Source organism: Dysgonomonas sp. GY75, assembly GCF_015234155.1.
Lineage (GTDB): Bacteria > Bacteroidota > Bacteroidia > Bacteroidales > Dysgonomonadaceae > Dysgonomonas > Dysgonomonas gadei.
Genome location: NZ_JADCLQ010000012.1, coordinates 288,358 through 346,028, shown reverse-complemented (window position 1 = coordinate 346,028; position 57,671 = coordinate 288,358). Strand labels below are relative to the sequence as shown.

Genomic DNA, 57,671 nt, shown 5'->3' with positions numbered 1-57,671 from the left:
GTGTGTGTAAATTAAATATATTGATGTAAATTTGTATCCGAACATATGGAAGAAACATTCGACATACACCGAGGAAATATAAACGACAGTGAAAAGGAGTTTGAAAATGCCTTGCGCCCGCTTACTTTTAATAGTTTCAGTGGACAAAGCAAGGTGGTGGAAAACTTGCAGGTTTTTGTCACAGCGGCCAAAATGCGGGGTGAATCACTGGATCATACCCTCTTGCATGGTCCGCCTGGATTAGGTAAAACCACATTGTCGAATATCATAGCAAATGAACTGGGAGTGGGGTTTAAGATAACTTCGGGCCCCGTATTGGATAAGCCCGGGGATCTGGCTGGACTACTCACCTCTCTTGAGCCAAACGATGTACTTTTTATAGACGAGATACACCGTTTATCGCCTGTCGTGGAAGAATATCTGTATAGTGCGATGGAAGATTACCGTATTGATATTATGATAGATAAGGGCCCTAGCGCGCGTTCTATACAGATAGATCTGAATCCGTTTACTCTTATTGGCGCCACTACCCGGAGCGGTTTACTTACAAGTCCATTACGCGCCCGTTTCGGTATCAATATGCATCTGGAGTATTACGATATAGAAACACTGACGAATATTATCCTGCGCTCGGCTAATATACTCGATGTTCCTACCTCTAAAGAAGCCTCTGTAGAGATAGCTTCCCGCAGCAGGGGCACTCCGCGTATTGCGAACGCATTGCTGCGCCGGGTACGCGATTTTGCGCAGGTAAAAGGTTCCGGCAAGATAGATAAGGCCATTGCGGCCTATTCGCTGGAAGCTCTTAATATTGACAAATACGGATTGGATGAGATAGATAATAAGATTCTTCTGATCCTTATCGATAAATTTAAGGGGGGGCCTGTCGGTATCTCTACTATTGCAACGGCTTTAGGTGAAGACGGAGGTACAATAGAAGAGGTCTATGAGCCGTTCCTTATCAAAGAAGGGTTTATGAAACGCACACCCCGCGGGCGGGAAGTCACCGAGCTAGCCTACAAGCATTTGGGCCGGAAAAGAGAAAGCGAGCAGGGATTCTTGTTTTAATTATGAATTATGAGTTATAAGTTATAAGTGGTTCTTACTGATAACTGATAACTGTTGGCTGATAACTGATTTTGAATTTAGAACTATTTATAGCGAAACGTATCCATTTTAATGGAGAGAAAGGGGAGAAGCGGGCTTCTTCTCCTGCCATTAAAATCGCTGTTGCCGGAGTGGCAATAGGCTTGGCGGCTATGATACTGGCTCTGTCTATCGTTGTGGGCTTCAAAAAAGAGGTGCGCAACAAAGTTGTAGGTTTTGGTTCCCATATACAAATCACCAATCTGGCAAACAACAGTACTTACGAAACACAGCCCGTATGCGTCAGTGCTGAGCTGATAAGCCAGCTCGAAAAGACAGAAGGGGTTAAACATGTAGAGGTATTTGCCACAAAGCCCGGCATAATAAAAACTGATAGTGCCTTCCAGGGTGTTGTTCTGAAAGGAGTCGGCACAGATTATGATTGGGATTTCTTTAAACAAAATATGGTTGCCGGTACGGTAGTCAATCCGGATGATACAACTCATGCCAATCAGGCAATTCTGTCTAAGAATATCGCAAGTAAGTTAAATCTGAAAGCCGGAGACAGCTTCCTCTGCTACTTTGTGGGAGAGAATATCCGTTTCCGTAAGTTCTATATAACTGGCATATATAGTACAAACTTCGAAGACTATGATAAATTGTTCGTAATAACGGATATCAATCTTATCAAAAGGCTGAATGACTGGGATGATGATGAGGTCAGCGGTATCGAATTGCTTGTAAATGATTATGATAGACTGGACGAAATCCATCAGCGTGTATTTGTGGATATGATGACCTATCGTGACCATAAAGACAATACTTTCCTTGCCCGTTCCATTAAGGAACTCAATCCAATGATATTTAACTGGCTCGAACTTCTGGATATGAATGTCGTGGTTATCATTATACTAATGTTTGTCATATCTGTTTTTACCATGATATCGGGATTGCTAATCATAATCCTTGAGCGGACTAATATGATAGGTATGCTGAAAACCCTCGGTGCGCGTAACTTCAGTATTCGCAAAACCTTTCTGTATGTTTCCTCATTCCTCATTCTGAAGGGTATGTTCTGGGGGAATGTTATTGCTATTGCGATATTGGTGATTCAGAAGAATTTCGGCCTGGTAAAGCTGGATCCCGAAACATACTATGTCTCAGAAATGCCCGTAGATATCAATATCTTATATATCTTATTGATTAATATAGGTACATTGATCCTTTCCATTGTAGCCATGATAGGTCCATCTTATCTGATAGCTAAGATCTATCCGGCTAAATCATTAAGATTCGAATAGTAAACTCACCAAAGAATATTAGGGAGTAGGTTATATAAAATGCCCCGTTTTCTTAGAAAACGGGGCATCCTGTTATATCTCATATGAATTGTTTATCCGCATTTGGATGCGCCACAGTTCGTACATTTCATACAGCCTTCCTGATATACTAAGGTTTCCAGTCCGCACACAGGGCATTTCTGGCCTTTAGCTTCGGTTTCGCTAGGCAGGTATTTCTTGAGGGCGCGTTCCACACCATTTTTCCACGTATTGATCGTTTCGCTGTTCAGTTCCAGACCTTGTACCAGTTTCACAACCTGATCGATAGGCATACCATAGCGAAGTACACCGGAGATAAGTTTGGCATAATTCCAAAACTCAGGGTTGAATTTACCGTTCAATCCCTCGATTGTTGTTTTATATCCTCTCTTATTCTTGAACTGGAAGTCATAAGAACGGCTTCCTTCATCATTTAGTGTCTTGATAATGGTTCCGTGATTGATATTCTTAGGTAGCATCAGGCCTTCATCATCATCCGACAATCCGGTGAATATCTCGTATGGGCGTCCGTTGTGTAATCCAATGAACGCAATCCATTTTTCTTTATTGTTCTGGAATTTGATAACATCAGCAGCAAGTTCACGAGGGCGCTCCTGTAGGATTTCCGGACGTTCGTAGCAGTCATCACAATTCTCGTCTGCTTGTTTTTTATTGTCAGCAGCAACCAATACTCCGGCGCGTGAACCGTCACGGTAAACAGTACAGCCCTTACATCCGCTTTTCCATGCTTCGATGTATAGATCGTTTACGAGATCTTCCGATACATCGGATGGCAGATTGATTGTTACACTGATGGAGTGGTCGACCCATTTCTGGATACGGCCTTGCATTTTCACCTTTTGCAGCCAGTCAACGTCGTTTGAAGTTGCTTTATAATATGGTGATTCGGCTACCATAGTCTCCACCTCTTCATTCGTGTATTTTTTATATGTAGGATAGCCCTTGCTCTCCATCCATGTTACAAACTTATGATGGAATACGATATATTCTTCCCATGAGTCACCATTTTCGTCAACGAAGTCAACACGTACTTCCTTATCATTCGGATTTACTTTACGGCGACGTTTATATACTGGCATAAATACCGGTTCGATGCCTGATGTAGACTGTGTCATCAAGCTGGTGGTTCCGGTTGGTGCAACTGTAAGACAGGCTATATTACGGCGTCCGTATTTTTCCATGTCTTTGATTAGCTGTGGATCAACTTCTGCCAGACGGTTAATGAACGGATTTTTCTTTTCACGTTTGAAATCAAATATCTCAAATGCTCCACGCTCTTTAGCCAGTTCTACAGATGAACGATAGGCTGCAACAGCCAGAACACGGTGTACTTCTTCGGCGAAAGCAGTCGCTTCTTCTGTACCATAGCGGAGTCCCATAGCCGCAATCATATCGCCTTCGGCAGTGATACCGACTCCGGTACGACGTCCCTGAAGGGTTTTTGTGCGGATTTTCTCCCAAAGATGTCTTTCAGGCCATCTTACTTCGTCTGTTTCCGGATCGTCATCTATTTTCTGTAATATTTTGTCAATCTTTTCGGTTTCGAGATCAATGATATCATCCATAATACGTTGGGCCAGTCCAACGTGCTTCGAAAATAGTTCGAAGTCGAAATGGGCATCGTCTTTGAACGGGTTTACCACATATGAATATAGATTGATAGCTAACAGGCGGCAACTGTCGTAGGGACACAGAGGTATTTCGCCGCAAGGATTAGTTGAAATAGTCTTGAATCCGAGGTCTGCATAACAATCAGGGACAGATTCCTTAATAATGGTATCCCAGAAAAGAACCCCCGGCTCAGCTGATTTCCATGCATTATGAACTATTTTTCTCCAAAGTTCCGTAGCCTGAATATCTTTTACTGTAGTCGGATTCGATGAGTCGATAGGGTATTGCTGTGTATATTTGGATCCGTCTACAACAGCCTGCATAAAAGCGTCGTCTATCCTTACCGAAACGTTTGCGCCCGTAACTTTTCCTTCGGTCATTTTAGCATCGATGAACGATTCAGAGTCAGGGTGCTTTATGGATACGCTCAACATAAGGGCTCCACGGCGTCCATCCTGAGCAACTTCACGGGTCGAGTTTGAATATCTTTCCATGAATGGCACTAGTCCGGTAGATGTCAAAGCCGAGTTTTTAACAGGAGAACCTTTTGGGCGGATATGTGACAAGTCATGGCCTACACCTCCGCGCCGTTTCATCAGTTGCACCTGCTCTTCATCGATACGGATGATAGCTCCGTAAGAGTCCGACGGGCCGTTCAGGCCTATCACAAAGCAGTTTGATAAAGAAGCTATCTGAAAGTCATTCCCGATACCGGTCATAGGGCTGCCCTGAGGTACTATGTATTTAAAATGATCGAAGAGATCATACAATTCTTTATTTGTCAGTCCCTTTTCATATTTAGCCTCTATGCGTCCGATTTCATTCGCCAAACGCCAGTGCATATCTTCAGGAGATTGTTCGTAGATATTACCTGCAGCATCTTTCAATGCATACTTATTTACCCATACTTTTGCAGCGAGTTCATCGCCATTAAAATAATTTAATGCGGCGTTATATGCCTCATCAAAAGTATAAACCTTTTGTGCCATTTGTCTTATATTTTTTTAGATTATTTCAGCCCTTGTTTTATGACGAAAAGTCTGCGATATTTTTCACAGTACAATATTACTTAATTCAGAAAGATGAAACAAATTTTGTAACAATATTTTTTGAACAAAAATAAAAGTTTTCTAAAATAAAAATTAACATATTGATTAATAGTTATATAGTATTTTTATTTTTAGAAAAAGTTTTCCGTTTTAAAATTTGAACTGTAAAATATATAACACGATACAAATAGCAAAGTTCACAATATATAGATAAAAAAAATCGAAAAAGTTACATTTAACCTTTCCGATTTTTTGCTTTTATCAGTTTTTTTATAACTTATGTTATTCCGCCGCTCCAATTAATTCAGGATCAATCATAATACGTCCGCAATATTCGCATACGATGATTTTCTTACCTATCTTAATATCCATCTGTTTTTGGGGTGGTATTTTATTGAAGCAACCTCCGCAAGCACCACGTTCGATACATACTACAGCCAGACCGTTGCGTGCACTTTTACGAATACGCTTGAATGCCTGCAACAGACGAGGTTCGACTTCTGTCTCTATATCCTTGACCTCTTCACGGAGTTGTTCCTCCTGTTGTTTAGTCTCGGATACGATGTTGTCAAGTTCTTCTTTTTTCTGTCCCAGGTCGGCAGAACGCTCCTGTAAGAAAGTTTTGCTCTTCTCTACCTGCTCTGTCAGATTCTTGGAATCCTGAGTGAATTCACGAATGCGTTTTTCTGATAATTCGATTTCCAGTGTTTCGAATTCGATTTCTTTGCTCAGGTGGTCAAATTCACGGTTATTACGCACATTGTCCAATTGCTCTTTGTATTTTTCAATTTTCAGTGTGCTGTCTTTTGCTTTCTGCTTTTGAAAAGAAACTGCAGTGTCTGCTTCTTTCAACTCAGTTTCGTATTTCTTGATACGGGTTTCCAGACCGATAATTTCATCCTCGAGGTCTGCTACTTCCAAGGGAAGTTCACCGCGAAGAATCTTTATATTATCTATTTCGGATAATTTCTGTTGCAGAGCATAAAGCGTCTTCAGCTTTTCCTCTACAGTGATCTCTTTTTCTTGCTTTTTAGCCATAAGTTTATATAATATATAAGTTATAATTGAAGATGATTATCATAAAAAAATGCAGTAATCAAACAGCATCCCGCTATTATCTTACTACATCATCCGTAAATAGCAGGAGTATGTCACCGCTCATTTACAAATAGTTCACAGGATTTACATCAAATCCTGACATATATACCGCAAAGGTAGGATATTTTTTTGAGATAATATCGAAAAATATATTCTTTGTGAAAATTTCGGACTCGTAATGTCCTACTGTTGCCAGCAGAATCTTATCTTCCACATCATAATAATCATTATACTTAGCCTCACCTGTAATAAATACATCGGCACTATATGATATTGCTTTCGGTATCAGGAATGATCCGCTTCCGCTACAGATGGCTATGTCTCTTACAGGCTTCCCCCTTAAGGCGGAATGCTGTATTGTCTTCAGGTGAAATGTATCTTTCAGCAAGTAAAGGAAATCTTCCTCTTCTGTCTCTTCGGCCAATGTGCCTACTATCCCGCTTCCTGCCTGCGACCATGTATTCTCTAATAAATAGAAATCATAAGCAGGCTCCTCATACGGGTGTACTGCTATCAGTGCGCGTTTTACCTCCGATTGCTTATATATGGGAAGGATTATTTCAATCCGTACTTCGGGCTCGGTATGCAATTCTCCTATTTCTCCGGTGAAAGGATTTGTATTTTCTCCGGCCTTGAAAGTCCCTTCTCCTGATACATTATAACTACATGAATCGTAATTTCCTATATTCCCCGCCCCTACATTAAATAAGGTGTTGCGCACAAGCTCGGCATGCGAGTGTGGAACGAAAGTGACCAGTTTTAGCAACTTACCTTTTTGTGGGTCGAGAATCCGCACATGTTGCAGGTTAAGCATTTCTGCCAGATAATGGTTGATTCCCTGCGTGGCATTGTCCAGATTGGTGTGTGCCGCATAAACTACGATATCGTGCTTGCAGGCTTTTATCATGCAGCGTTCTACATAATTTTTTCCTGTCAGGGATTTGAAGCTGCGGAAGGCGAGGGGATGGTGTGAGATAATAAGATTACATCCTAAAGCGATGGCTTCGTCCATCACAGCCTCGGTTACATCGATGCATACTACGGCGCCTTTGGCCTCCTGATTTACATCTCCTATTTGGATACCGCTGTTATCAAAGTTTTCTTGCAATGGTATCGGGGCGAGTTGTTCTATGGTATGTAAGATTTCCTTTATTTTCATGATCTCCCGTATTTAGATTCTCAAAGTTATAGTTTTACAGGATATTAAGGTCACAAACCTCTTTATTTTTTCAATTAGGATAACAGTCAAAACTGATTACGGTTAAAAACTACCATTAAATATTACCCGATTTTATCGAATGAAAGCAGTCTCTTATCGACTGCTTTCAGATTTTTTATCAATCAAACATCTTTCTGAAATGACTGAATATTTTCTCTTTTACTGATTTGCTAGGTTGAAAATTCGGTGAATTTTCGAGTCCTCCTAATGTTGATTTCTCGCTATCAGTAAGATTTTCAGGAATATATACGCTTATGTTTATAAGCAGGTCTCCTGTGCCGTATCTGTTGATGCTCGGTAATCCTTTGTTTTTGAGGCGAAGCACTTTACCCGGCTGTGTTCCCGGCTCTATCGTCACTTTTACCTTTCCGTCTATTGTCGGTACTACCACATTACCTCCCAGTGCAGCAGTAGACACGGATAGCAATAGGTTATAAACAACATCGTTGTCGTCTCTGAACAGTTCCGGGTGTTGTTCTTCTTCTACAAGGATCAGCAGGTCGCCGTTTACACCGCCGTGACGGGCCGCGTTTCCTTTACCGCTCATCGAAAGTTGCATTCCTTCGGCAACTCCGGCAGGTATATTGATGGAGATTACTTCTTCTTCGCGAACGATGCCTTCTCCGGCGCAATGGCTGCACTTTTTGGTAATGCTTTTGCCTTCTCCGTTACAGGTCGGGCAAGTAGTTTGTGTTTGCATCTGTCCCAGAATAGTGTTCATGACGCGGGTTACTACTCCCGAACCTTTACAGGTCGAACAGGTTTCGTATGCTGTGCCACCATCTGCACCTGTCCCTCTACAATGCGAACAGGCAACAAATTTGTTTACCTTTATTTTTTTCTCAACCCCCTGGGCTATATCTTTTAATGTCAGTTTAACTTTTACTCGTAAATCTGAACCACGGTTTTGTCTTGGACCTCGTTGTCCGCCGAAACCGCCAAAGCCCCCACCAAAATGACCTCCGAAGATATCGCCGAACTGGGAAAATATATCGTCCATGGAGAATCCGCCCGAATGTCCGCCGAATCCGCCCGGAGCTTCGTGTCCGAATCTGTCATATTTGGCACGTTTTTGCTCGTCGCTTAGAATTTCATATGCTTCTGCCGCTTCCTTAAACTTCTCTTCAGCTTCGCTATTACCCGGGTTTTTATCGGGATGGAACTGAATCGCTTTTTTGCGGTAAGCTTTTTTTATCTCTTCGAAAGTTGCAGTCTTGGTAACTTCCAATACTTCGTAATAGTCTCTTTTTGTTGTGGTTGCCATTGGGATGCCTTCTTTTTTATTTTGCAACGATTACTTTCGGATAACGGATAACTTTATCATCCAGCGTATATCCTCTCTGCACACTGTCTACAATCTTGTCCTTATCATCTTCCGACTGTGCAGGAACGGTGGTAATAGCTTCATGTTTGTCGGTATCGAAAGTGTGCCCGATTGTTTCTATTTCTTTTACACCGTGTCTTGTCAGGAAGGTAGTGAATTTACTGTAAATCAGATCGACTCCTTCTTTCACCGCTTCTATATCTTCTGTCTTGGATATATTTTCCAAAGCACGCTCAAAGTCGTCCACAACGGATATTATGTCAATTAATACGCGTTCACTGCCCGATTTCAATAATTCAGCCTTTTCCTTCAAGGTACGTTTGCGGTAATTATCGAATTCTGCATTCAGGCGCAGATATGAATCATTCAATTCATTATATTTGGCCTCCCAGTCGGTCAGATTGTCACTACTTTCTGCTTCAGCCGTTTCTTCAGGCTGATTATTTGTCATATTATCAGCCTCTGCAGGCTGTCCGTTATCAAACTCCTTTTCGGTAAATTCCTCTTTCATATCTTAGTATCTATTTTATTCATAGTTTATTACAAAAAGATATACGGCAAATCCTTGTCGTTTGATCTGCCTTTGTCTAATTATGTATTTTATTTACAGCAAAAGGCTTGCCAAAGTTGCAAAAATTAATGTATTGATGTCGCCAGGTTATAAAAACTCCGGGTGATTCCTTTATACTTAAAAATAAAAAAGGTAACAAAGGTAACAGTTTTTACAGTCAACAGTTAGCAGTCATCAGTTAACAGAAATACAGTTCTTCAACTTATTGCTTATTACTTAAAACTCATTACTCATTACTTGTTAAAAGGTAACAAAGGTAACAGGGAAAGCAATTAATAATTAAGAATCAACAATTAATAATTAGCTTACTGAGCAGAGCAAAGTATCTCGTCAGTAAACAGCCATCACAACTCATCTCTCGTGTCTTGTCTACTCGTATCTCATGTCTCATACAACTTTCAACTTATTACTCAATACTTACTACTTGTTAAAAGGTAACAAAAGTAACAGCTATTTTATCGTTTTTGTAGGGGCGAAACATCTTTCGCCCGTTAGTCATCGCGTGCGAAAAATGTTTCGCCCCCACAGTTTCACCAAAAAGGTAACAAAGGTTACACATATTTCAGCTTTTAGCTGATAGCTATTAGCCGTTAGCTTAAGCTATCGCATAAGTGACTTTCCGGTAAACAGTCATCAGCTAGCAACTTGTATCTCGTATAACTTTCAACTTAGTACTTAAAACTTACTACTTGTTAAAAAGTAACAAAGGTTACACTATTTCATTCATTTGCTAATATGCTAATTTTAACTACACTTCGTTCCGTTGAACGATGTTTCAAATCTGCTAATTCATTTTTTCAAAGAGCTAATAGCTATCAAAAGGCTAATAGCTATATACATAGATAAAGTTATATATGAAAATGCCATTGGCAGGGATTTTTCAATTTGGCCAAAGGCATTCTCAATTATCTGGTTGAGAGGGAGTACTACTTTAATCCTTCAACTCTATTACTTCCAAATCGGAAATATTACCTTCATTCAGCACAAAGCGTATCAGTGTCCTTACCTTATGGAATCCGTATTTACCGGCAGCTCCGGGATTTATATGCAGGCAGTTCAGCTTTTTGTCGAACATCACCTTCAATATATGCGAATGCCCGCAGATAAATAACTTGGGCGGGTTGGCGAATAGAACGGAGCGGGCCCGTGGATCGTACTTTCCCGGGTAACCTCCTATATGTGTCATCAGTACGTCCACCCCTTCCAGAGTAAATCGCAGGAATTCGGGATATGCCTCCCGTATCTTGCTGTCGTCGATATTTCCATATACTGCTCTGAATGGTTTAAAGGCTTCGAAGCGTAGAGCCAGACTCATAGAGCCGATATCGCCGGCATGCCATATTTCGTCACATTCGGCAAAATACTTTTCGTATTTGTCATCCCACCAGCTATGGGTATCGGATAAAAGACCTATTTTTTTCATTGCAGATTGATACATATAATGAAACAAACGGACAAAACGAATGTGCCCATAGATGTATATTTGAGGTAGGGGTCGAGCAGGCGGTTCTCTCTGATACGAAATATATTTATCAGCAGTTTGATGAAGATAAAGAAGCACAACAGGTACAGATACTGGTACCAGTGGGTCGTATAGAGGATTGAATATAGAGTAAAACACGCTAGCGCACCCAATGTAAGGAAAGCATGATAGTACTTCGCATTCCTGAAACCTATACGCACCGGAATCGTTATTTTACCCGAGTTCTTATCATTCTCCATATCCCGCATATTGTTCAGATTGAGTACAGCTATAGTTAATAGCCCCAGTCCGGTTGCAGGAAGCCACGGCATAAAATCGACTACATGGGTATGCAGGAAATAAGTACCTACTACCGAAACCAATCCGAAAAAAGTAAAAGAGAATACATCGCCCAGCCCTTTATACCCATACGGATTTTTACCTGCTGTATATTTTATCGCCGCTACAATGCTGGTAGCTCCCAGAATCAGAAATAGAACGATGTATTTCCAGTCCATAAATTGGAGTGCTATATATATAAGGAGTATGCCGACAATTGCAGCTACGCCGATTGCTGTCATAATGGCGTTTTTCATCTGTCCGGGAGTGATAGCTCCGCTTTGCACTGTGCGCTGAGGCCCTACACGTTCGCCGGTGATATCGGTACCATGCTGGTAATCCCCTAAATCGTTTGCCATGTTGGATAATAACTGAAGGATGGTTGCTATCAGCATAGTAAGTATGCAGACGGAAATACTGAAATTTCCGGTGCTGTATGCTATTCCGCTGCCGCACAGCGCCGTTGCCACAGCCAGAAATAAGGTGCGGGGCCGGAGTGCCGATATCCACGATTTGAATGAAGCCATTATTTATTGCTGAATTTTATGAAGTGCAAATTTACAAGAAATAAAATACAGGTAAGTCCAAATCCGGAATTTTTAATTCTTTTATGCCTCCTGATCTTTACTTGAATAATTTCTTCGACTTTTCCAAATCGAACATGATACGGATTCCAAAGTCCTGATATTCGGCTTTTCTGAAAGAAACAAATGTACCGAAATTTAAGAGGCGGGTTATATTAATGGAATAGCCTATTTCCGAATATAATTTCATATCCGGGGTATATAAATTTTTCAGGTGAAGGCTTTCTGTGAACATTTTACCTTGCAGAAAAGGCAGGCGTTTCAGGAACAAATAGTTGCTGTCGTAGTTGAATTCGCCTTTTAGCCAGTGCTTATTGGTCGACGCTGTATAGTTATCGAGTAACATAAACGAAGTGAACGGCGATCTTAGGCTGATGGTTATGTCCGATGTATTGAACTGCTGGAAGTCGGCAAAATGCATTTTATCCTTATTGCCCAAAAATGCTCCTCCTTCGATGTGATAACCGAAACGGGAGAATTCGCTTAACCTGAGTTGCTGATATATTCCCAGCCTTAATTTCCTGTATTTCGAATTATTTGTCTGCCACGAAGCAAAAGCCTCGCTATATCTGATGAAGAATACAGGAGAGGTGATTCTTTGATATTTTTTCACGCCGTCGTTCAGTGTGTAATATACATATGGAATATAATCTACTCCTATATTATAAGCTGTTCTGTCGAAGCGGTCGCCCGAAAACATATTGGGAGTTATCCCGCTTTTCCTGCCCCAGGTATAATCAGTATGATTTGACAAGCCCGAGCGTTTTGCCGTTTCAATTCCTGTTATGAGCGTCAGTCCGTGAATAAGCTCAATATTATTGACCACAGATATATAATCGTTCTGATAAAAATGATTGTAGTTTCTCCCTTTTATCAGGGAGTTAGTTGCATTATTGAACCTGTGTATGCCCGTAGGATTGAAGTCTTCACTGACCGAACCTCCCGAAATTATCAGTTCGCCCATCTTCATACGGGAGTAGAGCAGATTGATATCTCCACCTCCGACTATTCTTTTTCGCGAAGTAGTATAATATATATAAGGTGATATACTTAGTCGGTTATTTTTCCCGATTTTGGTGCTCAGATCGAATTTCTGTCCCAGCCATAACCCGTCAACGAAGTTGTATTCCGGCACTCCGAGCAGTAAACCATCAAATTTGAATGTGAAGCGGGTAGAATCGCCGCCAATTTTACCTCCGCTGAAAATATCCGTAAAAGAGAATTTGGAATTGTGATGATCTTTGCGTACCGAATCGATATGCTGCTGTATGGAATCTTTTTTTACATAACTTACTATTTCCCTCTCTTCCAACGGTATCACGCGTATGTTTGCCCAATATGCCGAGTCACGTTTGGTGGCAAGGCTATCTGATTCCGTTTTGTAAAGAGAATCTCTTTTTATCTCGAAATCTCTTTTCTTCGTTTTTTTCTTTTCAGCAAGTTCTTTGGCTATTTCTTTATTAATCTCTATATCCTTATATCTCAGTGAGGCGTAGTAGTTGAATGTGAATTTATTACCCAATATATCTATATTCGAATTTATAAGATAAGAAACGGGCAGAAAAGCATTCTCTTTCAATTCCTGATAAGTGATGGAATGATCCTCCTTTACACCATATACATTACTGGTCAGCTCGGCGGAATAAATATGCCATGTATTATCGGCAATATAAATATATCCGCTATATAATATGGGGTCTTTCATTTTCGGCTCTACTTTGATTTTATTTACGGTTGCATCACCGTCCTCGAAGAAGCCTTCATACCTGAACCTGTAGTAAGTAAAGGCTTTGGGATTTAGCGGGGATATAAACATACCGGCTTTAGGCATATATAGGGATGATTGTATGACACCCATCGCATCTTTTGCATCCAGATTGTCGGGAATGCTGCTCGAAAATGCTTTTACCGTTTGTTTATACTTATCCGGGGAGGTGAATTGTACTTCACTAAAAGATTCCTGAACAAATATCTGGTTTTGTAACTCCGATAATTTAATTCCTTCCGCATTTTTCGACAATCTGTCGACCAGAGAGCCGACTTTTAATATTTCCCCGTTTCCTTTTATATATACATCAGCGGTGTATTCTTTTATTGCTCCTGCATATAAAGGTGCCTTTTCTATCGCTTTTCTGATAATAGGGTAAGCGGGGTCTTCATTGTTGGAGACAGTGACTTCTTTTAGAGTGTATGGATTTTCTTCCAGTGTAATATCCAGAGAGAGGGTCTCATTCCCTCTTATTTGTATTTTCCGTTCCTCCCTTTTAAACCCCAGGCATTTATACTCTACATTGTAGCTGCCGATAGGGAGATTTGTCTGATAAAATCCATCGTCGTTACATACCAGCCCCTGATTTACTTCCTTAATATATATGGAGCTTCCATACAATGGTTCTCCCGACTTGTCAGTGATCTTACCTTTGAAATTCTGTGCAGATACAGGTATGTATGCGAAAGATAAGATTAAGAGAATGAGAATGTAAAGGTGATTCATCTGGATATTCGTTAATTAACATAGTTAAAATGATTACAAATATATCAGAATTATTATTTACCGGGTATATCATTTTCACTTAAGGTTAAATTTTTGTTATAAAAAGATGACAATATTCTATAAATGAGTAGAGAATAGGATAATTTTATTATTTTTGCGCAGTTTAAAAAAGTTGAAGTCTTAAATAATAAAATGCTTACAGTAGAGAAAATTGGCGGAACCTCCATGTCCCAGTTTAAAGATGTACTGGAAAACGTGATTGTGGGAAAAAGAACACCTGACGAAATGTATAGCCGTATATTTGTGGTGTCGGCGTATAATAATGTGACTAACTGGCTGTTGGAGCACAAAAAAACGGGTGAGCCTGGTGTGTATGTGCAATTTCTCGAAAACAGCGATTATAGTATAGGACTCGATAGTCTGTGTCAGCGCCTGTTGCTGATAAATAAAGGTTTCGAAGAAATAGGTCTGGACCAACTCGAAGCCCGTGAGTTTATCACTTATCGTATCAAGCAGGCTAAGACCATGTTGCACAGCTTGAGCAAAGTGATGGCATCGGGTTATGTAAACGCAGATGATATTTGTCTGGCTGCACGTGAGATCCTGGCTTCGCTGGGTGAAGCGCATTCAGCTTGGAATTCAGTTAATATACTCAATAATAATGGTATATCGGCGCGGTTTATAGACCTGTGTGGGTTTAACGACTCATTGCCGCTGACTATCGATGAACGAATACACAGGGCATTCAAAGGGGTTGACTTTAGCAAAGACTTATGTATAACTACCGGATATACTAAGGGCACAGAAGGAATTATGCGTGCTTTCGACCGTGGTTATACAGAAGTTACTTTCAGTAAAGTGGCCGTAGAGGTGCACGCCAATGAGGCTATTATACATAAAGAATACCATCTTTCGAGTGCCGATCCTAATATTGTGGGGGTTGAAAAAACCGTTCCTGTGGGGCGAACAAATTATATTATAGCAGACCAGTTGGCTGATATCGGGATGGAGGCAATTCATCCAAAGGCAGCTAAACCATTGGAATTAGCTAATATAGATATCCGTATAAAGAATACATTCGAGCCGGAGCATCCCGGTACTTTGATAACAAGGGATTATGTGTCGGAAGTACCTAAGATAGAGATCGTTTCAGGTACAAATAAAGTACTGGCAATCGAGGTACACGACCCCATGATGGTAGGAGAAGTCGGATTCGACCTTAAAATAATGCAGATATTTGCCAAGTATGGAGTAAGTTATATACTAAAATCGACTAACGCCAACTCTATAACTAACATAGTGTGGGACAATTATAAATCGCGTGAACTGATTGCCGAATTAGAGCAGAATTTCTATCAGGTAGTCGTTGAGCGGGTGGCTTTGGTTTGTGCCATGGGTACCAATATCGCATTGCCGGGATTTTTATACAGAGCGGCAAAAGCATTGTTTGACAGGGGTATTAATGTGGAAAGTTTCGGGCAGTCATTGCGCCAGGTAAATATGCAGTTTGTAATAAAAAGAGAATTTTACAATGACGCTGTAATAGCGCTTAATGATGAATTATGCATAGATAAATAGATTTAATAAGACTTTTTTTATATTTTTTAATTGTGTAGAATCATTTTTAATTCTATTTTTGTTAGCTGGAATAATGGAATATTTTGCAGATTTAATACCTAGTGGACACATCTAGATGTAGAAACTCCACGTATACAGATATATAGACCTTTGAATTTATTAGTAATAATTTTTATAGAGTTGTTTTTTTCGAAAAATAAAAACCTATTTTTTACGTTATATTTAACTGAAAGCGTTAGTCGGAGTGCAATTTTGGAACAAAATACATTGAAAGATAAAACGGAATAGTATATTTGTAACCTAAATTGACGCCCTGAATGGCTTTTTTTGAGTTTGAAATATTGAATGTATAACAATTATAAAACAAAAAATTGATTCACTAAACTTAAATTATTTATTATCATTATGGAAACTAAAAAACAACAATCGAACAAAAAGCCTAGATCAAAAGGTGTTTCAGCTTTTGTAGTAGTTATTGGATGTGCTATCGTAGCTCACCTATTCTTCTATCTGGTAGCAGGTGCAGACAGTAACTTCGACGAAAAAGGTCATCCGATAGGAGGAAACATACTGGGTACCCTTTATCAAGGTGGATGGGTAATTCCAATCGTAATCACATTGTTGCTTACAGTATTTACTCTTTCTGTTGAAAGATTTTTCGCATTGAACAGAGCTAGCGGTAAAGGAAGTACAGCTAAATTTGTGATGAACGCAAAAGCTAAATTAGAAGCTGGTGATATCGCTGGTGCATCTAAGCTTTGTGACGAGCAAAAAGGTTCGGTTGCTAATATCCTTAAAGCTGGTTTGATCAGATATGCAGATGTTGAGAAATTGACAGACCTGCACAATGACGAAAAAGCTGCAATCATTCAGAAAGAAATTGAAGAAGCTACAACATTGGAACTTCCATATTTACAACAAAACTTGTCAGTTATCGCTACTATCTCTACATTAGGTACGTTGATGGGACTATTCGGAACGGTACTTGGTATGATCAAGTCGTTTGGTGCGATGGCGCAAGAAGGAGCTCCAGACTCTACAGTATTGGCACTCGGTATCTCTGAGGCACTTATGAATACTGCAATGGGTATCGGTACAGGTGCTTGTGCTATTATTTCTTATTCTTACTTCTCCGGAAAAGTTGAAGATATGACTAACGCTGTAGACGAAGTGGGTTTTGCTATTGGCCAGACTTACACTAATTTACACGGTGGCTTAGCTAAATAATTAAAATTTTTCGGAATAATTTGTGGAATTTCTGTGAAATTCTACTCTAATAAGTAAAAACAAGAAGATGGGAAAGATTAAGGTAAAAAAACAGAGCACGTTCATCGACATGACCGCGATGAGTGATGTTACTGTACTCTTGCTCACATTCTTCATGCTTACAGCAACATTTATCCCTAAAGAACCGGTAACAGTATTGACGCCGGCATCAGTATCCGAACGTAAGGTCTCTGAAAGTAATGTATTAACAATATTAATAGACACAGAAGGACGGGTATTTTTGAATTTAGACGATGCTAATACCAAAAAATCGGTATTACAGTTGATGGGGCAAGACTATGGTATTACGTTTAACGACAAACAGATAAGATCTTTCGTAGAGCAATCACATATCGGGGTGCCTATGAGTAGAATGTCTGCTTTCTTAGACAAGCCATTGAGTGCGCAAGATGAAGAAATCAAAAAAATGGGTGTTCCAACCGACAGTACCAACAATCAGTTGACCCGTTGGGTGAAACATGCACGCGAAATAGGCGGTGAAAATCTACAACTTGCTATCAAATCAGATCAGCAGACTGCATATCCTGAAGTGGATAAAGTACTGAAGATCCTGGTAGGAATGAAAGAGAACAGATATAGCCTAATTACGACTCTCAAGAAAATGCCGGAAGGCTTGTAATAATCAAATTTAAAAATTTTTAAAAAGAAAAGATTATGGCTTCAATAGATACCGGTGGAGGAGAAGTAAAAAAAGGGAAACCTAAAAAAGAGACCCTAAGGGTAGACTTTACCCCCATGGTAGACATGAACATGCTTTTGATCACATTCTTTATGTTCTGTACGACATTGAGTAAACCGCAGGTGATGGATATCGCGATGCCTACCAATGAGAAACTGAACGAAGATGAAGAAGTAAAGGTGAAGGAATCAAAAGCAATCACCCTTATATTAGGAGAAAATAATAAGGTATATTATTATACAGGTATACCGAATTATGAAGATTATACAACTTTGAAAGAAACAGATTTTTCACCGGAAGGCCTTCGTGCGCTGCTTTTGGACAGAAACAAAAGTATTGTTGCAAAAATGAAGGAACTCAAACATGAAAAATTTGTGACTAACAAAAAAATGTCTGACGAAGAGTTTCAAACAAGATCTAAAGAAATAAAAGGCGATAAAGATGGACAGGTTGTTGTAATAAAACCTACTGCCGACGCTAATTATGCAAATCTTGTAGATGCTCTGGATGAAATGCAGATTTGCAGTATTGACAAATATGCTATCGTGGATATGACCGAGGGGGACCAATTCCTTCTGGAGAATCTCAAGACTAAGGGAGCTTATGGGGCACAGGCAGCACCACCAAAAAAGTAATCACATTATAAAAAGGAGTAAATTATGTCAAAAGATATCAGATTAAATTCCGCAGAATGGTGTGATGTAGTTTTTGAAGGGAAAAACAAACAGTATGGTGCCTACAGACTACGTCAATCATCTTCGAAGAGGCATATCGTAGCATTCCTTGTCGTTTGTGTATTTGCGGGTTTTGTTTCTGCTTTACCAGGATTGGTAAGTGAAATCAAAAAGCTTACGCAGAACCAAGGCGGACCAATGGATGAGGCATATGAGATGTCTAATATTCCGGTAGAACAAGAAATTCCGGAAGAGAACATTATTAAACAGGAAACAGCTCCACCGCCACCACCGTTGAAAACAACAGTGAAATTCGTTCCACCGACAATTGCGAAGGACGAAGAAGTAGCTGAAGAGAAAATGGTAGGCCAGGATGAGATTCAGGAAACTAAAATCCAGATTTCAGTAGCTGATGTAAAAGGTACTGACGACAAACATGGTATCGATATCGCAGAGTTGAGAGAGCACAAGCAAATTGTGGAAGAAAAACCTGTGGAAGAAAAACCATTCGTTACAGTAGAGCAGATGCCTAGCTTCCCCGGAGGTGAAACTGAGATGCATAGATTTATCAATGATAATCTGAAATATCCGGTTGTAGCTCAGGAATCAGGAATACAAGGACGTGTTACTATTCGTTTCGTTGTTACCAAAACAGGTGCAATCTCTGATGTAACGGTAATTCGTGGTATCGACCCATCTTGTGATAAAGAAGCTGTAAGGGTTGTAAAAGCGATGCCTAAATGGATTCCAGGTAAGCAAAACGGTTTGAATGTACCGGTTTACTTTACCCTTCCGATTGTATTCCGCTTGAAACAATAATGCATGTTTTTGAAGTATTTGTTTAAATAACAAACATAAAACTAACAAAAGAAGAGAAGTTTGAATATTAAAAGTCATCTTCTCTTCTTTTCCAATAATAGAAGATATGAAAGAAGAAAACAAGACTCCCGTAAAAAAAATATATGGATTTTTTATGTCTCTATTCTATTTTGGAATAGGTTGTGCATTGTCGTTTACAGCAGTATTAGAAAATATTATTCCGGTTGGAGTACCTCGTACCATCGGAGGAGTTTTACTTATTGTATATGGTTTGTTCAGAGCTTACAGAGCTTGGAAAGAATAAATTTGACAGTTAAAAAAAGGTTTATGAAAAGGTTGAGCTTTATTTTATTCATCTTATCATTGGTTCTGTATTCGTGCAGTGGACCTAAGGTTACACGTACCGATACCCCAACTAGTGGCTTGGCAGCAATAGTTGCTGATGAATGTTTCGCACCTATCGTCCAGGAACAAGTCGATGTGTTCGAAGCATTGAACAGAGATGCTACTATTATCCCTATTTATACCGGTGAAAATCAAGCCTTCGACTTATTCATGAAAGACAGTGTGCGTGTTATTATAGCAGCTCGCGAACTGACACCGAATGAAGGGCTGATAATAAAAGAAAGAAACCGGGTTGTTCGTTCGCAGAAATATGGTACAGATGCCATTGCTTTGATTGTGAATAAAGCGAATACTGATACACTGATAACAGTAGCAGACATAAAGCGAATAATGACAGGAGAGGTTCGTACATGGAAAGAGCTTAATCCCAAATCATCGTTGGGTGAAATAGCCGTGACGTTCGATAGCCCCAATTCAAGTACAGTCAGGTATCTCAGAGACTCTATTTGTGGAGGTAAGCTCGGGAATAACCTGAAAGCAAGAGCTTCAGATAGTACCAGAACGATTGATCTGTCGGAGCGTACGCCTAACCAACAGGTGATAGATTATGTTGCATCTACGCCCAATGCTTTAGGCATTATAGGGGTGAACTGGATTAGCAATCCGTCCGATACAACCAATTTAAGTTTTATTAATAAAATCAATGTAATGGCTGTCAGTAGGGCTGAAGAGGCTACTGATAGAAACAGTTATCAGCCTTTAGCGGCTTATATAGGATTAGAAAAATACCCTTTAAGCCGGAGTCTGTACATAATAATTTCAGATGTGAGAGGCGGATTACCATCAGGTTTTGTTAACTTTGCAGCTGGTGAAAGAGGGCAACGTATTGTATATAAGGCTGGTCTTTACCCTGCATATGGTTTAACCAGAGTCGTGAGTGTAAGGCCTTCTCTGTAGATATAATATGGCAACTAATATAAAATAGAAATCATTAATCACAAAAATATTACTTAGAAAGATGAAAATGAAGTATTTTTTAGGCTCTTTTCTGAGCCTTATGATCAGCATTTCGGCCTTAGCGCAAAATAGCCCTGGGGCGGATTACTTGAGTCTCGGAGAATTGAAGTTAGCGAAAGAATATTTTCAAAAAGTATTAAGACAATCTCCGGCAGAAGCTAATTACTATCTTGGTGAAATTGCATTCCAGGAAGGTAAGACAGCTGAAGCTAAGTCTTATTACGAACAAGCTATAGCAGGTAATCCGGAGTCTGCATTAGGTGCTATCGGTTTAGCTAAATTACAATTAAAATCGGATCCGAAAGGCGCAGAAGATCAACTGAAGGAAATTCAGAAGAAAAATAAGAAAGATGTAACAGTAATTCTTGCTATTGCTCAGGCATATCTTGATAATGGCATGAAAGAAAAAGCGTTGGAGAAATTGCAGGATGCCCGTAAGGCGGATAAAAAATCTCCATATATATACATATTTGAAGGTGATATGTTAGCTAAAGAAAATAAACCCGGTGATGCTGCTATGCAATACGACCAGGCTATCAACTTCGATGCTAACTGTGTCCTTGCCTATATGAAAGGTGCCAGAGTTTACGAGTTTATCAATCGTAAAACAGCTACGGATATGTTGAAGAAAGTAATTGAAATAAATCCGAACTATAGCATCGCTTACAAAGCTTTGGCGGACGTATCGTATCGTGATGGTTTCTACCCGGATGCTATTGCTGCCTATAAGGAATATTTCAAAGGTGGTGATTATACAATTGAAGATATTACCCGTTATGCTGCAGCAGAGTATTTTACCCAACAGTACAATGAAGCAAAAACACTGATCAGCGAAGGTCTAAGCAAAGAGCCAAATAACTTTGTATTGAATCGTCTATCGATGTATACCAGCGCAGATTTGAAGGATTATGCAACAGCAGTATCAGCCGGAGACAAATTCTTTAGCCTGCCTAAAGCAAATGATACAATCAAATATCTGAAACAGGACTATCTGGCTTATGCAAATTCTTTGAGTGAAACCGGAAATAAAGCTAAAGCAATCGAGCAATATAAGAAACTGATAGAACTGGATCCTTCTAATGTGGACATATACAAAGAAATCGCAACTATCTGTGCAAACGAGAAAATGTATCCGGAAGCAGCAGAGTTCTACAAAAAATACACTGAACTTGGAGGCGAAAAAATTGATGCTCAGGATTTCTATCAGTTAGGCCTTTATTATACAAATGCAGGTAGGGCAGCAAAGGCTGATACTATCAATGTGAGTGCTGAACAAGCTAAAGCTAAATCAGATGAATTCTATAAATTAGCAGATGGGGCTTTTGCTACAGTTAGCGAAAGAATGCCTGATAGTTATCTTGGTTTTTATCAGAGAGCACGTACAAACTTTGAGTTGGACCCGGATAGTGAACTTGGTTTAGCCAGACCTCATTACGAGAAGACAATTGAAGTTATTCTGGCTAAAAACGATGGGGAGAATACCAGAATATTGATAGAAGCATACAGCTACTTGAGTTACTATTACTATCTGCAGTTTGATAAAACTAAAAAAGCAGAAGATAAAGCTAATGTGAAATTATATGCAGAGAAGGTTCTGGAACTGGATCCTGAAAATGCAAACGGTAAGGCATTATTTGAATTTGCAAACGGTAAATAATTCATTCAAATATAGTTGAGATGACCCGGGCTTGATTAAGTCCGGGTTATTTTTTGTAAAAAAAATGATTAAATAGAGAAAAAACTGTATCTTTGCAGCCAATTAAGTGGATAGATTTGTATTGATTGCAACCACATGAAAAAATGCTAAACCATTTTCTGCACTGCATTATACATATCCTTCCTGTTTTTTTAACAGTAAAATTCTTATATACAAATGAGTTATTTATTTACATCTGAATCTGTTTCAGAAGGACATCCGGATAAAGTTGCAGACCAGATTTCAGACTCTCTGTTGGATGAGTTTCTTGCATATGATGCAAACTCCAAAGTAGCTTGTGAAACGCTGGTTACTACCGGACAGGTCGTATTGGCCGGAGAAGTTAAATCAAAAGCATATATTGATATACCGGAGACTGCCCGTAAAGTGATCGAACGTATCGGTTATACAAAAAGCGAATATCAGTTTGAGGCACAATCTTGTGGCGTTTTATCAGCTATACACGAACAATCCGACGATATAAACAGAGGTGTAGACGGCAAATCTGATCCGATGGATCAGGGCGCAGGAGACCAAGGTATGATGTTTGGTTACGCAACCTCTGAAACGGATAATTATATGCCTCTGGCACTAGATCTGTCTCATGCTCTTTTATTGGAACTGGCAGCAATCCGTAAGAATGAACTTCAATTGATGCCTTATCTTCGTCCTGATGCGAAATCTCAGGTGACGATAGAATATGATGATAACGGAACGCCGTTGCGCATAGATACTATTGTGATCTCTACACAGCATGATGAGTTTGGGGACGATGCAGCCATGCAGTCTCGAATTAAGAGTGATGTTATAAATATCCTGATACCTCGCGTAAAAGAAAAATATAAGTTCAGAGAGGATATTTCTAAATTATTCAATGACAATATTACCTATCACGTAAATCCTACCGGACGTTTTGTTATCGGGGGACCTCATGGAGATACCGGCCTTACCGGTCGTAAAATTATTGTCGATACCTATGGAGGAAAAGGTGCTCACGGTGGAGGAGCTTTTTCAGGGAAAGACCCGTCTAAAGTAGACCGTTCGGCAGCTTATGCATCCCGCCATATTGCGAAGAATCTGGTGGCAGCAGGTGTATCTTCCGAAATATTGGTTCAGGTATCATATGCCATAGGTGTAGCCAAACCGATGAATATTTACGTAAATACATACGGTAAGAGCAATTTGAATCTTACAGATGGGGAGATAGCCAAGAAGGTGGAAAAACTCTTTGATATGCGCCCTAAAGCTATCGAGCAGAGATTGAAATTGCGCAATCCTATATATGCCGAAACTGCTGCTTATGGTCATATGGGACGTGAGCCGCAAGTGGTCACTAAATTGTTTAAGTCGCGCTACAATCCGGAAGGAGTATCTCGTGAAGTAGAACTATTTACTTGGGAAAAACTGGATTATGTAGATGTCGTGAAAAAAGAATTTGGTTTATAATAAGAATAATAAGAAGGTGCAGATTCCGTACATACAGGGTCTGCGCCTTTGTGGTAATATATAATAACGGACTATTTTGGTAAAAGATTCCATACCTCATATCACTGTTGTAAGGGATAGTGTCGCTTTAATCGATTCTACCCGTCAGGACTACTTCGGACTCCGGTCGGTTCAGGGAGAAGTATTTGATGTGGCAGATGGAAATACCAATTATAATCTGTATACAGAGAAAAGTACCGGAAAGGAGAGAGCCGGGCATGACGGTATTCATATCCCATTTCATATAGAGCAGGCTGATGGTGTATTCGGGTTGCTATTAGTGTGCTTTCTATTCTTTGCGCATATATACAACGGAGGAATTGCTTTCCTTAAAGAAAACGTATCTTTGCTGTTCTCTTCGGAGAAAGGCCAGAAGATACATCGCCAGACAACCGTAAGGGAATATTTGTATAGTTATTTCCTCATTTTTCAGACAATAGTTCTGATCTCTATCTGTATATACAATATTTTTATTGAATTTGATGCGCGGTCGGAAGCTGTTCAACGGCCCTTCATTTCCATTTTATCTTATATTGTGCTGATTGGTTTGTTTCTGGGGATAAAAGATGTCCTGTATCTTATGCTGGGATATATTTTCGATGAGCAGAAACGAATGGGAGTATGGAGGCGGACGTATATTATTGGTATAGAAATTTTGGGTATGCTTTATTTTATACCTACGCTACTGCTTATCTATTCCAATTACTATCATTTGCAGATTATTATTTTTATGTTGATTTTATTTCTAATAGTTCAATTAATACTTTTTTACCAAATAATAGTCTTTTTTATTAGGGAAAAATTTAACTTTTTGTATCTGATTGCGTACCTTTGCACCTTTGAAATATTACCATATATATTTTTAATGATAGGCTTGGTTTATTTATATAGAATTGACGTATTTAACACACTATGGCTTTAAAAGTAAAAAAGGTTTTGATCTCGCAGCCTGCGCCCACCACGGAGAAATCTCCATATTATGATATTGCTGAAAAATATCATATGCAACTGGATTTCCGACCGTTTATAAGAGTAGAGGGATTAGACGCTAAAGAATTTAGACAACAACGGATAAATATACAGGATTACACGGCTGTTGTATTCACTGCAAAAACAGCAATAGACCATTTTTTTGCCTTGTGCGAAGAATTTAGGATTACAATGCCTGAGACAATGAAGTATTTTTGTATTTCGGAAGCAGTTGCTTTATATTTGCAAAAATATATTGTTTACAGAAAGCGTAAAATATTTTTCAGTACCACAGGTAAAATGGATGGCTTATCAACTGCTTTGGCCAAGCATAATAAGGAAAAGTTTATTGTGCCTGTGTCTGATGTACATACGGAAGATCTAACCGCAGTACTGGACGAAAAGAAGATAAACTATACAAAAGCTATCATGTACAGGACGGTAAGTAACAATATTACCGAAGAAGAAATCCTGTCATACGATATGCTGGTATTTTTCAGCCCTTCAGGGATTGTATCCCTGTTTAAGAATGCTCCTCACTTCAAACAGGACGAAAGAGCAATAGGCTGTTTTGGAGCATCTACGGCAAAAGCTGTTCGCGATGCAGGTTTGAGGCTCGACTGTGAAGCACCGCTTCCGGGTGTACCATCAATGACTGCTGCCCTGGAAAGCTTCATAAAAGAGAATCATAAAGCAAAATAAGTTATTGAGATATATGAAAAGAAAAGCTTAACCGGACAGTTAAGCTTTTTTTGTATAAAGTATGGTGATTAAAGATAAAGATCTGGGTGATATAAAGCTTGTGAAGAATGCACAGGCTCGAAGGATTATTGTCCGTCGCAAAGATGATTACCTGCAATTGACATACCCACCGGGGGTAAGTATGTCCTATATAGAAAAAACAATAGAGGAAATGAAGCCCCGTTTGTTGAAACTTTTGGAAAAAAAAAAGGTACAGTCTCTATTCACCCCGGAAACAGAATTCAAAACATTTAGTTTCACTCTGAAGATATTTGAAAGTAACTCGACGAGCAACTATTACCTGAAACTGAAAGATGGGATTCTATCTATATCTTGTCCGCCGGATACCGATTATGACAGCTCCGCTGTGCAAGCCACAATAAGGGGGTTAATAGAAAAAGCATTGCGATATGAAGCAAAGCGTCTTTTTCCTCAGAAGGTAGAAGTATTGGCACATCGTCATGGTTTTATTTTTTCGAATGTGAAAATCAATCAGAGTCGTACCCGTTGGGGAAGCTGTTCGTCAAAGAAGGGAATAAACCTGTCTTATCATTGTATGCTGCTGCCCGAATATCTCGTTGATTTTGTTATACTCCACGAACTTTGCCATACCGAAGAAATGAATCACGGAGAGCGTTTCTGGCTATTGTTGGATAAGGTCTCTGATGGAAAAGCAAAAGAACTGACGAAAGAACTGAAATCTTTCCATACTGGCTGGTAAATAGAATTTAGTTGCGAGTAAAAAAGTTAACGAAAATCTCAATAACCTATTTTGAGTTACCTTCGCCATTGTTAATTAAATAACAAACTATTCAGACAGCGATTCCTTTCCAAAGCTGAGAGGCAGCAGGTCTTTTGCTGATTCCACTTCATAAATTTTACTTTTTCCGTACATAATTACTCTTACAGATTTTTCAAACCTATTTTCCACCTCTATCATAACCTGTCTGCAACTTCCGCAAGGACAGCAGGGTAAATCCGTAAAATCTCCATCGTGAAATCCAGCTATGGCAATCGCTTCTATAGCAGTATCCGGTTTTTGAGAATTTGAAGCAAATATTGCCACCCGTTCAGCGCATAATCCCGATGGGTAGGCGGCATTCTCCTGATTATTTCCTGATATGATTTCGCCACCGGATAGAAGTACTGCTGCACCTACATGAAAGCCGGAATAGGGGGCATATGCATTTTTTGTAGCTAATTTAGCTTCGTTTATAAGCTTTTTTATATTTTCAGTGCCTTCATCAAAGGTATAAACAAGTATCTTTGTAGTTAAACTTAAACTTTCCATAGCGAATGTTGTTAATTAGTAGAAGAAAACATTTGACGATCTGTTTGCAGGGTGTAACCTTCTATCGTTGTTTTACTTACAAATGTAATAAAAAGGTCCGAGACCTTAATTAAACATCATAAATATATGAAAAAAGCTTATTGTCTGAAGACTTTATCCCAATTTATTATATTATCTCTGCTTATCTTATTCCCTTCTCTATCTGCCTTTTCCCAGGCCAAACGATATAAAATTTACGACGACTATATCGATACCTACAAGGGTATTGCGATAGATCATATGAAAAAATATAAAATACCCGCAAGTATCACGCTCGCTCAGGGTTTATTGGAGTCGGGTGCAGGTAAAAGCTCTTTGACCCAGAGTTCTAATAATCACTTTGGCATAAAATGCCATAATGACTGGAAAGGCGGGCGGGTATATAAGGCAGACGATACTCCGAATGATTGTTTCAGGAAATATAAAAAAGCGGAAGAATCTTATGAAGACCATTCCCGCTTCTTGGCAGAGAAGCCACGCTATAAATCCCTTTTTTCTCTAAAAATAACAGATTACCGGGGATGGGCCAAAGGATTGCAGCAATGCGGATATGCTACAGACAAAGCGTATGCAAACAAGTTGATAAAGATTATTGAAGATTATGAACTTTACCAACATGATAAAAAAGGCGGAAAGGACAAGGAAAAAGAGAAGGAAGAGCAAATAGTAATAAGAGAGTACAAGCATACTCCTTACAAAACGCATAATCTGATCTATGTGAGGGCGGAAGATGGGGATACATATGAAGCCATAGCTGCCGAATTTGGGTTTAAACCCAAAGATTTGTACAAATACAATGAAGTGCCGGAAGGTTTTCCTCTCAAACAAGGGGATTTAGTTTACTTTGAGAAGAAGAAATCAAAAGCAGATAAGCCTTATTACGACCATGTGGTACAGGTAGGGGAGTCTATGCATAGTATCTCGCAATTATATGGTATAAAAGTCAAGAACCTTTACAAAATGAACAAAAAGGACTTTGAATATGTTCCTGAAGAAGGAGACGTTTTAAAGTTAAGATGAAAATTAAAACACAAAACTTGAATTTTTATTAGAAATGAAACAATTATTTTTTACAGTCGCCTTTTTTATATTGGCAATGGGTGTTTATGCACAGGATGATAAGAATAAACTCGAAGATGGAAAATGGTATTTGAAAGGGGTTACAGGTCTCAATGCTTCGCAGACAGCAGTAAGCAACTGGTCGGCCGGGGGTGAAAATGCAATGGCGGGAACAGCCTATCTTAATGGATCTCTCGTTCGTAAAAGCGGAAACTGGCTTTTTTCAAATGCACTTGCATTGGAATATGGACTGACAAATACTAAATCGCTGGGGACTCAAAAAACAAGCGATAAAATAGATTTTACCACTCAATTGGGGTATTCTACCAATAACAAATGGTACTATACTATAATGGGTGATTTTAAATCACAGTTCTACAAAGGATATAATTATCCGGATAAGACACATTACATATCGAAATTTTTTGCGCCGGCTTATTCCAACATATCAATAGGTTTCGAGTACAGACCCAATACAAGTTATTCACTTTACTTGTCACCACTCGCCGGAAAACTGACGTTTGTAGAAGATGATTATCTTTCCAGTATCGGAGCATTCGGAGTAGATCCCGGGGATAAGTTCAAAGCAGAATTGGGAGCTTACTTCAAGGCCCGTGCCGAAAAAACATTGATGGAAAACGTAAAAGCTATATCGACGCTCGATTTCTTTACAGCATATGATAAGTCTTTTGGTAATGTGGATGTGAACTGGGACTTATTGATTAGTATGAAGGTTAATAAATTTCTATCAGCCAGTGTGAACACGACATTGAAATATGACGATGATGTGAAAATCGTGAATGAAGACGGTACTACCGGCGGTCCGAAAGTTCAATTTAAGGAAATGATAGGAGTAGGGATTGCTTATAACTTTTAATTTATTAAATAATTCTCAACATAAGTGGTATCAGCATTTTGCTGATGCCATTTTTTTTTGAATAGAATCCGGCTTTAATAAATGATAAAAGGCCGGGACTTTGTTTGTCGGTTTCTGATTTTATGCTAATTTTATACAATAAACAAATTTAACCCGGCGAATATGAATAAATTCCTTTTAATCTCGTTATGTGCAATTATCTCGGTTCTGGCATATGCCCAGGAGGATGCGAAGTATTTAGCAGGTGCAGTACCTGAGGTTGACGGTAAAGTCATTTTTTCCAAATCTATACCAGTGAAGAACTCTATATCTGATGCCGATCTATTCAATGTTATGGATAAATGGGCAAATGACAATTATGGGATTAATCTTCAACAAGATTTGGATAACAGGGTTTTGTTATCTAATCCGGAAGAAAAAGATATAGCATGTCTGGGCGAAAAGTATCTTGTGTTTAAAAAGAGCGCTTTCGTGTTGGATCAGGCTAAGATGGTCTATCAGCTGATTCTGGATATAGAAGGAGGTAAATGTAATGCTACTGTACGTTATATTAAATATGAATATCCGGACAGTAAAACGCCTCTGCCTGCCGAAGAAATGATAACAGATGAATTTGCATTGAATAAAAAAGGAGATAAACTGAACAGGTATTATGATAAATTCCGCAGACAGACAGTTGACAGTATCAATAGCATATTTAATTCTATCGATAAATATCTGAATGGTACAGTTACAACAGGTGTTGTATCTTCGGCAGTTCCCGCGGCTGTGTCGGCGGGTGTTGCAAATACCCAGGAGGCCGTTGCTCCAGTCTTGGCCGGGAAAAATGCTCTTGCTGAAGTTTCGTTTGCGGGATTCAAAAAGGTTGATACGGGTAAAATACCTGCCAGCCTGCAAGGAAGTAAGGCCTTGATACTTTCCGGATCGGTGAGTAGTCCTTCTATTGTCCCTGCATCGTGGGGAGGTGTCACTTCATTGATGGAAAAACCGGTAGCATTGAGTAATGTCAATACTGCCCAATATACAGGATTGCCGGATGGAGCCGGAACCTATACGATATCTTTTTATACCGAGGTGTATGGTGATGCATTGAAAGAATTTGAAAATGCGAAAGGAAATATTAATGACAAAATAAAGGCTTCCGGGCTTACGCCGGTTATCGCACCTTCAGGCGCACCTGTCTTTTCAGAAGCATGGATGGTTATCGAATGTAAAAAAGCAGGAGTAATGCCGTCTTCCGATTCAAAGACCGCATCGGATAAAACATATTTGGGTGAAATATTGAATGTTTGGATAAAATAACCACAGAATAAAAGCTCATGAGAAAAATAGCTTTAATCACCGGAGCTACCTCCGGGTTAGGCAAAGCGATAGCTTTGCGATTGGCAAAGGAAGGCTATGATGTGATCATAGCCGGACGCCGCAAGGATAGACTGGAAGAACTGGAACGGGAGATTGAAATAAAATATGAATCGAAGGTATATTCTCTTTGCTTTGATGTACGGGTATACAATGAAGTAGAGAAGGCTATTGCTAGTTTGCCCGAAGAATGGACGACAATAGATATTCTAGTCAATAACGCGGGGCTTGCCGTAGGGTTAGACCCTATACAGCAGGGAGTAATTGATGATTGGGAGCGGATGATAGATACTAATATAAAAGGTCTGTTATATGTAACCCGTGTAGTATCCCCAGGTATGGTGGTGCGAAAATCGGGGCATATCGTTAATCTTGGTTCCATTGCAGGAAAAGGAGTTTATCCTAACGGAGCAGTATATTGTGCTACCAAGCATGCTGTAGATGCATTGAGCCAGGGCATGCGTATGGATATGTTGCCATATGGAATACGTGTTACACAGGTGTGTCCGGGCGCAGTGAATACAGAATTCTCGCTTGTCCGCTTCAAAGGAAATCAGGATAGAGCCGATTTGGTATATGACGGGTACGATGCACTGACAGCTGAAAATATTGCCGATGCTGTTTTTTATGCAGTATCCCAGCCTCCCCATGTAAATATACAGGATATGTTGGTGATGCCGACAGCACAAGCCAATGGCAGTATGTTCCATAAAGAAGAGAAGAAGTAATATAAAATAAATCAGGATAAGAGAGTGTGCCTTTGTCGGGCACACTCTTTTTTTTACCTTTGTGCGTTATAATAATTTGAATATGCGTATAGATATTATAAGTGTTCTGCCTCAGATGTTTAGCGGTCTTATAGATTGTTCCATTCTTAAAAGGGCCCAAGATAAAGGACTTGCGGAAATTGTACTTCACAACTTGAGAGATTATTCTACCAATAAGCATCGTAATGTGGATGATTATCCTTTCGGCGGAGAAGCCGGAATGGTGATGCAGATAGAACCGATTGATAATGCTATTACATCATTAAAACAACAACGGATATATGATGAAGTAATATATACTTCGCCCGATGGCGAAGTTTTCAATCAGAAGATTGCCAATCAGATGTCAGCGTATGAAAATATCATTATTCTATGCGGGCACTATAAGGGAATAGATTATCGTGTTAGGGAACATCTGATTACACGTGAAATTTCGATAGGGGATTATGTTCTTACGGGAGGAGAACTTGCCGCTGCTGTGATGGCAGATGCCATTGTGCGGCTTATTCCGGGCGCAATAGGAGATGAGCAGTCGGCTTTGTCGGACTCTTTTCAGGACAATTTACTTGCACCGCCCGTTTATACCCGTCCTGCCGAATATAAAGGATGGCGGGTACCTGATATATTATTGTCGGGTCATCAGGCTAAGATAGATGAGTGGAAGCTACAACAAGCTATGGAGCGAACTGAAAGGTTGCGTCCCGACTTATTAAAAAGTAAAGAATAAATCTTCAATAGTTGATGTTTAGAATTCGACCTTTACTGTCACCCGTTCTTTGCTCCCTGTAGTCCAGCGCGGGCCTGATTGAATCAGACGTATGGCTTCATTATCGGATGCGCCACAGAGGCTATATTTTACATCGAACAGGAATGGCCGGCCCAATGAATTGACCGAGAATTCTACGGCGACTTTACCCTTACGGTCTTTACAGATATCGTCTGTTGGCCGCCGCAGTGATTTTTTCAGGTATTCATTGTATTTTTCGTAGCCGCCTATAGGTTCGGGTTTACCGCTATTTGTTTCTTCCTGAGTAGATGTTCTGCTCTCGAAATCATCGGGTACATATATTTCTATCGGAACTTCATTCATACGCTTGGCGTCTTCCGACAAGATTTCCTGTTCGGCTTTACTCATCGAAGCGCTTTCTTCGCTCTCTATTTTGAAACGGGAAATGTCCGGCTTATAAGCCTTTGCGAGTTCAGCATTCTTTTGTGCGATCACTACGATGTTTTCGGCATAATATTCTTCAGGCACATAGATCTCGATGATGGAATTTTCGTTAGCTTGCTGAGCATATAGTCCCGATTTGTGATAGTCGGTCAGAAAATACCCTCCGATGCCTATTATAATGATAATAGCCGCAGCGGCCGTTTGCCACATCTGTCTGCCGTTTGTTTTGTTTTTCGTCTTCGATCTGGCTTTTAGCCGGTTTTGTATATTGTTGATACGTTCGATGTGGTTGTCGTCGATACTGTCGAAACCGTCTATAGCCTCGTACAAAAACGGATCCTTCATCGAATCTTTTTCTATCCGATGGGCATCTTTACCTTTTCTTTGTCCTTTTATGTAATCTAAGAATTTCATTCTTTCAGATTTTTTTCGATACAAATTTTCAAATTCCGTTTTCCGTTTTGTATATAACTCTTTACACTTTTGAGATGAAAGCCTGTTTCATCCACGATGTCCGCATACGATTTATTCTCGTAAAAAAACTTTTCTACAGCTATCCGTTGAGGTTCCGGCAATTTTTCCAGACACTCATTCAGAGCGCTTTCCTTTTCTTCATCCCTGCTGTCATCAAATAGAGTAAAAGAACTGTCGGATTCCATAAGCTGGGAATCGAAATTAACAATAATCTCCTTCTTATTTTCTTTCAGTATATGAAAGCAGTGATTCTTTACAACGCTATAAAGCCAGTTTTTAAATACCTTGATCTCGTAATCCTGAATTTTTTGAGACAGGTTCTCGTAAATATCTATTACTGCATCCTGCGATTGTTCCGGACTTTGCAGGTATTTAAGGCAAAGACCATAAATAAGGGGAATATAGCGTTCGTAAAGCTGTTGGAAATATTCAGCTTTACGCGTTTCTTTAAATTTTGACAAGAGTATCTCGTCGCTATCCGATTCTTTTTTCTTATGTAGGCTAAAGAATTGCAAGGAAATTCATTTTTACACAAATCTACAAGATTTTAATTAATAATCAAACAGTTTGGAGGCTTAACAAAAATGTCATAATCTCGCATTTCTGTTAAAATTTATAATATATAATTGTATAGATGGTTCATTTTATGTACTTTTGTCATCGAAATAATAACGAGTTTAATTTTTTAACAAGCACCCATTATGAAAGAAAAAATTGGATCAAACGCAGGTATTATTTGGACTTACCTAGATGCAGAAGGAAGCAAACCTCTTAAAGACATCAAAAAAGCGTGCAAATTGACAGAAAAAGATATGTATGCTGCTTTGGGCTGGTTAGCAAGAGAAGGCAAAATCGCTTTCAATGAACTAAAAGACGACTTGCAGGTCGTTTTGTTGTAAAAAAGCAGAAACAACATTTTTAGATAAAAGAGCCGCTTATCTTTCGCATAAGTGGCTCTTTTTTTTATTTGTATAGATCCGGTTTCTTTTTAATAAATTTAGAAGAGTAATAATTTTGTTAATTCGTTGGTATTATTTATTTTTGTCTAGCATTTTGGCTACTTTATGACTGAAAATGATGAAAAACTTCTGGCCGAATTTGAAATAAGGATGCGGCAATTAATGTACCTCTGCGATACGTTAAAGGAAGAGAACGCCCTGTTGAAGCAGCAATTGATACAAAGAAACGTGACAATTGAAAGTTTAACATCGGAAGTAGAAGAGTTGAAAGCAAAATATGACAATCTGAAATTTGTAAAATCTTTCTCTTCGGAGAATAAGGATGATACATTACAAGCGAAGAAGCGATTGTCGAAATTAGTGCGAGATGTAGATAAGTGTATCGCCATGCTGAAAAATTAACGAATAAAGGCAAAGTTATGGACGAGCATTTAATAATTAATCTACGCGTAGCTGATATGAGATATCCTCTCCGGATAAAACGGCAGGAGGAAGAAGTATTCAGGAAGGCTGCGGAGGAAATAGATTATAAAATAGTTCAATATAAAAATTATTTTACAGGAGATTCATCCCATTCATTGCAGAATAGCGATTATATGGCAATGACAGCAATACAGGCTGTAGCAGAGAAGGTTGAGCATCAATTACGGGCAAATGAATTTGAGTCCAGGATGAAAGAGTTGACGCAGGAATTGGAAGATTACCTGAGAGGTCATGTAAAATAAAATTATAGTACTGAGAAAAATCTAGAGCACTAATTTTAAGTATGAGAGTATTCTTCATACTTAAATTAGTGCTTTTTAGTTTATATAAATTGAGTTTTTAAATAATGAAAAATAAATTATGGATATATTATTTTATGTAATAGCTTTCCTTGCCGGAGCAGCCGTGGCGTGGGTAGCTTTGAATTCTATGGCGAATTCGAAGTTCAAACGTCAGGTGAAAGAGGCGGAACTGGAAGCTGAAGTAATCAAGAAAAATAAATTGCTGGAAGTAAAAGAGCAGGCATTGCAGATGAAATCTGAGTTTGAGAAACAGGCTAATGTACGGAACTCTAAAATACAGGCAGCAGAGAGCAAGATCAAGCAACGCGAGTTGAGCCTGAATCAAAAACAGGAGGAACTCCAACGTAAGAAAAGCGAAGCTGACACGGTTAAAGCCAATCTGGAAAGTCAGCTGGAGATAGTAGAAAAGAAGAAACAGGATCTCGACAGGCTTCACAAGCAAGAGGTAGAGAGACTGGAGGCTCTTTCGGGATTGTCGGCCGAAGAAGTAAAAGAAAAACTTGTAGAGGCGTTGAAAGACGAGGCGCAATCGCATGCCCAGTCTTACATCAATGAGATAATGGAAGAGGCTAAGATGACAGCTAATAAGGAAGCGAAGAAGATCGTAATACAGTCTATACAGCGTGTGGCCACAGAGACAGCTATAGAAAACGCGATCACAGTTTTCCATATAGAGTCTGACGAAATAAAAGGACGTATTATCGGCCGTGAAGGACGTAATATACGAGCGCTGGAAGCTGCCACAGGCATTGAAATCGTAGTGGACGATACTCCGGAAGCGATAGTGCTTTCAGGTTTTGACCCTGTAAGACGCGAAGTAGCCCGCCTGGCATTGCATCAGTTGGTGGCAGATGGCCGTATACACCCTGCCCGTATCGAAGAAGTGGTAGCTAAAGTGAAGAAGCAGATCGAAGAAGAAATTATCGAAACCGGTAAGCGTACGACTATCGATTTGGGTATCCACGGTTTACATCCTGAGTTGATACGTCTTGTAGGTAAGATGAAATACCGTTCATCATACGGACAAAACTTGTTGCAACACGCCCGCGAAACAGCTAATCTGTGTGCTATTATGGCGTCAGAGCTTGGGCTGAATGTAAAGAAAGCAAAAAGAGCAGGATTGTTACATGATATAGGTAAGGTGCCTGATGATGAGCCGGAATTGCCTCACGCATTACTTGGGATGAAGCTTGCAGAGAAATATAAGGAAAAACCGGATATTTGCAATGCTATCGGGGCTCACCACGATGAGGTGGAGATGACAAGTCTTCTGGCTCCAATTGTACAGGTTTGTGATGCTATATCAGGAGCACGTCCGGGTGCACGCCGTGAAATTGTAGAAGCATATATCAAACGGTTGAATGACCTTGAGCAACTGGCTCTTTCATATCCGGGTGTGTTGAAGACATATGCTATTCAGGCAGGACGCGAACTGCGTGTAATAGTAGGTGCGGATAAGATAGATGATGTGGAGACAGAAAAACTATCGGCTGATATTGCAAAGAAGATACAGGACGAGATGACTTATCCTGGACAGGTTAAGATTACTGTAATACGTGAAACCCGTGCCGTAAGTTACGCTAAGTAAGAGATATATATTTATATAATAAAAAACGGAGACAAACTTTGTCTCCGTTTTTTTGTTTTAAGAAAAGAAGTGTGTGTAACTCTGATCTCTCAGGGGTGTTTTATATAAGTCGCTAATATCCCAAAAAGGTCACAATCTGAATAGTTTTTTTTGAAGGAGGGGAGAGAAATGCAAGAGTTGACGGTAAGTTTATCTATGTAGGTAGCTGTTAGCCTTTAGCTGATAGCTATTAGCTCTTTGAAAAAATGAATTAGCAGATTTGAAACATCGTTCAACGGAACGAAGTGTAGTTAAAATTAGCATATTAGCAAATGAATGAAGTAGTGTAACCTTTGTTACTTTTTAACAAGTAGTAAGTTTTAAGTACTAAGTTGAAAGTTATACGAGATACAAGTTGTTAGCTGATGACTGTTTACCGGAAAGTCACTTATGCGATAGCTTAAGCTAACAGCTAATAGCTATCAGCTAAAAGCTGAAATATGTGTAACCTTTGTTACCTTTTTGGTGAAACTGTGGGGGCGAAACATTTTTTGCCCGCGATGATTAACGGGCGAAAGATGTTTCGCCCCTACAAAAACGATAAAAAAAGCTGTTACTTTTGTTACCTTTTAACAAGTAGTAAGTATTGAGTAATAAGTTGAAAGTTGTATGAGACATGAGATGCGAGTAGACAAGACACGAGATATGAGTTGTGATGGTTGTTTACTGACGAGATACTTTGCTCTGCTCAGTAAGCTAATTATTAATTTTTCATTCTTCATTCTTAATTACTTTCCGTGTTACCTTTACATACGCTTCGCTCCTGTGACCGTTGGTTGTTACCTTTTTTTGTAAACAGTATGTAAATAAAATGAAAAAAACAGGCTGAAAAAGAACTAATCAATGTAGTTTTTGAGGATAAAGGTTATTTTAATTACTTTTGCAATCAGGTATAAAAGATTAATAATATATATAGTAGGTAAAGCAATGGCATATAAAATAGCGGTTTTTGACGCAAAGCCTTATGATATGGCTACTTTCAATAAGGCTAATGAAGCATATGGCTTCGAACTGGTCTATCATAAAGAACATCTCGATAAGAATAATGTGCTTTTGGCAAGTGGAACCGATGCTGTTTGTATTTTTGTGAATGCAAAAGTAGATGAGGAAGTTGTGTCCAAACTTCATTCCTATGGTGTAAAGCTGATTGCACTACGTTGTGCCGGTTTTAACAATGTAGATATAGCTGCTGCTGCCAGAAAGGGTATAAAGGTCGTACGTGTTCCTGATTATTCCCCCCATGCTATCGCCGAACATACATTGGCTTTGATGCTTTGTCTCAATAGAAAGGTTCATCGTGCGTTTTTGCGTACACGCGACGGTAACTTTTCTTTGATAGGATTTCAGGGATTCGATATGTATGGTAAGACTATCGGAGTGATAGGTACCGGTAAGATAGGAAAGGTCGCTACAGGTCTCTTTCAGGGACTGGGTATGAATGTACTTGCTTATGACTTATATCCGGATACAAAATGGGCTGATGCTACAGGTGTCAGATATGTGTCACTGGACGAACTATATGCCAATGCCAATATTATTACATTACATTGTCCGCTGACAAAAGAAACTGAATATCTTATCTGTGACGAATCCATCGCCAAAATGAAAGAAGGGGTGATGATAATCAACACCGGACGTGGAAAGTTGATCCATACCAGGCATCTGATAGAAGGATTACTTAACGGTAAGGTTGGTTATGCCGGTTTGGATGTATATGAAGAAGAAGGGGCTTATTTCTATGAAGACCATTCGGATAGTGTGATGACTGATGATGTGCTTGCCCGGTTGCTGTCTTTCAATAACGTGATCGTGACATCTCATCAGGCCTTTTTTACTCAGGAGGCAATGTCGAATATCGCACATACAACTATGAATAATATTCTTGATTTCTTCAACGGTAAAGAGTTGAAAAACGAGGTTGTATATAATAAAGCTTAGTGTAAATTTCATACAGTTAGAATTGTAGGTATGAAACGGTTCTTTATTCTTTTTGTTTATATATTCGCATTTCTTGGGATCATCGTTGCTGCTGATTCTAAGTTCGTTGTTGTTATCGATGCAGGGCATGGAGGTAAGGACGGCGGAGCTGTGAGAGGTATATATAAGGAGAAAGATATAAATCTGGGAGTAGCTAAGACTTTAGGCGAACTGATAGAAGCAAACTTTAATGATGTCAAAGTCGTTTATACCCGAAAGACAGACGTTTTTGTAGATTTAGACAAGCGGACGCAGATAGCCAATAAGGCAAAAGCCAATTTGTTTATATCCATTCATACAAACTCAACTGCTGCAAAGACAACAAGTGCTTCCGGGGCCGATACCTATATATTAGGGTTAGCCCGTAGCGCTGAAAACCTGGAAGTGGCAAAGAGAGAGAACTCTGTGATTTTATTGGAGGATAACTATACATCAAAATATGAGGGCTTCGATCCTAATTCGACGGAGTCGTATATTATATTCGAGTTTATGTCGAATAAGTATATGGAACAAAGCCTGCAGTTTGCAGATTACATACAGAAAGATTTTAGAAGTATAGCAAAGCGTACAGACAGAGGCGTACGTCAGGCCGGATTTCTTGTGTTAAGGAAAACAAGTATGCCAAGTGTGCTTATCGAACTGGGTTTTATAAACAATCAGGCTGAGGCTAAATATTTGTCTTCGAGGTTGGGGCAAAGGGCGATGGCGACTGCGATATACTCCGGATTCAAAAAATATAAACGAGAATTTGATAAAAAACAAGGCCGTTATGTTTCTGCGCCGGATAAAAACGAAGAACCTGATGACATAATCGATGAAGCTATCATAAAAGAAAAAGTGGCTATTGAAGAAGATACTTATGTCGTAGAGGATGCTGATACTCCGGTTGTGAAAGAGTCAGCCAGAGTGAAAAACATAGTAGAGGTACCAAAGAAAAGAGAGAAATCGCCTAAGAAAATTGGTGAAACCTCTGGAAATATAGCTGAAACCACAAAGAAGGGAAATAGTACGGTGACGAAAAATGTTAGTAGCAAGGAGGAATACCGGGTACAGTTCTTGGTGTCACCAAAGAAACTCCCGGATAATTCGAAGGAATTTAAGGGTCTTTCGCCTGTAATGTTCTATAAAGATGGTAGCAGCTATAAATATACATGTGGTTCGACCACTGATTATAATGAGATAATTAAAATACAACGCCAAGTCAGGGCTAAGTTTAAGGATGCGTTTGTTGTTAAATTTAGAAACGGGGAACGAGTTAAATAGATGATGACGAAGCACTTTTTGGATAGAATATGGTGTTTGATACTGTATTATTTCAATAACGCTATTTGTAGTATTTAAACTTAACAAAATAATAAATAGGTCCGCGACCTTAGAATTACATAATTTAATAGTTATGAGTAAAATATCGAAAGAAGTAAAGATAGGTATAGCCTTTGTAATTGCAATTTTCCTTTTGTATTACGGTATCAGTTTTCTGAAAGGTGTAAATCTTTTTAAACCATCAAATTCATATATTGTCGTCTTTGACGATGTGTCAGGTCTAACCCAGTCGACACCTGTTACGCTGAATGGATTTCAGGTAGGTCTGGTATCTTCCATGGAGCTAGACCCTAAAAATCAAAAACGTGTGATTGTATATCTGAATATGGACAAAGGTATGGAGATACCAAAAGGTAGCAAGATGTCGCTGGATGTCTCTGTTCTGGGGTCGGCTACGATCATGCTTGAGACCAACCCTTATACAAAGGAAAATCTTACTTCCACCGATACTATAAAAGGTGTCCGGGTAAAAGGTATGTTAGATGCTGCTGGTACTATGCTGCCTCAGGTAGAACAGCTCATACCAAAGATTGATTCAATACTTATCGGTCTTCAGACCTTGGTAAACAATCCGGCGTTGAATCAGTCGCTTACAGATATCAATCAGATTACGGGCGATCTGGCTAAATCGACCAAACAGCTAAATTCGATGATGATTACATTAAATAAGGACGTTCCCACCATAACCGGGAATCTGGGGAAAATGTCTAACGACCTAAGTAGTGTATCGGGTAAGATCAATCAGATGGATTTGGCTTCTACATTCAAGTCTGTAGATTCTACCATGAAAAATATAGAATATCTTTCTACGAAAATCACATCTAAAGATAATTCTTTGGGATTATTATTGAATGATCGTCAATTATATGATAGTATTAACGGAACAATTAGTAATGCTTCGTTGTTACTTAAAGATGTAAGGCAAAATCCATCCCGTTATATTAATGTAAAGGTCTTTTAAAGTATTCTATTTAGAATTGATCTAAATAAGTAAAAATATTTTTTTTGCTTAATAGTGTCACCCTTATACTTTTCGGGCAGTATTACGAAATTGTTAAAACGTAATTAAAATGCTATTAAAAACACAATTGTTTGATAATTAGTTAGTTGTTTGTGTTGAAAGGGGTGATTTTATAATAACGTCATAAGTCATTGAAATTAAAAGAGATGTTTCTAAAACTAGAAATCCAAATTTGGGGGCACTTTTTTTTTATGAAATTAATTATGAAATTTACGTTACGAAATCGAGAGAGTAATATAGACAAATATAACTAAACTATTAAATGGATTCTTCTTCAACTCAAAAATTATGGGCTAATTGTTTAACGGTCATTCAGGACAATATACCTGAGGCGGCTTTCAAAACATGGTTCTTACCTATTGTTCCCTTATCTTATGAAAATAAGGTGTTTACGATACAGGTACCAAGCCAATTCTTTTATGAGTATCTCGAAGATAAGTTTGTCGACTTACTTAAAACTACTCTGCATCGCGAAATAGGCAGGGATACTATATTGCAGTATCGCATACTGATGGAAAATACAACAAATACAGTTGTAGATTATAGAGGTGATGCAAAAACACTACCGGTAGATAAAGGTTCTGTCAAAAGTACTAATAAGGTGCCTAATCCTTTTCAAAAAGTTGTAGCAGATGATTTTGATTCGCAACTGAATCTAAAGTATACATTTGATAACTTTTTTGAAGGGGAAAGTAATAAGCTGGCCCGTACAGCTGGTGAAACGATAACAAAGAATCCTGGTAAAACAGCGTTTAATCCGCTGTTTCTCCATGGAACATCAGGTGTGGGGAAGACTCATCTTTGCCATGCAATAGGTACGCGTATCAAAGAACTGTATCCCGAAAAACGGGTATTATATGTATCGGCTCATCTATTTAAAATTCAATATGCAGATGCTGGACGTTATAATACGACCAATGACTTTATCAACTTCTATCAGGGTATTGATGTACTTATCATAGATGATATACATGAATTGGCCGGAATAGAACGAACTCAGAATACACTGTTTCATATATTCAATCACCTGCATCAGAATAATAAGCAGCTTATTCTTACTTCAGATAAATCTCCGTCTGAGCTTCAGGGAGTGGAAGAGCGATTGCTTACACGTTTCAGATGGGGATTGACCACGAAAATAGATCATCCCGATAAGGGGTTAAGGCTAAAGATCCTTCAAAATAAGATTCTTCACGATGGATTGTCCATACCAGAAGATGTGGTTGATTATATAGCAGAGAATGTAACCGATAACGCCCGCGATTTGGAAGGAATCATTGTATCTATAATGGCACATTCACTGGTATACAATAAAGAGATTGATTTACCTTTGGCCAGACGTGTTATAGGTCAAGCTATTAAGAAGATTGAAGCAAAGAAGATAACAATTAGTGCGATAGAATCTGTTGTTTGTGACTTCTATAATATAAAGAGTGAGTTAATTCATACCGCTTCACGTAAGCGGCAGATAGTTCAAGCCAGGCAGGTGACTATGTATCTGTCGAAGAGTTATACTGAAATGTCGCTGGCTCAGATCGGATCCCTCATAGGAAAGAAGAACCATGCTACAGTGCTGCATGCTTGTAAGACAGTAAAAGAGCAAATGGAGGTAGACAAAGTCTTCCGGGACGAGATAGCCGAGATAGAGAAAAAAATAAAAAGCTGAGATCATTAGTTCTCAGCTTTTTAGCTTAGTCTTGATGCTCAGTTAAGATGCTTAGTGTTTACTATAATTATTGATCATGATTTCCTTAATACTAACTTCCTTTTAGTTGCAGCAGTAATTTCTGCAAAAAAAGCCTTAATCTCTTTATACTGCGATTTATCATACCGTCCTGTAAAGATATCAATATTTTGAATATATATAATCTTATTCCCATTTTGTTTTACTTCTGTTTCAAATTTACCAAAGGGAGTTGTCAGGGATAGATTCTTGGGTAAAGATTCAGTCGTATATGATTCAGGAATATTGATAATGATAGAGTCGGATTCTGAAAACCCATTGTTAATCACAATGTCCTGAATGCGCGTATTGGATGAAAGCATATTATAGCTTCCTTTTTCCAGAGGACATGCCGGGATGAATAAACGCGTACCTGTTTTATTTACAAAATCAGTAGCTACAAAGTCTGCAGATAAAGAGCAGGACGGTAATGATGACTTGTCTTCTTTTGTACTTATGTTGTCTATTTGCACTTTAGGAAATTTAATGTTACGGTTGATGTATCCGATCACCTTTTCTCTGTCCTTCGATGTCATTGCAAATACGTTGTAAAAGTATCCATGCAGGTGTTCAACAAAGGCTAAGGTACCATTTGCAGTTCCATCTTCTGAGACATTGATAGTGATTATTGATTCCTGTTTATTGTCTTTGTCCTGATACTTGGATACTCTACAAATTTTACCTCCGTTTTCAGTTACAACGAGGGCATCATGACCGGCTATATCATCGTGGATATAACCAAAAGGTATTGTTTGAGAGGTACATTCGAGCCATAAGCTGTCATCCTGAAGAGGTACAAGTAAAATAGCATGATTAGTTTCACTTATATTTGAAAAGCCTTTAGTAAAAGACTTCCTGTTGCCGGAATATATCTCACAATAATTTGAAGGGATACCAATAGCATTTAACATGGCTTTCATTTCATTTGATAAACCTTTGCAGTCACCGAAACCCGTTTTCATTGTATTGGATGCTTCTATTGGCTGGAATCCTCCGATACCTAATTGAATACTAACATACCGGGAATTCTCTTGTAGATATTTAAATAATATCTCGACCTTTTCTCTGTCCGTTTTGGCATCCTTTACAAGCGATTTAAGCTTGTCGACAATATCATTTGGCAAAGTATCACGTCCTTTGAGTAAACCGGACACCCACGTGCCATAGTTCTTCCAATCTGACATATTCCCGCAAGAGGAATCATAGCAGAAATCAGCTGGAGCAATCAGAACTCTCGGATATATATCCCTTAACGCCGGAGCCAAAGGTTCACTATTAATTGCTTTAAGGTTGTGTGCCGTAAATGAATATATGTGTTTATTTCCTACAACTTCATCTTTAATATTGCAATCGAAATTTGCATCATATCTCAGATTCATATCCACAGGCAGTTCTATCCTGTAACTCGCATTGACCAGCGATTGCATATAACTTTGAATAGGTGTGAAAGCAGGGTATGAGATTATACCGTTCTTCCATTTTTCCTCATATGTATATTCTATCGTGTATGGATATGTGGGAATCTTGTATTCATAGACAATTGAGTATGCATCTGTAGCCATTTGGTCCGACATGGAAGATATCGTCAGGTCTTTCTTTCCGATTTTCCGGATAACACTACCTGATGCATTTTTTACGACAGCAGAAAAATCTTTCATTTCCCTGAACTTATCATTAAAAGCATAAAAATGAGCAAAACCTTCTCCTTGTTTGCTGAGTATTGTCATTGTTTTCGTTACCTTACATGTGGCGTTGTTCATATCCGACTGGATTATCACTATATCGGAGTTCTGAACAATCGCAACCGCATTTTCACGGAGGCTGTCGGAAGCCTGATTTATCGAATTACCATTTGCACATACTATTACAGATGATAATATGCATAGAGTTAAAATGAAGTGTTTGTACATAATAGTTCCGGTTCTGATTTATTCCGCACTTAATGTCTTTTTGAGTACAATCTGTTCTGAATTCTTAGCGATTAATTTAGAGAAGAAATCACGTAAATTTTCATATTCGGTAGGTAAGAATTGTATCTTCTTCAATTGGTACTGGTAATGAAGACGGACTTGGTTACCTGATTGAACAACCCGGTAGGTGAGGCTCATATCATTATCGTTGAGTACCATCCTTTCGCCTTTGGGTAACTCTTCTACAGTATATCCTTCCGGTACAATAAAATCTATTATTTGTACAAAATTGATCAGGTAGTCGAATTCGATAGGATATTCACGAGTTTCTTTCTTAAATGGGTTTTCGGAATATGGTTTGTCCGTAAGTGGGGTGATATATATATATTCATCAGCCATATCGATATCTGAGGATTGTATATAGTTCATCCTTAAGGCCTCGCTTGTATTATCCAGATTTGATATCGAAAAACTGTCTATTTCACAAGAAAGTCTCTTGCTTATCGATTCTATATAGTCATTTTGATCTTTATGGTTGTAGTAGCTGACCTTGGTATTGTATGCCGCGTTGCCCTTACGTGTATCAGTTGATTTGCCGATAAGTTTAGAGTCATTAATCGTTAAATTTATTGTTTTCAATACAGAACCGTTCGAAACCCCGGTAAGGTCTACCCAATTGGAATAATCTGCCCTCAGGATGCGTGCCTGTGGTACCATGCATTTTTCGGGAAGCAAGTTCCAGTCTCCGTATTTGGCTGCTGCGTCGGTAAAGTACATCGTAGTGTCTATTTTGATACCTGTAATTACATAATTGAATGCGGATATACTCGGATGCGATATCGGCATACGCCCATTACTTCTGGTACTCAATATTACGGGGAATGCATCGAATCCTCCCGCCTGGAGTGCGTTTATTAACAGGAAGTTTACTTCTGCGCTTGTGCCAATACCGTTTTTTAGGGCATCTTTCAGGTTTTTGGGATAGAAAGCATTCTGGTCGTTCCACTTCACTTTGTATTTGACCATATCCTGTATTTCTTTTGCTCTGTCGACACTTACATTCCCTTTAGTTATTTCGTCTTTGAATAGGTCTGCTTTCTTCAGATTTCCTCCAAACATACTGGATTCCATAATTTCTTTATCGATATTACTCCACGACGAAGAATAGTTTTTTACTGTGGAGTATGGCATTTGTATGCTTTGGAGTTCAAAAGAAACTTTTGATATATAATCGTTTATTGTCCATAAATAGGATTCGTTCTTTATGGCCGGAACATCAGTTCCCACAAAGGTATAACGATCGGCAGAACATCGTACCTGGGTCCCTTGCGAACGTCCGTTTTCATCTTTGTATTGAATGTGGAATGTCTCATTTACAGGCTCTTTCTTTGGTGCTAATGCAATGTATCCCTGGGTGTTTAGATGATACCGGAAGTATTCAGGCAACGTGACTTCGAATGAGGTGTAGAGAATCGGTATAGATGATTGAAAATTGAAATCGCGGAGATCGTAGAAGAAATCGGATACGATTGTGTATTTATATTCGATAACAGATCCTACTTTTGCGGCAGGCATCGTAAATTTCCGTACTTTCCATTTATTATCGGTATCTTCTTCAAAAATAAAGTCCTTTGATAATTTTGTCTTCACTACTTTTCCGCCTTCCAGATTGTAAGTTGTTCCGGATAGCCCTCTGATATCTTCTTTTGAGGAACTGCTCGCCTGATAATATGATATCTCCTGGTCACACCACTCAAGGCCTTCGGTTTTAAGTATTTTGATCTTTACCTGAAGTGTGTATTCAAACTGAAAACCATATAGGTTGTTATAGACGAAGCGGGTATCCCCCTTTTTCAGTAACATAACAGCGGCGGCAGTTGTATCCTGAGGATATGAAGTCATCGACAATTCTTCAACTGTGGCATTACCATACTTTGATTGTGAATAGCAATTGTAACTATTCATAAATGCAAAAATAAATAGAATAAAGAGGGCAATCTTTTTCATAATATTAGGTTAATTAAATTAGAGTAAATGTATAAAAATGTTTATTAATATTAATTTGCTGAAAGTATGTCGTAAAGCATATTTCTGACATTTTATACGCTTTTGAAGCCGGAATAATAGAATTTCTTTCTGTTGTTTTTTATTATATAAAATTATTTACTCTTTTTATGTGAAAACTTTACAAAAGTGACACTTTTTTACCGGATCTCTCATGGATACATTTCGTATGTATAGATAAATTTGAAAGGATATTTCCATATCTTATATTGAAAAATTTTATCTGAAAATAGATTTTTGATGTCGGATAGATGAAACCTGAAAATTGGCAAGGTTAATTATTTCTCGTTTTTGTTATATTAATTAACTGTATAATGTTAAAACCTGACACTTCTGACATATTTTCGGCTTTTAGCTGATAGCTATTAGCCGTTAGCTTAAGCTATCACATAAGTGACTTTACGGTAAACAGTCATCAGTTAACAACTTGTATCTCGTATAACTTTCAGCTTAATACTTAAAACTTACTACTTATGCCAATCAGTAGTTAAAGTAACTATTGTAGTATAAAATTGTTCAATTCCATTAGTCGTTTTTCGTGACTCGGCATAAGCAAAATAAATTTAGCTTCTGCTCTCGCTACTTAAAACGTTCTATTTTTTCTAACGCGCCATCCGGCTTGTTTTTCATTTTGCCTTGATGCAAAACGAAACAAAAAATCAAGGCTACATCCCTCCGGCGACCCAAAACCGCAGCTGCGGTGGGGCAAAATAATACGGAGTCATTTTTAGTTGGATTATCAGCCGTGTATAGCAGCTACCCTATTTTGCCCTACACCTCCGCTTTACGGATTGGGTACCCCGCCTGCGGAATGAGGCCGTTATCGCGATGCGGCGACAAGACTGTGTCTTTTCAGGCTTTAGCCCCACGTGCGTCAGCCCTTGCGCATTAGTGACGCAGGCGGGGTACCCAATCCGTTGCAGGCGGCGTAGAATCAAACGGGGCGATAGCCCGTGTGTTTGATTCAGCCAACAAAACGGTTTTGGGTCGCCGAGGAGCGAAGCGCTAGCCTTTTGGTTCGTTTTGGGCAATGCCAAAATGAACGTTTGAGCTCAACGAAGTGGAGCTCAAAATAATTGAACATTAAATCTCAACTACTGATTCGCTTTACTTGTTAAAAAGTAACAAAGGTAACACTTTTTCTACCTGTTACTTTTTACTCTCCCTGTAGCCCTGCCCCTTAGAGAGAAACAACGTTCGACGGAACGAAGTGTAGTCAATGGAGGGGCCAATTAATACATCAAAGAGCTAACAGCTATTAGCTAACGGCTAACAGCTTACACATATAGATAAACTTTTTCAAGAAAATAAATGTTGTTTGCCCTAAAAGCCGAAAGAGAAATACCCTCCGGCCTACTTCGGTCGGCTGGTTTTTCAATAGAGAGCATTTGGGAAAGATATGGGTAGGATTTGTACGTATGTTGTAGAAAAGGAGGGCAATAGTTGATATTAAGAAAACAAAAGAGCCATACTATACAGTATGGCTCCTCATGTATTTTATCTGTGAATATTAATATTCACGTCTTCTGTATCCACCATTATTGCCACCACCTCTGTTGTTGTCATAGCTTCTGCGAGGACGGTCACCTTCTGTGCGAGGACGAGCTTCAGAAACGGAAATAGTTCTTCCGTCATATTCAGCACCATTCAGTTCTTCAATAGCTTTTTGGCCAGCTGCATTATCAGCTAATTCAACAAAACCGTAACCTTTAGAACGGCCAGTAGCTTTGTCCATAATAACTTTTGCTGAAGTGATTTCTCCGTATTCACTGAATAGATCCTTCAAATCATTGTCGTTGATGCTGTAGCTCAACCCTGCGATAAAAATGTTCATTGTAAAAAAATAAAAATTAAATAATAAATACTCTATGCAGAAGATGTAAATAAATAGGAAAGCTAAAAGAAACTAGACAAGAAAGGTTACCAAAGAAGGGAAATGACTTGAAAAGAAAAATTTAAACTACACTTAAGAACTCTTATGCGATAGCAAATGTAAAAATAAAAATCAGTTATTTAGCATTTTAACCAATTATTTTTTTGTTGCGCCTTGCTTTTTTATATTTTATTGTATGATTATGACTGAAAATGTCAGGTATTGAACCTTTTGTAATTTTCAATAACGCTGATTACCGTGTCTTTATCATTTCCGATCTGTTTCTTTAACGTATCGATGTCAATGAACTTCTCGTCAGGACGTACAAAATCAATAAATTCGGCTGTTAAATTCTTATTGTATAGGTCTCCGTCGAAGTTGAACAGATTCACCTCTATGCTGATATTATCTCCATTGTGGAGGGTAGGGCGCTTGCCTATATATAGCATGCCATCGTATCTTTGTCCCTCTACATGCACATATACTGCATATACCCCAAACGCCGGGATTACTTTATACGTTTCCCATACCTGGATGTTTGCTGTAGGAAAGCCGATTGTCCGTCCCACTTTGAAACCTTCCACTATCTTTCCCGAGATAGTATAATTATATGAGAGCAATTTAGCTGCCTTACGGATATATCCTTCGGCGAGTAATTTGCGGATACGCGATGAACTTACATGTTCTTCTCCGGGAAGTTCCCGGGCTTCGATAACATTGATCCCGATTTCACTACCATAGCGTTTATAGTCGGCAAAACCATCTTCCCTGTTATGTCCGAAGCGGTGATCGTATCCGATAACTAAAGTGTTTACCGAAAGTTTATCTTTTAGTATGTCTTTCATAAACTCTCTGGCTGATAGCTGGGAAATCTCCGTTGTAAAATCGAGGCATACACAATAATCGACTCCGGTAGTAGCCAGACGTTCTGTTTTTTCATCAAATCCGCAAAGCAATGCCGGTTGGTAGTCTTTTTGCAAAACCTTTCGCGGATGTACCGGGAATGTGATAACGGCAGAAGGTAGTCCACGCTTGGCCGCCTCCTCTTTTACCTGGTCTATCAGGAAGCGATGCCCGGTGTGCACGCCATCGAAAAAGCCTATTGTAGCTACTAGTGGCGCATGTTGAAGTTTATGATCTTTGTCTATAAGCAACATATATGGCTACTCTTTATAGTAATCCCCTATCTGTAAATACTTTTCGCAGATCTTCATCCTGATCGGTCAGATAAGTCCGGAATCCCAGTTTTTCACCAATTTCTACGTTTGCCTTTCCGTCATCGAAGAACAGGGTTTCGGCCGGATCCATTTTAGAATCGGCTATAATGAAATCAAAAATTTCCCGGTCAGGTTTGGCATGTCCTATCTCATAAGATAAATAGCACTTGTCAAAAAAGGCATTGATAGGTAAACCTTCCGGAGAAAATTCATGTGTCATGGCCCATCCCATTACTGAAGGATTGGTATTACTAAGTAAATAAACTTTATATCTTTTACGGAGGTCTTTGAGCAACTGATATTTATATTCAGGTATATCGACCAAAAAACCTAACCACGCATGGTCTATCTGTTCCGCGGTGACATCCGGGTTATTTGACAATTTGCGAAATTCGGTAACAAAATCTTCACGGTTTATCTTACCTTCTTCGTATTCGAGAAAAATCCCTTTTTGACGAAATTCTCCCAGATATTCGTTAATATTAGGAAATCCCAGTGCTGTGAAACGATCTAATGCGGTTTGTTTGTGCAGGCCTACTATCACACCACCAAAGTCGAACAGGATGTTCTTAATGTCTTTGCTCATAAAATTCTTAAATTACATTTTGTGCTATAATAGTACGAAGTTAGTTATTTATTCTTTAAGAGCCATTATTTTCAATTTTGTATTTGTATTTTTGTTAATATAAATTTATAATAAAGTGCTTTATAAAACAAGGGGTTTGGTACTTAATACCATTAACTATAACGATAAATATGTTCTTGCCCAGGTTTTCACAGAATCATTTGGGCGGGTAACTTATATGGTGTCGAAAGCCAGAGGTAAAAGTTCGAAAGTTCCCAAATCTTTATTTTCGCCGCTTGCTATCCTCGATATGGAAGTAGAGCACCAGGCTTCACGTGATATACAACGAATACGTGAGGCCCGCGCCGATATGTATTTATACGATATATCAGGAGATTTGAGCAAGACATCGATGGCTTTTTTCCTTTCCGAATTTCTCACCCGCGTATTGAAGGATACAAATGATAGCCGTATACTATTTAGCTTTCTGGAACAATCGGTACAGATTTTGGAAATGACAGATAAGAGCATTTCTAACTTTCATTTGGTATTCATGCTTAAGCTCAGCCATTTTTTAGGCTTTTACCCTAATTTGGAAGAATACAGGGAGAATAGCATGTTTGATATGATGAACGGAGAATTTGTGCTCTATCAGCCTCTACATAAACATTTCCTGAACAGGACAGATAGCAGATCACTTTCGTTATTAGCTCGTATCTCATATGAAAATATGCATCATTTTGTCTTTTCGCGCCAAGACAGAATAAATATAATAAATAAGGTGCTGGAGTACTATCGCTTGCATCTTTACGACTTTCCGGGTTTGAAATCGTTGGAAGTATTGCATGAATTGTTTTGATAGGGTTTCTAAATTTCAAAATGGAATTTCATATATTCGTAACTTGTAATATATAACTAACATCTATGACATTGGAAGAAGTAAAGAATTCGTATAAAAGTCGTATCGATAAAGAGAAAGCAACGTTATCCCGACTAAAGAGGGTTATATTTCAGGTAGGGACAATACGGTTGGTTATCGTATTGGCTTGTATTGCCATAAGTTATATCTTCTGGAGCGATACACCTGTTGTGCTGGTTGCAATAGGTATGTCCGTAGTGATTTATCTCTTTTTTATGAAATATCATAACCGGTTATTTCTTCAAAAAAAATATTGCGAATTACTTATTCTAAATACAGAGAACGAACTGAAAGGGATCGATTATGACTTTTCTGCATTCGATGGCGCTCCCGAAAAAGCAGATGCAAACCATAGTTACAGTGTAGATCTGGACTTGTTTGGCAATCATTCATTCTTTCAATCAGTAAACAGGACTGTGACATCTTTCGGAAAAGACAGGCTGGCAGATACACTGCTTTACCCTTTCGAAAAGAAAGAAGATATTGTAGCTCAACAGGAAGCATTAAAAGAGTTGAAGGGAAAAACCGAATTACTCGACCACTTCAGGGCAATAGGGCAAATGACCGGAGCTGAGGATTTGAATATTCATTTCTTTTCGCAGCAGTTTATGCAGACAAAGTTGTTATCCAAGAGCTTCTGGCGGTATTTTATATATATCGCTCCTGTTGTATCCGTTACGGTTCTTATTCTGTGTATTGCCGGTCTGCTTCCATATGCAGTATTAGGTCTTGTCTGGACAATCTTTTTCCTGCTGAGTCTTGCTCCATTAAAAGATATTAACCTAAAGAAAAGTTTGTTTGAAAAAAAAATCGAAACACTGGGGACATATTCCAAACTATTTAAAATAATAGAGAATGAAAAGTTTGAATCTACGTTACTGATTAACATACAGAACAAGATAAGCAGCGGAGAATCGGCTTCTCTCGCTATACATCAACTGAAATCGTATAGCAATAACCTTGACCAGTCATCGAATATTCTGGGACTCCTTTTCCTGAATCCTTTCTTTTTCTGGAATGTTATCTATTCTATAAAGATAGAAAAATGGATAACTTTACATAAAGATAATATTATCAGTTGGTTTAAGGTATTAGCTAAATTCGACAGCCTTGTTTCTCTCGGAATCTTTGCCTATAATAACCCTGGTTACACATATCCGGAAGTTGCGGATACTTTTATGCTGGAGGGTAAAGATTTAGGCCATCCGATGCTTAACAGATGTGTTTGTGTGCGTAACGATGTGACAATAAGCCGTCATCCTTATTTTCTGGTAGTGACGGGGGCGAATATGGCCGGCAAAAGTACTTACCTGCGTACAGTCGGTATAAATTTAATTCTGGCATGTGCAGGCGCGCCTGTATGTGCGACATCGCTAAGGTTTTATCCTTATAAATTGGTTACAAATTTGCGGACTTCCGATTCGTTGACAGATAACGAGTCTTATTTCTTTGCAGAGCTTAAACGGTTGAAAATGATTATCGATCGCTTACAATCAGGAGAGCAACTGTTTATTATTCTGGATGAAATACTGAAAGGAACCAACTCGGAAGATAAACAAAAAGGTTCTATTGCCCTGATGAAACAGTTGGTTTCGCTCGATGGTAACGGTATAATTGCCACACACGATCTCGTATTGGGTAATCTGGAACAAGAATTCCCGGATGTGATAAAGAATTACCGATTTGAGGCTGATATAAAGGATGAGCAATTATCTTTTACATACAAGATAAGAGAAGGGGTGGCTCAGAATATGAACGCAAGTTTCCTGATGAAAAAAATGGGGATAACAGGACTTTAATGGACTAATGAGAAAATGTGCCAATGAAATAACAATGCGCTAAAGGCTAAAAGCCAATAGTTATCAGCTAATACATTATGGAAGATATTCTACATTACATATGGAAATTCAGGCTTTTTCAGAAAGGACTGAAAACTACTACAGGTCAGCCGGTAGAAGTGATTGATGTTGGTTTGCCTAACACAAATGAAGGCCCTGATTTCTTTAATGCTAAGATTAAGATAGGAGATAAGATTTGGGCTGGTAATGTAGAAATCCATAAATCGTCGGATCAGTGGGTGAAGCATAAGCATGATGTAAACAAGAATTACAATTCTGTTATACTCCATATTGTGGAAAAAGCCAATTGTGAGGTGTATAACGAATCGGGGCAACCGGTTATGCAATGCGAAATAACTTATCCGGAACATATATTGGAGAATTATGATTTCCTCATTCATTCCAATACAGATATTCCTTGTTGCAATTATATCGGCTCTATGCCTTCTTTTCATATTAATTCGTGGATGAATACGTTGTTGATAGAACGTTTGGAACGAAAATCAAAACATATACAGGAATTACTCGAGCGGTATAATAACTCGTGGGAGGATGTATTTTATGTAATTCTGTCACGTAATTTCGGGTTTGGGTTAAATTCCGATTCTTTCGAGAGATTAGCATTGAGCCTGCCATTGAAATATATCCGGAAGCAGGGGGATAACCTTATTCAGATAGAAGCCTTGTTGTTTGGGCAGTCAGGCATGCTGGACAATCTTAAAGTAAATGACGATTATTATTCATTACTACAAAAAGAATATGCTTTCCTGAAAAATAAATATGAACTGAACCCGTTAGAATCTTATGTATTCAAAAGTTTAAGGACGCGGCCAACTGCTTTTCCTCAGATTCGAATAGCCCAGTTAGCAGCTTTATTACACAGTTCACATGGATTATTTTCTAAAATTACGGCTTGCGATGATGTGGGGCGCATCAGGTTGATGTTTCATGTAAACGCTTCTGAATATTGGCAGACGCATTATGCATTCGGAGTTTCATCCGAACGAAAGGTAAAATACCTTGGAGATGCCTCTCTCGACATTATACTTATAAACACGGTAGCTCCGATTCTGTTTATTTATGGGAGGACTATCGATAGTGAAATACACTGCGAACGGGCACTTCGTTTTCTCGAGATACTGAAGCCGGAGAGAAATTCAATAACGAAACGTTTCGAAAAACTCAAAATGCCATTAAATAATGCAGCCGATTCGCAGGCAATGATTCAACTGAAGCGTGAGTATTGTGAGCCCAGGAAATGTTTATTTTGTAGAGTAGGACATCAACTATTAACCAGTTAACAGTTAGAAAATCAATTAACCTATGACTGAAATGAAATATATAGACCTTTTTAACCATCTTAAAAAAATAGAGAATTATACAGATAGCGAGATTGAAATTGATGACAATCTGGTTATGCGTAATTTTACTTTCGAGTCGAATTACCGCTTTATTCTTCCGGGCGGGTTAGGTAATAATGACGACTATGAGTATATTCCAAGTATACCTGAAGATTATGAACCGGATGTCATTCAGCAAATGCTGAATAAGAAGGATGCGGAGATTATGGAAAATATAAAGTTCCGCTATCATATGATAATGCCAAAGAAGGAGCTGAAGGCTAAAGGTATTATATTTATATTTCATGGCTTTAATGAAAAATATTGGAGTAAATACCTGCCTTGGGCAAAACATATAGCTGAGAAAACAGGTAAATCCATCGTGATGTTTCCTATAGCTTTCCATATGAACCGTGCGCCTGCCACATGGAGCAATTCAAGGGAAATGTATCATGTGAGCGAACAGCGTAAGCAACGCCATCCCGATGTTATCTGTTCCAGCCTGTCTAATGTTGCTATCAGTACCCGGCTTCATAACAAGCCGCAACGGTTTCTCTGGTCGGGCCTACAGACTTATTATGATGTAATTGATTTTGTCGAAGCCTTTAAAGACGGCTTACACCCGGCAATAGAAAAAGATGCTTCAATAGATTTCTTTTCTTACTCCATTGGTACATTCCTTGGGGAGATACTTATGATGAGTAATAAGGACGGGCATTTTACGAACTCAAAATACGCGACTTTCTGCGGGGGAGCGGTATTTAATCGTTTATCACCCGTATCGAAGTTCATTCTGGACAGTGAAGCCAATGTAAGTTTGTATTCTTATGTGGTGGAGCATCTTGAAAGTCATATGAAACGCGACGAAGTACTTCGCCATTATATGCATACCCATCCCGAGGGAAATAATTTCAGAAGTATGCTCAACTACCGGTCACAAACGATAGCCAGAGAAAACCGCTTCAGGGAAATGAGCCATCAATTCTACGCTATTACATTAGCTAAAGATGAAGTTGTGCCTGCATATGAGGTTATTAATACATTACAGGGTTCGGACAGGGATATTCCTATCAGGATAGAGACGCTGGATTATCCGTATAAATATATCCATGAAGACCCGTTCCCGGCACTTCCGAAGATTGCCGATGAGGTGGATAAGCAGTTCCGTTTAACTTTCGATAAAATAAGTGATTTCTTAAAATAAAAACCAATGAATAAGATTTTTAGTGTGGTCGTATCAGCCCTTTTGTCTGTGGCATTGTTCTCCGGGCAGGCGAAAGCTCAGGAGGTGCAAAAGTTGTTTAATGGAATAGATTTATCTAACTGGAATTTTGTGCTGGAGAATAACAGTGTGTCTGCCGAAAAGGTGTTCTATATAAAAGATGGGTTGATTCACATTACGGGTGAGCCACTTGGATATATGTATACTAAGCAGAAATACGGTGAATATCATTTACATGCAGAATGGCGTTGGCCTGAGGGTGTAGCATCGAATAGCGGTATTTTCTTATTGATAGAAAAACCGGAGAATCCTTTTCCAAACGGTATAGAATGTCAGTTAAAAGCTGGAAGCGCAGGTGATTTTGTATTACTCAACGGTTCCGATCTGGCTGAATACAAGAATCCTGAAAGCGGACGTCCTAAATTTCCGGTGATAGCGAAGGATAAGGCTTCGACGGAAAAAGTTCCCGGAGAATGGAATTGCGCTGATGTATACTGCCGTAACGGAGTGATCACGGTATATATCAACGGAGCCTTCCAGAATAAGGGTACAAATAAAATCAAGGAAGGTTACATTGGTTTACAGAGCGAAGGTAAAGATGTTGAGTTCAGGAACGTGACATTAACGCCATTGCCTTAAATATAAATAGATAGAGAGTAGAAAAAAGGGGAATCTATTTCCCCTTTTTCAATTTATCTATAATAATCTTTGCTGCATGTCCGGATGCGCCCGGCTTACCCAGTATGTTTATTATTTCATCATATTCCGATAACATCCTGTTACGATAAGGAATGTCATTCAATAGCCTGTCAGTTTCATTTCTTATAGCTTCGACAGAAAAGAATTTGGCGAACAATTCCTGTACCACTGTTTTATCGGAAATCAGATTCACCAGCGAAATATATTTTGTGTGAAGTACGTTCTTAAATACCCAATATACGACATGAGGTATCGGGGTTTCGTAGCATACAACCTGTGGAACACGGAACAGGGCCGTCTCCAGTGTTGCCGTACCTGAGGTAACCAAAGCTGCTTCTGAATATTCAAGTAAACGGTATGTTTGTCCGAAAATTATCTTACAAGGCTTATCTCCAATGTATTTCTTATAGTAATCTGCTTCTATTGCAGGTGCTCCGGCTATGACAGGCTGGTAATCGGTAAATTTTTCTATCGATTCGAGCATTGCCGGCAGGTTGTCTTTTATCTCCTGTTGCCGACTTCCTGCTAACAGCGCAATAATAGGTTTATTATCCAGCTTGTTTTCTGAGATGAATTTATCCCGTGTGTCGTCTTTGTTCTCTTCTCTGAAATTTGCCACTGCGTCCACTACAGGGTTACCTACATAGTCGATCCGGTAGTTATGCTTTTTATAGAAGTCTACTTCGAACGGAAGGATAGACAACATTTCATCCACATACTTTTTGAATGATTTTACCCTGTATTCTTTCCATGCCCATACTTTCGGCGAGATGTAATAATAGACAGGTATCTGTGTATGTGTCTTTATATATTTGGCCACTTTAAGGTTAAAGCCCGGATAATCTATAAGTATAAGTACATCAGGCTGAAACCTGATAATTTCCTCATTGCACATTTTCATGTTGCGCAGAATAGTCCTGAGGTTAAGCAATACAGGTATAAAGCCCATAAAGGCCATTTCTCTGTAATGCTTTACCAGTCTGCCTCCCTGTGCCTGCATGAGGTCACCACCCAGAAAACAGAACTCTGCATTTGCATCCTGCTCTTTTAATGCCGCCATCAGATTCGACCCGTGCAGGTCGCCGGAGGCTTCTCCCGCTACAAGAAAATATTTCATAAATATCAGTTAACAGTCAGCAGTCAACAGTTAGCAGTCATGCATGGTATGAATGACAGCAACTCATAACCCATAACTTATAATTTATAACTAAATTAAATTCTCCCAAGCCCTTATCGGTTCCAGGTAATCATGATTCGTCATATCCACTTTTACGGGAACAACCGCAACATAATTGTGAGATAGCGCCCATTCATCAGTATTTTCATCGTATGGCTCATCATTGGTAAATTCCCCGGCGAGCCAATATATCTGTTTGTTGGCGCCATCCTTCGATAGAACAAATTCATTCGTCCATTTCCCTGATGTCTGACGGCATATTTTTAGCCCTTTTATATCATGTCCTTTCGGTATGTTTACGTTAAGACATGTTCCCGTCGGTAATCCGTCCTTTAGTACCTGAGATGTAAGCATGCGTGTATACTTATGACAGGCAGAGAAATCCGCATGATGATCATGGTCCAAAAGCGAAAAACCGACAGATGGTATTTTAAATACAGCACCTTCCATTGCAGCCCCCATTGTTCCTGAGTATAGTACGGCAACAGCTGCATTCGAGCCATGATTGATTCCAGAAAGTACAATGTCGGGTTGGCGTTCGGTGAGTTCGGTTATACCCAATTTTACACAATCGACCGGAGTTCCAGTACAACTGTATATTTTCAGGTCTGCTTCGTCTTTAATTAAATGCGCCCGCAATGGTTGTAACGAAGTTATTGCGCTCGACATTCCCGAACGGGGGCCGTCCGGAGCCACCACTATTATTTCACCTAATCCTTTTACGCTTTCTATCAATTCATTTATGCCTTTTGCCTGATATCCGTCATCATTTGTTATCAGTATCAGAGGCTTCTTATTCACCATTATTTTGAATTTATATTTATCATTGTTTTGTTAAGAAACAAAGATACGTCAATATTTTTAAATCTTTTGTTGTACATATGCTCTGTGTGATCTCTGCTCTGATTAATGATATATGTTTTAAGTA

At 38.9% G+C, this 57,671-nt stretch carries 50 protein-coding genes; 32 read left to right on the top strand and 18 right to left on the bottom strand.

The features are described from left to right. Positions 1-45: 45 nt before the first annotated feature. Positions 46-1,068, top strand: coding sequence for a Holliday junction branch migration DNA helicase RuvB (gene ruvB / locus IR083_RS06820; protein WP_194223707.1), 1,023 nt, complete (start codon positions 46-48; stop codon positions 1,066-1,068). Positions 1,069-1,139: 71 nt separating this feature from the next. Further along, entirely contained in the window at positions 1,140-2,387 is a 1,248-nt protein-coding gene (locus tag IR083_RS06815; protein WP_006798652.1) for an ABC transporter permease, read from the top strand. Positions 2,388-2,479: 92 nt separating this feature from the next. Here IR083_RS06815 and IR083_RS06810 read toward each other — a convergent pair whose 3' ends face one another. The 8 genes from IR083_RS06810 to IR083_RS06775 form a co-directional block, all read right to left on the bottom strand. Then, on the bottom strand, positions 2,480-5,026 hold the full coding sequence (locus IR083_RS06810; protein WP_194223706.1) for an adenosylcobalamin-dependent ribonucleoside-diphosphate reductase: 2,547 nt from the start codon (positions 5,024-5,026) through the stop codon (positions 2,480-2,482). A 342-nt stretch (positions 5,027-5,368) separates the two neighbouring features. Next, the gene (locus IR083_RS06805; protein ID WP_006798650.1) at positions 5,369-6,124 is read right to left on the bottom strand and encodes a zinc ribbon domain-containing protein; all 756 of its coding nucleotides are present in this window, start codon (positions 6,122-6,124) and stop codon (positions 5,369-5,371) included. 124 nt (positions 6,125-6,248) lie between these two features. Further along, the gene (locus IR083_RS06800) at positions 6,249-7,343 is read right to left on the bottom strand and encodes a Nif3-like dinuclear metal center hexameric protein (protein ID WP_199343195.1); all 1,095 of its coding nucleotides are present in this window, start codon (positions 7,341-7,343) and stop codon (positions 6,249-6,251) included. 178 nt (positions 7,344-7,521) lie between these two features. Next, the gene (gene dnaJ / locus IR083_RS06795) at positions 7,522-8,667 is read right to left on the bottom strand and encodes a molecular chaperone DnaJ (RefSeq protein WP_194223705.1); all 1,146 of its coding nucleotides are present in this window, start codon (positions 8,665-8,667) and stop codon (positions 7,522-7,524) included. Between the two features lie 16 nt (positions 8,668-8,683). Further along, positions 8,684-9,238: a nucleotide exchange factor GrpE gene (locus IR083_RS06790; RefSeq protein WP_006798647.1), complete on the bottom strand. Its 555-nt coding sequence runs from the start codon at positions 9,236-9,238 to the stop codon at positions 8,684-8,686. Between the two features lie 991 nt (positions 9,239-10,229). Further along, entirely contained in the window at positions 10,230-10,721 is a 492-nt protein-coding gene (locus IR083_RS06785; protein ID WP_194223704.1) for a metallophosphoesterase family protein, read from the bottom strand. Continuing rightward, positions 10,718-11,626 carry a 1,4-dihydroxy-2-naphthoate octaprenyltransferase gene (gene menA, locus IR083_RS06780; protein WP_194223703.1) on the bottom strand — a complete coding sequence of 303 codons (909 nt, stop codon included), beginning with the start codon at positions 11,624-11,626 and terminating at the stop codon, positions 10,718-10,720. Before menA ends, IR083_RS06785 begins: the two co-directional genes overlap by 4 nt. 97 nt (positions 11,627-11,723) lie before the next feature. After that, positions 11,724-14,177, bottom strand: a complete 2,454-nt coding sequence (locus tag IR083_RS06775; protein ID WP_194223702.1) for a DUF5686 and carboxypeptidase regulatory-like domain-containing protein — start codon at positions 14,175-14,177, stop codon at positions 11,724-11,726. A gap of 192 nt (positions 14,178-14,369) precedes the next feature. On the opposite strand from IR083_RS06775, the gene IR083_RS06770 reads away from it, so the two are divergent. From IR083_RS06770 to IR083_RS06715, 12 genes are all read left to right on the top strand, one after another. Then, positions 14,370-15,755 (top strand): aspartate kinase, encoded by a 1,386-nt coding sequence (locus tag IR083_RS06770; RefSeq protein WP_006798643.1) that lies wholly within the window; start codon positions 14,370-14,372, stop codon positions 15,753-15,755. A gap of 405 nt (positions 15,756-16,160) precedes the next feature. Continuing rightward, positions 16,161-16,982 (top strand): MotA/TolQ/ExbB proton channel family protein, encoded by an 822-nt coding sequence (locus tag IR083_RS06765; protein WP_006798642.1) that lies wholly within the window; start codon positions 16,161-16,163, stop codon positions 16,980-16,982. A gap of 67 nt (positions 16,983-17,049) precedes the next feature. Beyond that, complete coding sequence (locus tag IR083_RS06760; RefSeq protein WP_006798641.1) at positions 17,050-17,661, top strand: ExbD/TolR family protein; 612 nt, start codon at positions 17,050-17,052, stop codon at positions 17,659-17,661. A 35-nt stretch (positions 17,662-17,696) separates the two neighbouring features. After that, positions 17,697-18,356 (top strand): ExbD/TolR family protein, encoded by a 660-nt coding sequence (locus tag IR083_RS06755; protein ID WP_006798640.1) that lies wholly within the window; start codon positions 17,697-17,699, stop codon positions 18,354-18,356. A 24-nt stretch (positions 18,357-18,380) separates the two neighbouring features. Then, positions 18,381-19,214 carry an energy transducer TonB gene (locus IR083_RS06750; protein ID WP_006798639.1) on the top strand — a complete coding sequence of 278 codons (834 nt, stop codon included), beginning with the start codon at positions 18,381-18,383 and terminating at the stop codon, positions 19,212-19,214. A 106-nt stretch (positions 19,215-19,320) separates the two neighbouring features. Beyond that, entirely contained in the window at positions 19,321-19,518 is a 198-nt protein-coding gene (locus tag IR083_RS06745) for a hypothetical protein (protein WP_006798638.1), read from the top strand. A gap of 23 nt (positions 19,519-19,541) precedes the next feature. Continuing rightward, positions 19,542-20,516: a PstS family phosphate ABC transporter substrate-binding protein gene (locus tag IR083_RS06740; RefSeq protein ID WP_006798637.1), complete on the top strand. Its 975-nt coding sequence runs from the start codon at positions 19,542-19,544 to the stop codon at positions 20,514-20,516. Positions 20,517-20,583: 67 nt separating this feature from the next. After that, a complete protein-coding gene (locus tag IR083_RS06735; RefSeq protein ID WP_242052377.1) occupies positions 20,584-22,233 on the top strand; it encodes a tetratricopeptide repeat protein in 1,650 nt (549 codons plus the stop codon). 216 nt (positions 22,234-22,449) lie between these two features. Further along, positions 22,450-23,718: a methionine adenosyltransferase gene (gene metK, locus IR083_RS06730; RefSeq protein ID WP_006798635.1), complete on the top strand. Its 1,269-nt coding sequence runs from the start codon at positions 22,450-22,452 to the stop codon at positions 23,716-23,718. A gap of 76 nt (positions 23,719-23,794) precedes the next feature. Next, a complete protein-coding gene (locus IR083_RS06725; protein WP_194223701.1) occupies positions 23,795-24,679 on the top strand; it encodes a DUF4271 domain-containing protein in 885 nt (294 codons plus the stop codon). Next, positions 24,670-25,428, top strand: a complete 759-nt coding sequence (locus IR083_RS06720; protein ID WP_006798633.1) for a uroporphyrinogen-III synthase — start codon at positions 24,670-24,672, stop codon at positions 25,426-25,428. Before IR083_RS06725 ends, IR083_RS06720 begins: the two co-directional genes overlap by 10 nt. A 61-nt stretch (positions 25,429-25,489) precedes the next feature. Then, positions 25,490-26,188 (top strand): M48 family metallopeptidase, encoded by a 699-nt coding sequence (locus IR083_RS06715; RefSeq protein ID WP_006798632.1) that lies wholly within the window; start codon positions 25,490-25,492, stop codon positions 26,186-26,188. Positions 26,189-26,275: 87 nt separating this feature from the next. Here the strand turns inward: IR083_RS06715 and cdd are convergent, their stop codons facing one another. Next, entirely contained in the window at positions 26,276-26,758 is a 483-nt protein-coding gene (gene cdd, locus IR083_RS06710) for a cytidine deaminase (RefSeq protein ID WP_006798631.1), read from the bottom strand. A 126-nt stretch (positions 26,759-26,884) separates the two neighbouring features. On the opposite strand from cdd, the gene IR083_RS06705 reads away from it, so the two are divergent. The 5 genes from IR083_RS06705 to trmD all read left to right on the top strand — a co-directional run bounded on the left by IR083_RS06705 (position 26,885) and on the right by trmD (position 31,586). Next, complete coding sequence (locus IR083_RS06705) at positions 26,885-27,817, top strand: glucosaminidase domain-containing protein (RefSeq protein WP_006798630.1); 933 nt, start codon at positions 26,885-26,887, stop codon at positions 27,815-27,817. A 34-nt stretch (positions 27,818-27,851) separates the two neighbouring features. After that, the gene (locus tag IR083_RS06700; RefSeq protein WP_006798629.1) at positions 27,852-28,733 is read left to right on the top strand and encodes a DUF3078 domain-containing protein; all 882 of its coding nucleotides are present in this window, start codon (positions 27,852-27,854) and stop codon (positions 28,731-28,733) included. Positions 28,734-28,895: 162 nt separating this feature from the next. Continuing rightward, positions 28,896-30,035, top strand: coding sequence for a DUF4468 domain-containing protein (locus IR083_RS06695; RefSeq protein WP_194223700.1), 1,140 nt, complete (start codon positions 28,896-28,898; stop codon positions 30,033-30,035). A gap of 17 nt (positions 30,036-30,052) precedes the next feature. Beyond that, positions 30,053-30,820 carry an SDR family NAD(P)-dependent oxidoreductase gene (locus IR083_RS06690; RefSeq protein ID WP_194223699.1) on the top strand — a complete coding sequence of 256 codons (768 nt, stop codon included), beginning with the start codon at positions 30,053-30,055 and terminating at the stop codon, positions 30,818-30,820. Between the two features lie 82 nt (positions 30,821-30,902). Beyond that, positions 30,903-31,586 (top strand): tRNA (guanosine(37)-N1)-methyltransferase TrmD, encoded by a 684-nt coding sequence (trmD, locus tag IR083_RS06685; RefSeq protein WP_194223698.1) that lies wholly within the window; start codon positions 30,903-30,905, stop codon positions 31,584-31,586. Between the two features lie 18 nt (positions 31,587-31,604). Here the strand turns inward: trmD and IR083_RS06680 are convergent, their stop codons facing one another. Continuing rightward, complete coding sequence (locus IR083_RS06680) at positions 31,605-32,444, bottom strand: hypothetical protein (protein WP_194223697.1); 840 nt, start codon at positions 32,442-32,444, stop codon at positions 31,605-31,607. Then, complete coding sequence (locus IR083_RS06675; protein ID WP_194223696.1) at positions 32,441-33,019, bottom strand: RNA polymerase sigma factor; 579 nt, start codon at positions 33,017-33,019, stop codon at positions 32,441-32,443. The genes IR083_RS06680 and IR083_RS06675 overlap by 4 nt, the downstream gene beginning before the upstream one ends. A gap of 186 nt (positions 33,020-33,205) precedes the next feature. Between IR083_RS06675 and IR083_RS06670 the strand changes: the two genes are divergently transcribed. The 8 genes from IR083_RS06670 to dnaA all read left to right on the top strand — a co-directional run bounded on the left by IR083_RS06670 (position 33,206) and on the right by dnaA (position 41,862). Next, positions 33,206-33,403, top strand: coding sequence for a winged helix-turn-helix domain-containing protein (locus IR083_RS06670; protein WP_006798623.1), 198 nt, complete (start codon positions 33,206-33,208; stop codon positions 33,401-33,403). Positions 33,404-33,568: 165 nt separating this feature from the next. After that, positions 33,569-33,865 (top strand): hypothetical protein, encoded by a 297-nt coding sequence (locus IR083_RS06665; protein ID WP_006798622.1) that lies wholly within the window; start codon positions 33,569-33,571, stop codon positions 33,863-33,865. 17 nt (positions 33,866-33,882) lie between these two features. Next, positions 33,883-34,188 carry a cell division protein ZapA gene (locus IR083_RS06660; RefSeq protein WP_194223695.1) on the top strand — a complete coding sequence of 102 codons (306 nt, stop codon included), beginning with the start codon at positions 33,883-33,885 and terminating at the stop codon, positions 34,186-34,188. Positions 34,189-34,306: 118 nt separating this feature from the next. Beyond that, positions 34,307-35,836 (top strand): ribonuclease Y, encoded by a 1,530-nt coding sequence (gene rny / locus IR083_RS06655; RefSeq protein WP_194223694.1) that lies wholly within the window; start codon positions 34,307-34,309, stop codon positions 35,834-35,836. A 966-nt stretch (positions 35,837-36,802) separates the two neighbouring features. Then, the gene (locus tag IR083_RS06650) at positions 36,803-37,813 is read left to right on the top strand and encodes a 2-hydroxyacid dehydrogenase (protein WP_006798618.1); all 1,011 of its coding nucleotides are present in this window, start codon (positions 36,803-36,805) and stop codon (positions 37,811-37,813) included. A gap of 30 nt (positions 37,814-37,843) precedes the next feature. Continuing rightward, a complete protein-coding gene (locus IR083_RS06645) occupies positions 37,844-39,115 on the top strand; it encodes an N-acetylmuramoyl-L-alanine amidase (protein WP_194223693.1) in 1,272 nt (423 codons plus the stop codon). A 133-nt stretch (positions 39,116-39,248) separates the two neighbouring features. Beyond that, positions 39,249-40,136 carry an MlaD family protein gene (locus tag IR083_RS06640; RefSeq protein WP_006798616.1) on the top strand — a complete coding sequence of 296 codons (888 nt, stop codon included), beginning with the start codon at positions 39,249-39,251 and terminating at the stop codon, positions 40,134-40,136. 322 nt (positions 40,137-40,458) lie between these two features. Further along, the gene (gene dnaA, locus IR083_RS06635; RefSeq protein WP_006798615.1) at positions 40,459-41,862 is read left to right on the top strand and encodes a chromosomal replication initiator protein DnaA; all 1,404 of its coding nucleotides are present in this window, start codon (positions 40,459-40,461) and stop codon (positions 41,860-41,862) included. A gap of 74 nt (positions 41,863-41,936) precedes the next feature. Here the strand turns inward: dnaA and IR083_RS06630 are convergent, their stop codons facing one another. The 5 genes from IR083_RS06630 to IR083_RS06610 form a co-directional block, all read right to left on the bottom strand. Next, positions 41,937-43,829 carry a DUF3857 domain-containing protein gene (locus IR083_RS06630; RefSeq protein ID WP_194223692.1) on the bottom strand — a complete coding sequence of 631 codons (1,893 nt, stop codon included), beginning with the start codon at positions 43,827-43,829 and terminating at the stop codon, positions 41,937-41,939. Between the two features lie 18 nt (positions 43,830-43,847). Then, positions 43,848-45,836: a DUF3857 domain-containing protein gene (locus tag IR083_RS06625; RefSeq protein ID WP_194223691.1), complete on the bottom strand. Its 1,989-nt coding sequence runs from the start codon at positions 45,834-45,836 to the stop codon at positions 43,848-43,850. Positions 45,837-47,403: 1,567 nt separating this feature from the next. Continuing rightward, the gene (locus IR083_RS06620; RefSeq protein ID WP_006798612.1) at positions 47,404-47,727 is read right to left on the bottom strand and encodes an RNA recognition motif domain-containing protein; all 324 of its coding nucleotides are present in this window, start codon (positions 47,725-47,727) and stop codon (positions 47,404-47,406) included. A 254-nt stretch (positions 47,728-47,981) separates the two neighbouring features. Continuing rightward, entirely contained in the window at positions 47,982-48,923 is a 942-nt protein-coding gene (ribF, locus tag IR083_RS06615) for a riboflavin biosynthesis protein RibF (protein ID WP_006798611.1), read from the bottom strand. A gap of 13 nt (positions 48,924-48,936) precedes the next feature. After that, positions 48,937-49,569 (bottom strand): HAD family hydrolase, encoded by a 633-nt coding sequence (locus IR083_RS06610; protein ID WP_006798610.1) that lies wholly within the window; start codon positions 49,567-49,569, stop codon positions 48,937-48,939. A 115-nt stretch (positions 49,570-49,684) separates the two neighbouring features. Here IR083_RS06610 and recO point away from each other — a divergent pair, with 115 nt between their 5' ends. The 5 genes from recO to IR083_RS06585 all read left to right on the top strand — a co-directional run bounded on the left by recO (position 49,685) and on the right by IR083_RS06585 (position 55,506). Then, positions 49,685-50,407 (top strand): DNA repair protein RecO, encoded by a 723-nt coding sequence (gene recO / locus IR083_RS06605; protein ID WP_194223690.1) that lies wholly within the window; start codon positions 49,685-49,687, stop codon positions 50,405-50,407. A 65-nt stretch (positions 50,408-50,472) separates the two neighbouring features. Next, a complete protein-coding gene (locus IR083_RS06600) occupies positions 50,473-52,266 on the top strand; it encodes a MutS-related protein (RefSeq protein ID WP_194223689.1) in 1,794 nt (597 codons plus the stop codon). A 77-nt stretch (positions 52,267-52,343) separates the two neighbouring features. Beyond that, positions 52,344-53,606 (top strand): DUF2851 family protein, encoded by a 1,263-nt coding sequence (locus IR083_RS06595; RefSeq protein ID WP_194223688.1) that lies wholly within the window; start codon positions 52,344-52,346, stop codon positions 53,604-53,606. A 22-nt stretch (positions 53,607-53,628) separates the two neighbouring features. After that, positions 53,629-54,849 carry a DUF6051 family protein gene (locus IR083_RS06590; RefSeq protein WP_242052376.1) on the top strand — a complete coding sequence of 407 codons (1,221 nt, stop codon included), beginning with the start codon at positions 53,629-53,631 and terminating at the stop codon, positions 54,847-54,849. A gap of 6 nt (positions 54,850-54,855) precedes the next feature. Then, positions 54,856-55,506: a DUF1080 domain-containing protein gene (locus IR083_RS06585; RefSeq protein WP_006798605.1), complete on the top strand. Its 651-nt coding sequence runs from the start codon at positions 54,856-54,858 to the stop codon at positions 55,504-55,506. A 34-nt stretch (positions 55,507-55,540) separates the two neighbouring features. Here the strand turns inward: IR083_RS06585 and lpxB are convergent, their stop codons facing one another. Together lpxB and surE are read right to left on the bottom strand one after the other, a co-directional pair. Next, positions 55,541-56,683, bottom strand: coding sequence for a lipid-A-disaccharide synthase (lpxB, locus tag IR083_RS06580; RefSeq protein ID WP_194223687.1), 1,143 nt, complete (start codon positions 56,681-56,683; stop codon positions 55,541-55,543). Positions 56,684-56,773: 90 nt separating this feature from the next. Further along, positions 56,774-57,547 (bottom strand): 5'/3'-nucleotidase SurE, encoded by a 774-nt coding sequence (gene surE, locus IR083_RS06575; RefSeq protein ID WP_194223686.1) that lies wholly within the window; start codon positions 57,545-57,547, stop codon positions 56,774-56,776. Between the last annotated feature and the right edge of the window lie 124 nt (positions 57,548-57,671).

Bases quoted from the DNA above. Each gene is read 5' to 3' on its own strand.
- IR083_RS06735 (WP_242052377.1), top strand. From the start codon at position 20,584: ATGAAGTATTTTTTAGGCTCTTTTCTGAGCCTTATGATCAGCATTTCG.
- IR083_RS06620 (WP_006798612.1), bottom strand. From the start codon at position 47,727: ATGAACATTTTTATCGCAGGGTTGAGCTACAGCATCAACGACAATGAT.
- IR083_RS06800 (WP_199343195.1), bottom strand. From the start codon at position 7,343: ATGAAAATAAAGGAAATCTTACATACCATAGAACAACTCGCCCCGATA.
- IR083_RS06790 (WP_006798647.1), bottom strand. From the start codon at position 9,238: ATGAAAGAGGAATTTACCGAAAAGGAGTTTGATAACGGACAGCCTGCA.
- ribF (WP_006798611.1), bottom strand. From the start codon at position 48,923: ATGTTGCTTATAGACAAAGATCATAAACTTCAACATGCGCCACTAGTA.
- IR083_RS06740 (WP_006798637.1), top strand. From the start codon at position 19,542: ATGAAAAGGTTGAGCTTTATTTTATTCATCTTATCATTGGTTCTGTAT.
- trmD (WP_194223698.1), top strand. From the start codon at position 30,903: ATGCGTATAGATATTATAAGTGTTCTGCCTCAGATGTTTAGCGGTCTT.
- IR083_RS06660 (WP_194223695.1), top strand. From the start codon at position 33,883: ATGGACGAGCATTTAATAATTAATCTACGCGTAGCTGATATGAGATAT.
- IR083_RS06805 (WP_006798650.1), bottom strand. From the start codon at position 6,124: ATGGCTAAAAAGCAAGAAAAAGAGATCACTGTAGAGGAAAAGCTGAAG.
- IR083_RS06695 (WP_194223700.1), top strand. From the start codon at position 28,896: ATGAATAAATTCCTTTTAATCTCGTTATGTGCAATTATCTCGGTTCTG.
- IR083_RS06715 (WP_006798632.1), top strand. From the start codon at position 25,490: ATGGTGATTAAAGATAAAGATCTGGGTGATATAAAGCTTGTGAAGAAT.
- dnaA (WP_006798615.1), top strand. From the start codon at position 40,459: ATGGATTCTTCTTCAACTCAAAAATTATGGGCTAATTGTTTAACGGTC.
- IR083_RS06625 (WP_194223691.1), bottom strand. From the start codon at position 45,836: ATGAAAAAGATTGCCCTCTTTATTCTATTTATTTTTGCATTTATGAAT.
- IR083_RS06650 (WP_006798618.1), top strand. From the start codon at position 36,803: ATGGCATATAAAATAGCGGTTTTTGACGCAAAGCCTTATGATATGGCT.
- IR083_RS06750 (WP_006798639.1), top strand. From the start codon at position 18,381: ATGTCAAAAGATATCAGATTAAATTCCGCAGAATGGTGTGATGTAGTT.
- IR083_RS06590 (WP_242052376.1), top strand. From the start codon at position 53,629: ATGACTGAAATGAAATATATAGACCTTTTTAACCATCTTAAAAAAATA.
- IR083_RS06690 (WP_194223699.1), top strand. From the start codon at position 30,053: ATGAGAAAAATAGCTTTAATCACCGGAGCTACCTCCGGGTTAGGCAAA.
- dnaJ (WP_194223705.1), bottom strand. From the start codon at position 8,667: ATGGCAACCACAACAAAAAGAGACTATTACGAAGTATTGGAAGTTACC.
- menA (WP_194223703.1), bottom strand. From the start codon at position 11,626: ATGGCTTCATTCAAATCGTGGATATCGGCACTCCGGCCCCGCACCTTA.
- IR083_RS06770 (WP_006798643.1), top strand. From the start codon at position 14,370: ATGCTTACAGTAGAGAAAATTGGCGGAACCTCCATGTCCCAGTTTAAA.
- IR083_RS06765 (WP_006798642.1), top strand. From the start codon at position 16,161: ATGGAAACTAAAAAACAACAATCGAACAAAAAGCCTAGATCAAAAGGT.
- IR083_RS06645 (WP_194223693.1), top strand. From the start codon at position 37,844: ATGAAACGGTTCTTTATTCTTTTTGTTTATATATTCGCATTTCTTGGG.
- IR083_RS06640 (WP_006798616.1), top strand. From the start codon at position 39,249: ATGAGTAAAATATCGAAAGAAGTAAAGATAGGTATAGCCTTTGTAATT.
- IR083_RS06720 (WP_006798633.1), top strand. From the start codon at position 24,670: ATGGCTTTAAAAGTAAAAAAGGTTTTGATCTCGCAGCCTGCGCCCACC.
- IR083_RS06595 (WP_194223688.1), top strand. From the start codon at position 52,344: ATGGAAGATATTCTACATTACATATGGAAATTCAGGCTTTTTCAGAAA.
- lpxB (WP_194223687.1), bottom strand. From the start codon at position 56,683: ATGAAATATTTTCTTGTAGCGGGAGAAGCCTCCGGCGACCTGCACGGG.
- IR083_RS06665 (WP_006798622.1), top strand. From the start codon at position 33,569: ATGACTGAAAATGATGAAAAACTTCTGGCCGAATTTGAAATAAGGATG.
- IR083_RS06745 (WP_006798638.1), top strand. From the start codon at position 19,321: ATGAAAGAAGAAAACAAGACTCCCGTAAAAAAAATATATGGATTTTTT.
- IR083_RS06630 (WP_194223692.1), bottom strand. From the start codon at position 43,829: ATGTACAAACACTTCATTTTAACTCTATGCATATTATCATCTGTAATA.
- IR083_RS06680 (WP_194223697.1), bottom strand. From the start codon at position 32,444: ATGAAATTCTTAGATTACATAAAAGGACAAAGAAAAGGTAAAGATGCC.
- IR083_RS06670 (WP_006798623.1), top strand. From the start codon at position 33,206: ATGAAAGAAAAAATTGGATCAAACGCAGGTATTATTTGGACTTACCTA.
- ruvB (WP_194223707.1), top strand. From the start codon at position 46: ATGGAAGAAACATTCGACATACACCGAGGAAATATAAACGACAGTGAA.
- cdd (WP_006798631.1), bottom strand. From the start codon at position 26,758: ATGGAAAGTTTAAGTTTAACTACAAAGATACTTGTTTATACCTTTGAT.
- metK (WP_006798635.1), top strand. From the start codon at position 22,450: ATGAGTTATTTATTTACATCTGAATCTGTTTCAGAAGGACATCCGGAT.
- IR083_RS06810 (WP_194223706.1), bottom strand. From the start codon at position 5,026: ATGGCACAAAAGGTTTATACTTTTGATGAGGCATATAACGCCGCATTA.
- IR083_RS06755 (WP_006798640.1), top strand. From the start codon at position 17,697: ATGGCTTCAATAGATACCGGTGGAGGAGAAGTAAAAAAAGGGAAACCT.
- IR083_RS06585 (WP_006798605.1), top strand. From the start codon at position 54,856: ATGAATAAGATTTTTAGTGTGGTCGTATCAGCCCTTTTGTCTGTGGCA.
- IR083_RS06705 (WP_006798630.1), top strand. From the start codon at position 26,885: ATGAAAAAAGCTTATTGTCTGAAGACTTTATCCCAATTTATTATATTA.
- rny (WP_194223694.1), top strand. From the start codon at position 34,307: ATGGATATATTATTTTATGTAATAGCTTTCCTTGCCGGAGCAGCCGTG.
- IR083_RS06785 (WP_194223704.1), bottom strand. From the start codon at position 10,721: ATGAAAAAAATAGGTCTTTTATCCGATACCCATAGCTGGTGGGATGAC.
- IR083_RS06700 (WP_006798629.1), top strand. From the start codon at position 27,852: ATGAAACAATTATTTTTTACAGTCGCCTTTTTTATATTGGCAATGGGT.
- IR083_RS06600 (WP_194223689.1), top strand. From the start codon at position 50,473: ATGACATTGGAAGAAGTAAAGAATTCGTATAAAAGTCGTATCGATAAA.
- IR083_RS06775 (WP_194223702.1), bottom strand. From the start codon at position 14,177: ATGAATCACCTTTACATTCTCATTCTCTTAATCTTATCTTTCGCATAC.
- IR083_RS06610 (WP_006798610.1), bottom strand. From the start codon at position 49,569: ATGAGCAAAGACATTAAGAACATCCTGTTCGACTTTGGTGGTGTGATA.
- surE (WP_194223686.1), bottom strand. From the start codon at position 57,547: ATGGTGAATAAGAAGCCTCTGATACTGATAACAAATGATGACGGATAT.
- IR083_RS06760 (WP_006798641.1), top strand. From the start codon at position 17,050: ATGGGAAAGATTAAGGTAAAAAAACAGAGCACGTTCATCGACATGACC.